Genomic DNA, 57457 nt, shown 5'->3' on the forward strand with positions numbered 1-57457 from the left:
GCTTGCAGTTGCTCGGGCAAGTTGCGCTCGGCGCCTTCGCGCATGAGCTTTTTGGTCTGGGCGAAAGCAAAGGTCGGCCCGACGGCCAGGCGTGCGGCGAGTTCGCCAGTGACGCTCAGCAGCTGCTCGTCGGCGCAGACTTCGCCGACCAGCCCGGCGGCCAGGGCGCGGTCGGCGCCCCACAATTCGTCGAGGAACAGCAAGCGCTTGGCTTGCTCGGTGCCGATCAGCCGTGGCAGGTGCCAACTGGCGCCGGCGTCCGGCGAGTACGCCATGCTGGTGTAGCCGGCCTTGAACCGAGCCGATTGCCCGGCGATGCGCAGGTCGCAGCACAGGGTCAGGTCCATCCCGGCGCCGACGGCGGTGCCGTTGATCGCGGCGATGGTCGGTTTTTCCAGGCGGTGCAGGCGGGTCATCAGGGCGTGGGCGGTTTCGGTCCAGCCGTAGGTTTCAAGGGCGCCACGGGCTTCGGCTTCGGCCCATTCCGCCAGGTCGGCGCCGGCGCAGAAGCTGCGACCGCTGCCGGTCAAGACCACCACGCGCACCGCCGGATTGGCGTTGAAGGTGTCGAGCAAGGCGTGCAGGTTTTTCAAGGTCGGAATGTCCAGCGCATTGCGCTGGGCGGTGCGATTGAGGGTGATCCAGGCGACGCCGGCTTCGACCTGACTGAGCAGCGAATCATGAGTAGTCATGCGAGTCCTCGAATTATTGTGATTGGTCTGAGGTGATGCGACTTGAGGCCATACTAAACGAGTGTTCAGTAAGGCGGCAATCGGTGGAGAAATGGGCTGTAACACGCTCGAATATTCAATAACACATTGGTTTCATTAGTTTTTTTTCAGATTTCGAGGGATGCGCCTCTGCTGCTGTTACAACTTCGAACAACTGGCGACAGGACGCAGATCTATTGCCCACCACAAAACCAATGTGGGAGCGGGCTTGCTCGCGAAGAGGCCCTGTCAGTCAACATTATTGGTGACTGACACAGCGCTTTCGCGAGCAAGCCCGCTCCCACAGGGAATGTGTGTGATAGAAGGAATTAAACAGTCGGCAGGCTCGGCGCCAGCACCGCCCCGCGCTTGCGATGGATCAGGAAGTACGCGCCATAACACAGCGCAATGAATCCAAAGCCCCAATACAGCGACGGGCGCTGGGTTTCATCCAGTGCCAGGAACACGAACAGCGAGCAGCACAGCGTGATGCACATCAGCGGCAATACCGGGAACCACGGTGCGCGGTACTTCAGGTCGCTGAGTTGGCCGCCGTCACGCAGGTAGGCCTTGCGGAACTTGTACTGCGCCAGTGCGATGACAATCCAGGTCACGGTGCCCGACATCCCGCTCACCGCCATCAGCACCATGAACAAGGTGTCGGCGGCGACGAAACTGGTCATCAGCGACACCAGCGCAAAGCACAGGGTGATGCTCAAGGCGCGCAACGGCACGCCGCGCTTGCTTAGTGGCGAAAGACTTTTCGGTGCCATGCCGGTTTTCGACATGGCCCACAGGATGCGCGTCGAGGCATACAGGCCGGAGTTGCCCACCGACAGGATCGCCGTGAGGATCACGAAGTTCATCAGGTCGGCGGCGTAGGGAATGCCGACCATGTCGAACACCTGCACGAATGGGCTTTCCATCAGCCCCGCCTGCTGCCACGGCACGATCGCCGACAAGACGATAATAGCCAGCACGTAAAAGATCAGTACACGGAACACCACGTTGCGCACTGCACGGGGAATGCTTTTTTCCGGCTGATCGGTTTCACCCGCCGCCACACCCATGATCTCGCAGCCCTGGAAGGCGTAGACCACGGTCATCATCACCGCGAACACCGCAGACAGGCCGTTGGGGAACAGCGAATCGCCGATCAGATTGGTTGCCATCGGCGCCGGTGCGCCACTGCTCAGCGGCATCACACCGAAGATCACCAGCACGCCGACCACGATGAATCCGAGAATCGCCGCGACCTTGATCCCGGAGAACCAGTATTCCGCTTCACCGAAGGCACGGGTCGCCAGGGCATTGATACCGAACAGCACCACCACGAACAGCGCCGACCAGTACCAGATCGGCACCGCCGGGAACCAGCGGGTCATCAGCATCCCGGCGGCGGTGAATTCCAGGCCCACGGTGGTGGCCCAGCTCATCCAGTACACCCAGCCGATCATGAAGCCGGTGGCCGGGCCGATGAATTTGGTGGCGTGGGTCTGGAACGAACCGGACACCGGCATCTGCACCGACAGTTCGCCCAGGCAGACCATCACCAGGTACATCAGGAAACCGGCAACCAGGTACGCCAGGATCGCCCCCACCGGCCCGCCCTGGTTGATGGTCACCCCGGAACCCATGAACAGCCCGGTGCCGATCACGCCGCCCAGGGACAGCATGAAAATGTGCCGGCTTTTCAGGGCACGGGTCAGTTGGATGCCTTTACGATCAGTGGATTCGCTCATGCCCGGCACCTCGAGTCGGTGGCACGGACAGCGCATGACAGCTCGTCACGGCGCAGGGAGGAAGGAGCTTTACGGCAATTCATTATTATTATCTCCAATAAGCTTCGAAGACCGCGCTGCGGCGGTTGCGTCGATTATTGGAAAGCCATGTAAGGTCGCGTTGTACGTAAAAATCGAAGTTGTAGAAAGTCGTAACAAAAATGTACGTCAGCTCTGCAACAGGCCTTTGAGGGTATGCAGTGAACGTTGCAGTTGTACTTCGACGGCGGGCACCATCGCTCGAATCGTCGGTTCATCATTGCCCAGCGCCGCCTCTTCCAATGTGCGTAATACCGAGGCCAATGCCCGAAACCCCAGGGAATCGCTGCTGCCGGCCAAACGGTGGGCAAGCTGTGCAACTTCGGTGCAATCGTCGGCTTCGATGGCTTCGCCCAGTGCCTCACGGTGTTGCAGGATCGAATCGCGCAGCACGGCCAGCAGGCCCTGTACTTTCTGATCGCCGAGCAAGGTGCGATGGGTTTGCAGCAAGGGCCAGTCCATCGCTTCATCGTCTACCGGCGACGGGGCGGGAGTGGCCTGCCCCGCCAGCACCTGTCGCAGGTTTTCCAGCTTCAAGGGTTTGGCCAGGATGCCATCCATGCCGGCATCCAGGTAACCGCGCACCAGCGCCGGTTGCACGCTGGCGGTCAGGGCAAAGATACGTGTTTGCCGGTTCGGTCCGTCGTCGCTACGGATCTGTTGGCACAACTGGACGCCACTCATCCCCGGCAGGTGCACATCCAGCAAAATCAGGTCGAACGTCCGCGCCGCGCATTGCACCAAAGCCTGTTCAGCATCGATGGCCAGCCAGACCCCATGCCCGTCCCGTCGCAGCAGGCCCTCGGCGACTTCGCGGTTGAGCGCCACGTCCTCGACCACCAGGATGTCCAGCGCCGGGCCCGCCATCTGGGTCGGCGCTGGGCTCACAGCAGCGATCGCCGGCTGCAGCGTCACTTCGAACCAGAAACAACTGCCGCGCCCGACTTCGCTGCTGACGCCGATGCAACCGCCGATCTTTTCAACCAGATGTTTACAGATGGCCAGGCCCAATCCAGTACCGCCATAACGCTGGGCGACTTCTTCGCTGGCCTGGGTGAAGCGTTCGAAAATCTTCGCCTGCATCGCCGGGGCAATGCCAATGCCATTGTCCGTGACACTCACCCGCAAACGTTGTCCGGGCGCAAGCAACGCCACTTCGACACTGACGTCGCCGCCTTCAGTGAACTTGATCGCGTTGGCCAACAGGTTGCTCAACACTTGCCGCAAGTATTGCTCGGCGCCGTGGTGATGCTCGGCGACCTGCTGATCGACCCGGCAATTGAGGACCGTGTCGTTGTCCAGCGCCTTGGGTTCGAGCAACGTGAGGACTTCGTCGAGCAATTGGCGAATGGAGAAATTCACCGGTTCAGGCAGGCTGGTCCCCTCCTCCAGCTTGGCGAAATACAGCACTTCGTTGAGGATGGTCAGCAGCCCCTCGCCAGCCTTGTGCAGCGCATCCAGGCGCTTACCGTCCTGCGGGTCGAGACGGGCACCACGGAGTAATTCGGCCATGCCCAGGATGCCGTTGAGCGGCGTGCGCAACTCGTGGCTCATGGTCGCCAGGAACCGCGATTTGGCGAGGTTGGCCGCTTCGGCTTCGTCCTTGGCGCGCATCAGGCTGGCGGTGCGGCGCTCGACCATTCGTAGCAATTCATCGCGGTTGTCCTGCAGGGCCAGGCGGTCGGTTTCCCGGCGGTCGATGTCACTGAGGATCGCCCTGCGCATGTCGTCGAGGGCATGGGCCACGGTGTCGATCTCGTCGTTCTGCGCGCTGCGCCGCTTGTCCAGGCGCAACGGCTCGTGCCATTGCCCGGCGGCAATGCGCCGGGCAAATTCGGCCATGACTTTCAGGTGGCGGGTCACCAGCCGATAGAACAGGCCCGACAGTGCCACCGCCAGTCCGCAGAAAAACACCGCCATCCACAACAGGTTGGTCAGGCCGGTGGCGTACAGGCGTTGATACACCGCCCCCAAATCGGTGCTGACCTGCAGTTCGCCGAGATGACGCAACGGGCCGGAAGGCGGTTGGTAATCCAGGGCAAAACGCTCGATACGCAACGGCCCTGCAGGCGCGGGGTTGCCTTGCACCAGGTCGAAATCGGCACCGGTCAAATGCACCCTGGCGACGTCGGAGAAATCCACCAGACCGCGCAACTGCACCTTCAACTGCTCCTCGTCCAGATCCCAGAGGCTGCGCTCCAGGCTGGCCAGGTAGCCGGCGCGGATCAGCTCCATGCGCGAGTCGATCTCGCGCATTTCCCGGCGATACTCGATGTACAGCTGCACGCTGCTGGCCAGCACGGTAAAACACAGGCTGAACAGCAGAATGAACAGCAGCAGGCGCCGCAACAGTCCGCCGGGACGCGCGCGAATCATTGCGCGTCCGCCGGCAGGTTGATCATGTCGCGGTAGGTGACTTCGCTTTCATTGAGCAGGCGCTCGACATCACCGGCATCGACCATGCGCTGCAACTGCGCATCGATCTGCGGCATCTGTGCGGCCAGTGGCGAGCGGCGGGAAACGGCGACCCGCAGGTAGTCCACGCTCAGGGCCTTGGGCAAGGCGACGATGTCCTCGGCGCCGGGCAGGTTTTCCACGTACAGCTCGCCGGTGCGGCGCTCCTGGGTGATGAAATCGATGCGCCCGCGAATCAGCTTGCCGAAGTTCTGCCGGCTGCTGGCGACCCATTCGATGTTGTTGTGCTGCGCGACCATGCGATCGAACGCCAAGCCGTAGCTTTCACCGAACAGCAGGCCGCCACGGTAATGGGACAGGTCCTGCAAGTGTTCGAACTTCACCGGATGCTGGCGATTGATGAACAGCGCCACCTCTTCGCGCAGCACCGGTACGCTGGAAAACAGCATGCTCTGTTCCCGTTGCGTGGTGCTGTAGGCCAGCACCACATCAACCCGGCCTTCGGCGGCGTCCAGCAGGCAGCGCTTCCAGTTGCCCAACACCACAACCTCGACCTCGTAGCCGAGCTGGCTGAACAACTGCTTGACCACGCTCGGCGCCAGACCGCGGACCTGCTTGCCGTCGCTCCAGGAAATCGGCGGATACACCGGGTAATCGCAGTAGCGGATTTTTTCCGCGGCCTGCACCGTGCCCGCCGACAACACCAGCACTACCCAGAGCCAGCGCCTCACTGCCGTCACGCCGCCAGGCTGGCAGTGAACAGGTACCCGGCGCCATGAATGGTGATGATCAGCTGCGGTTCGGCGGGATCGTCGTGCAACTTGCGGCGCAGGCGCCCGACCAGCACGTCGATCGAGCGGTCGTTGGGCACCCATTCGCGGTTGCGGATCTGGTCCATCAACTGGTCGCGGCTGAGGGTGTGGCCGCTGTTGCGCAAGAACACGCTGAGCAACTGGTATTCGCCGTGGGTCAGCAAGGTCTCGCAGCCGGCCGGGTCGATCAGGCGCCGACGGTCGGTGTCCAGCGCCCAGCCGGCGAACTGCTTGACCGGTTTGGCGACGGCGGCGACCGGCTGTGGCGTTTGCGCATGGCGGACCCGGCGAATCAGGTTTTTTGCCCGGGACACCAGTTCCCGCGGGTTGAGGGGCTTGATCACGTAGTCGTCAGCGCCGCATTCGAGGCCGACGATGCGGTCAATTTCGTCGTTGCGCCCGGTGATCAGGATGATCCCGACTTCCGAGCGCACCCGCAGTTCGCGGGTCAGGGTCAGGCCGTCCTTGCCCGGCAGGCGGATATCGAGCATGACCAGGTCGACCGCCTGGTTGGCCAGGAAGGTTTCGGCCAGTTCCGCCGTGGCGGCGCAATGCACGTCGTAGCCTTCCTGGGACAGGTAGGCGTGCAACAGTTCGCGAATCAGCGGATCGTCATCGACGATCAGTACCCGAGGAGTCATTGCTGGGTGTCCTGCTTGTTTCTTATTAGGGGGACTGCATCAGCGGCAGAGAGTAGCCACTGCTGAACGGGTGATCAACAGCTGCTCGTCTGCACGCAAAAACGCTGGCGGCCGCCGGCCTGCAAACCATCGACCCAGGCCTCGCAAATCTGCATGCCCTGCTCGGGGGTAAAGGTCCCGGGGTTGAGCCCGGACTCCAGCCACAGGCCATCGAGCAGTGCGCTGAGGCTGATCGCGGCCAGGTCGGCATCGAAATTCTCCCAGCCCTCCTCCTGCGCCAATTCCCTGAGCACCTTGCCCAGGATCGCGCGGTACTCGCCATAGGAATGATCGTGGGCCTGATTGATCGCCTCGGCGGTTTTCACCGCGCCCCAGAAGGCGAGCCAGGCGTCGATCAGCTGCGGGTCGAGCAATTCGGCGGAGAACGAACCGCGGAAAAACGCCGACAGGCGCTCGCGGGCATTGGGGGCCGCTTGCTCCATGGCATCGCGCAGCAGGGTCATGACGCGCCCGGTGATCGCCATGTAGGCCTCAGCCACCAGTTCGTCCTTGCCCGAATAGTGATGGCTGATCAGCCCCACCGACACACCCGCCTCGGCGGAAATCTTGCGGATCGACGCGCCCTGGAAGCCATGGCGCTTGAGGCACACCAGCGTCGCCTCGATCAGGTTGGCTTTGCGCAACTCCGGTTCCATGCGAGAAAAACGGGCTTCCTGGTTCATGGGCGACGCTCCTGGTTTGTCCATCGTTGAACGACTGTACAGCAAGAGGCGGTTTGGCTGCCACATCGTGTAATCGTTCTTCGCAGGCAAGCCTGGCTCCTACATTAGATTGCGTATTACCCTCACCGTCCGCCTCGCCATTTAATACACCTTCATGATTTGCTCACTTCGCAATACCGCATTGGCTGCCCTGTGCCTGTCACCCTTCGCCGCTGCCGGGATCGAGGTGATCCAACCGGTGCACCCGGTGTGGTTGCTGGAACAACCCTACGCCGGGAATGCCCTGCTCACCGCACGGACCTTCGGGGACAGTGCCTATGGGGATTATCGCGTCAATGCCACGTTGCAGATCAGTTGTTCCCAAACAGCCCGTTTGACCCTGCAGATCGCACCGGCATCCCTGGGTTTTGACAGCGATCCCTTGGAAGGTCCCGATGCCAGCGCCAGTGGGCCCCTGGAGATTACGACGGGAACACGGCCCAGCGTCGAGCATCGGGTTTCCGGCAGCTGGACCGCTGGCGGGGCTTTCCAGGTGGGTAACGTGTTTTCGATCAGTACGGACATTCCAGCGCCAGAGCTGGAGTATTGGCTGAGTGATGCTTCGCGCGGACAGCCGCTGAAACTTTCGTTGGCCCCGGCGAAAACAGGCGGGAAACCACTGACCGCTACATTTTCGTTGCCGCAAGACAATCAAGGGTTGAAACACGCGTGCCTTGGCGCCAGGCCAGGGTTGTGAAGTTGGCAGGTCCGCCGCCATCGCTGGCAAGCCAGCTCCTACAGGTTACGCGTTGGTCACGGATTCTGCGTACACCCATTACCCCTGTAGGAGCTGGCTTGCCAGCGATGAGGCCAGCCCGTACAACCGAGCATTCAGATCAATCCCGATAACCCGGCGCCACCCGCTCCAGCAACCTCAACAACGCCGCCCAAGCCAATTGCATCGCATCCGGATCGCTCAACTCCCCCTCCTCAAGCGGCCGCCCCGGATCATTGAACTGCCGCTCGGTATGCGCACAAACCTCTGCCGGCGGCAACACCACCTCGCCAGCCGCCTGCGCCGCCAGCTGGATTTCGCAAGCCTTTTCCAGGTAATACATGCGCAAAAATGCCTGGCTGACGGTTTCGCCCACGGTCAGCAGGCCATGGTTACGCAGCATCAATACCGGCTTGTCGCCCATGTCCGCCACCAACCGTTGCTGCTCACTCATGTCCAGCGCCACGCCTTCGTAGTCGTGGTAGGCAACGCGGCCGTAGAACTCCATGGAAATCTGGTTCACCGGCAACAACCCGCACTTGAGCGCCGCCACCGCACAACCGGACTTGGTGTGGGTGTGCAGCACGCACTGCGCATCTTCCCGGGCGCCGTGAATGGCGCTGTGGATCACGAACCCGGCCGGGTTCACCGGGTACGGCGACGGCTCGACGGCGCGGCCATCGAGGTCGATCTTGACCAGGTTGGACGCGGTGATTTCGTCGAACATCAGCCCGTAGGGATTGATCAGGAAGTGATGCTCAGGTCCCGGAATACGCACCGAGATGTGGGTGAAGATCAGGTCGGTCATGCGAAAATGCGCAATCAGGCGATAACAGGCCGCCAGTTCTTCGCGCAGGCGCTGTTCGGTAGCGCTGCGCTCAGGAGCGGTCAGGGGTGTGGCGATGTTGTTCATCGGGCGGGTTCTCCAGGCAGTTCGGCTGGGCAGACAGTAAGACTGGACGCTTCGACACGTCCAGCCATCCTCACGACTTATTTGCTGGCCCAGGCGTTGAAGCGCTCTTCCAGTTCTTCGCCATGGTCGACCCAGAATTCGACGTTCATCGACAACGCGCCCTTGAGGTTCTGCGGCGCCGTGGGCACCCACTGCGCCAGTTTGTCATCGAGCCTCGCGGCGGCCTGGATGTTGGTCGGGCCGTAGGGGATCTGCTCGACGTATTTCACCTGGGCATCCGGCTGGTTGGCGAAGGCGATGAAGCGCTTGGCCTGGTCGACGTGCCGGGAGCCCTTGATGATCGCCCAGTAGTCCATGCCGTACAGGCTGCCGGGCCAGACCAGACCCAGGTGGCTGCCTTTCTGCGCGGCGTCGGCAATGCGCCCGCTGTAGGTCGAGGTCATCACCACATCGCCGGCGGTCAGCCATTGCGGCGGTTGCGCGCCCGCCTCCCACCACTGGATGTATGGCTTGAGCTCAGTGAGTTTGGCGAATGCCCGGTCCACGCCCTGCGGGGTGCCAAGCACCTTGTAGACGTCATCGACCTTGACCCCGTCCGCCAGCAAGGCGAATTCAAGATTGTACACCGCACGTTTGCGCAGCCCACGCTTGCCGGGGGTTTTCTTCACGTCCCAGAAGTCTGCCCACGAGGTCGGGGCCTGGGCCAGTTTGTCGGTGTCGTAGGCAATGGCCACGCTCCACACCAGCGCGGCGGAACCGCATTCCTGCGCCGCCTCGGGGATCAACTGGTCGGCGTGGCCTAGACGGGTCCAGTCCAGCCGCTCGTACATGCCTTCCTCGCAACCGCGCATCAGGTCCGGGCCTTCGATCTGCACCACGTCCCAGTCGACGTTGCCGGTGTCGACCATGACTTTGATTTTAGCCATCTCGCCGTTGTATTCACTCTGGATCACCTTGCTTTGATCCACGGCGGCAAAAGGCTGGAAGAACGCCACGTCCTGGGCTTTTTGTCCGGCGCCGCCGTAACCGACCACCACCATCTCCGATGCTGCCTGTGCGCTGCCCAGGCCCATGGCCAAGGTCAACGCCAAGGGATAAAAACCGTGCTTGAGCGTATTCGATTTCATCAGTGGTTCCTCGTGCAGGTGCCAGGCGACTGCAGGTCGGCATGGCCCTTTTTTATTGTTGGTGAGGGTCGCCCCAGGAGCGGGCTCGAAACGAAACTACTCAAGGCCCAGTAAAAAAACAAGTTGATTTTTTACTGAAGGTAAATTTCTATAGACCAAACAACAACAACGAAAACCTGATGCCTCTGTAGGAGCGAGCTTGCTCGCGATGGACCTGAGGGCGACGCGTTTATCCAGACAACACGCGTCATCGTTAACGTCCATCGCGAGCAAGCTTGCTCCTACAGGTCAGCCGCCGGAGTAACCGCACCATGCCGAGCCCGTCCCCTGCCTTCGCGCACCTGTTCGAACCCTTGCAGATCCGTGGCAAGCGCCTGAAAAACCGCATCATGTCCAGCGGTCACGACACCTCGATGCCCACCGACAACCTGGTCAACGAGCAACTGATTGCCTATCACAAGGCGCGTGCCGAAGGCGGTGCCGGGCTGATCGTGCTGCAAGTGGCCGGGGTGCATGACAGTGCGCGCTACACCTCCCATGTGCTGATGGCCACCGACGATGAATGCATCGAGGGCTACCGCAAACTCGCGCAAACCTGCCATGCCCATGGCACGGTGGTGCTGTCGCAAGTGTTCCATCCGGGGCGGGAAATCATGGAGTCCAGCGATGGCCTGCTGGCGGTGGCCTACTCGGCGTCGGCGGTGCCCAACGAGCGTTTCCGGGTGATGCCACGGGCGCTGGACCAGGCGATGATCGACGAGATCGTCGCCGGTTATGCCGCTGCTGCCCGACGCCTGCACCAGGCCGGCATCGATGGCGTGGAAGTGGTCGCCAGTCACGGTTACCTGCCGGCGCAATTCATCAACCCGCGGGTCAACCGCCGTACCGATGGCTACAACGGTGAGCTGGAACAGCGTTTGCGTTTCCTGCGCGAAGTCATTGCCGCCGTGCGCGCGGCGACTGATGAGCAATTCATCATCGGGCTGCGCATCTCCGCCGATGAGCGCGATCCTGAAGGGCTGACCGAAGACGAATCATTGACCGCCGTACAATCGCTGCAAGGGCAGCTGGATTACGTGCACATCGTCGCCGGCACCTCGGCATCGCTCGGTGGTGCGGTGCACATCGTGCCGCCGATGGCGATCGAAGCGGCGTACCTGGCCAAGGAGGCCGGCACCTTCAAGGCTGGCTTGAACATTCCCTTGTTCGTCACCGGGCGCATCAACCAGCCCCAGGAGGCCGAGTTGATTCTGGCCCGGGGTCAGGCCGATGTGTGCGGCATGACCCGGGCGCTGATCTGTGACCCGCAGATGCCCAACAAGACCGACACCGGCCACGTCGAAGATGTGCGCGCCTGCATTGCCTGCAATCAGGCGTGCATCGGGCACTTCCACAAGGGCTTGCCGATCTCCTGCATCCAGCACCCGGAAACCGGCCGTGAACTGACTTTTGGTCAGCGCCAACCAACTGCAAAACGCAAACGCATCATGATCGCCGGCGGTGGCCCGGCTGGCATGAAGGCCGCCGCCGTCGCGGCCCAGCGCGGGCATGACGTGACATTGTACGAGGCCAGTTCGCAACTGGGTGGCCAGGTGTTGCTGGCGCAATTGCTGCCACGGCGCAGCGAGTTCGGCGGCGCCAGCACCAACCTGCAGCGGGAAATGGAACTGGCCGGGGTGCGTGTGGTGCGCAATACCCGGGTCGACCGCGCCCTGGTGGAGCAGGAAAAACCGGACATGGTGATCGTCGCCACCGGTGCCGAGCCCTATTGGCCGCTCTTCGAACGCGGCGGTGAATTGCAGGTGGTGGACGCCTGGCAAGTGCTGCGCGACGAGGTGCAGATCGGCCGTTCCGTGGTGGTGGTCGACTGGCGCTGCGACTGGATCGGCCCCGGCATTGCCGAGCGCCTGACCCGGGCCGGGCATCAGGTGCAACTGGCGGTCAATGGCACCCATTGCGGGGAGAACCTGCCACTGTACGTGCGCGATCAACTGGCTGGCGAGCTGCACAAGCTCGCCATTCCCATCATCCCCTACGCCCGGTTGTACGGCTGCGACGACAACACGGTCTACCTGCAACACACCGCCAGCGGCGAGCCGATGTTGCTGGAAAATATCGACACGCTGGTGCTGTGCCAGGGCCATCAACCGGTGGATACCCTGGGTGCAGAGTTGCAAGGCCTGGTGGAATTTCGCCGAATCGGCGACTGCCTGGCGCCGCGTACCGCCGAAGAAGCGATTTACGAAGGGTTGAAAGTCGCGTGGGAGCTTTAAGCCTGTTTATACTCCGGGGCTTTGAAACACCCTTGTAGGAGCTGGCTTGCCAGCGATGGACTCGATAACACCGCGATTATCCGGTAAGCACGCGTTATCGTTCACGACCATCGCTGGCAAGCCAGCTCCTACAAGGGTTCACGTTCTACCCGGTTTGGAATTCGCCATGAGCAACAGCAGCAAGACCCAGGCCGCATCAGGTAGCGCCGAACCGCATTTCCTCGGCACGCGCATCCGCGGCCTGCGCAAACGTCGGGGCATGACCCTGGCGGAACTGGCGCAACAGAGCGAACTGACCGCCGGCTACATCAGCCAGCTGGAACGCAACCTCGCCTATCCGTCGATCCCGGCGCTGTTCAACATCGCCCGCAGTCTCGGCGTGACTATCCAGTGGTTCTTCGCCAGCGAGGCGATCACCGATCCTGAAGACGACGGTATTGTCGTGCGCAAGCACAGCCGCCTGAACGTGCATTACGAAGACGGCATCGTCGATCAGCTGTTGACCCCGCAAGTCAACCGCCAGCTGGAAATGCTCCACTCGCGTTTCCCGCCCGGCACCTACAGCCAGCAAAGCTACAGCCACGACGGCGAAGAAGCCGGTTACCTGCTGTCGGGCAGCTTCGAGTTGTGGGTCGGCGAGCGCTACTTCCAGCTCAATGAAGGCGACAGTTTCAGTTTCTCCAGCCAGGAGCCGCACCGCTACGGTAACCCTGGCGAGGTGGATGCCGTGGTGATCTGGGTGATCACCCCGCCGACCTTCTAACGCCGGCCGCGCCCGCTTGCCTGAGCGACACATGCACGCTTGAGGGTGTCGCTCGGCAGTTCCTTGAACAGCGCGCGATAGCTGCTGGAAAACCGTCCCAGATGCCAGAACGACCAGTGCATGGCCACTTCGGCCACGGTGGTTTGCGTCGGCGTGCGGCTGAGCAGTTCGCGGCGGGCACTGTTGAGGCGGCGCAGGCGCAGCCACTGGGTCGGCGCCATGCCGGTGTAGGTCTTGAACGCGTGTTGCAGCTGGCGCAGCGAAACCCCGGCGACCCGGGACAACTCCAGCAGGTTGAGCTGCTCCTCCGGGCTGTCCGCCGCCCATTCCCCTACCCGCTGCATGATCGCCCGCTCCCCGGCCCGACGCTGCAGGGCGCCCTGGTCGAGGCGCACGCAGGCGTTGTCGAGGATGAACAGACAGTCCTCCAACAACTGTTGGGTCAAGGCTTCGCGGCTGGGCGGGTCGTAGGTCTGCGACAGCTGGGTCAGGGTTGCGCTGAGCCAGCGACTGAACAAGGCATTCTGCTGCGAGTTTAGCGGCGCCAGGAACAACCCCTCCAGCCGCGCGACGTCCAGCCCATGGCGCTTGACGAAGTCCGGGCCGAACACCACGGCGATTTCCTGGTAGTTCTCCGGAGTGATCCAGATGTTGCGGCTTTCACCGTTCAACACGTACAGCGCGTTGTCGCTGCGATCGAAACAGAACGCCAGCGAACCTTGCGGCGCACTGAAATTCTGCTCGACCCGGGTGTTCATCTGTTCCTCGTAGATCTCGACGCCCTGTAGATCCAGATAGCGCACCAATCCTGCGAAATGTCCCGGCGACATCTGTTGGTAATGCTGGACCCAGCCCGGTGTGGCGCGGATTTGCTCGGCGACATCGACGGTACTGAATGCTTGGACCTGTAACGAATTGCAAGCTGTCATGGGTGACCTTACGCACTCTTTTGGTGCGTTTTGTGTTGCTAAAAGTGGATAGATGGAACCGTAAGCCTCGCCCAAGATAGACGTCAACGCGCTACAGGGGAAGCGTCCTACAGATGAATCGACTTTCTCCCGCGTTAACAAAACCAATAACGAGGTCTTTATGAATGCCCCTTTCGATCAGCTGTTCACTTGGCTGAAAGATCACAAGATTACCGAAGTCGAGTGCGTCGTCAGCGACCTGACCGGCATTGCACGCGGCAAAATCGCACCCACCAACAAGTTCCTGCATGAGCGAGGCATGCGCCTGCCGGAAAGTGTGCTGTTGCAAACGGTAACCGGGGACTTTGTCGACGACGACATCTACTACGACCTGCTCGATCCTGCCGATATCGACATGGTCTGCAAGCCGGTGTCCGATGCGGTGTACGTGGTGCCATGGGCGATCGAGCCGACCGCCATCGTGATTCACGACACCTTTGACAAGTTCGGCAACCCGATCGAATTGTCGCCGCGCAACGTGCTCAAGAAAGTCCTGCAGCTGTACACCGACAAAGGCTGGCGGCCGATCGTCGCGCCGGAAATGGAGTTTTACCTGACCCAGCGCTGCGAAGACCCGGACTTGCCACTCAAGGCCCCGATGGGCCGATCCGGTCGCGCCGAAAGCGGTCGCCAGTCGTTCTCCATCGACGCCGCCAACGAATTCGACCCGCTGTTCGAAGATGTCTACGACTGGTGCGAACTCCAGGGCCTGGACCTCGACACGCTGATCCACGAAGACGGCCCGGCGCAGATGGAAATCAACTTTCGCCATGGCGATGCGCTGGACCTGGCCGACCAGATCACCGTGTTCAAGCGCACCATGCGCGAGGCGGCGCTCAAGCACAACGTCGCGGCGACCTTCATGGCCAAGCCGGTCGGCGATGAGCCGGGCAGCGCCATGCACATTCACCAGAGCGTGGTGGACATCGCCACCGGCCAGCCGATCTTTGCCGATGCCGACGGCAACATGAGCGAGTTGTTCCTGCACCACATCGGTGGCTTGCAGAAGTACATCCCCAAAGTGCTGCCGATGTTCGCACCGAACGTCAACTCGTTCCGCCGCTTCCTGCCGGACACTTCGGCACCGGTGAACGTCGAATGGGGCGAAGAAAACCGTACCGTCGGCCTGCGCGTGCCGACCTCGAGCCCCGATGCCATGCGCGTGGAAAACCGCTTGCCGGGGGCCGATGCCAACCCTTACCTGGCCATCGCCGCCAGCCTGCTGTGTGGGTACCTGGGCATGGTCGAGCGCATTGAACCAAGCGCCGCGGTACAGGGTCGGGCTTATGAGCGGCGCAACCTGCGGTTGCCGATCACCATCGAAGACGCGCTGACGCAGATGGAAGAATGCGACACCGTGAGCCGCTACCTGGGCGACAAGTTCGTGCGTGGCTATGTCGCAGTCAAGCGTGCCGAGCACGAGAACTTCAAGCGCGTGATCAGTTCGTGGGAGCGCGAGTTCCTGTTGCTGAGCGTCTGACAACCATCTCCCTGCATGAGTCCACGTCCCCCTGTGGGAGCGGGCTTGCTCGCGAAAGCGGTGTGTCATTCAACATAAAGGGTGACTGACCTGACGCCTTCGCGAGCAAGCCCGCTCCCACAAGGGGAACGCCAACGCCTGCAAAATCCAATAATTCCAAGAAGGTATCGTTATGCGTCTATTGAAATCCATGGTCCCGGCCGCGCTCGCGGTCTTGTTCAGCGCCGTTGCCCAGGCTCAGCCACAGGTCAGTGTCTACAACTGGACCGACTACATCGGCGAGACCACCCTCGCCGACTTCCAGGCCAAAACCGGGATCAAGGTGATCTACGACGTTTTCGATTCCAACGAAACCCTGGAAGGCAAACTGCTTGCCGGGCGTACCGGGTATGACGTGGTCGTGCCGTCCAACCACTTCCTCGCCCGCCAGGTGAAGGCCGGCGCGTTCCTCAAGCTCGACCGCGAGCAACTGCCGAACTTCAAGAACCTGGACCCGAAACTGCTGGCCCTGCTGGAAAAAAACGACCCGGGTAACGCGCACTCGGTGCCATACCTGTGGGGCACCAACGGCATCGGCTACAACGTCGACAAGGTCAAGCAGGTGCTGGGCATTGACCACATCGATTCCTGGGCCGTGCTGTTCGAGCCGGAAAACATCAAGAAGCTGAGCGCCTGCGGCGTGTCGATGATGGACTCGGCGGATGAAGTGTTCCCCGCGGTGCTCAACTACATGGGCATGGACCCGCGCAGCGAGAATCCCGATGACTTCAAAAAGGCCGAAGCCAAGCTGCTGAGCATCCGTCCGTACATCACCTATTTCCACTCCTCCAAGTATGTCTCGGACCTGGCCAACGGCGACATCTGCGTGGCGTTCGGTTACTCCGGTGACGTGTTCCAGGCCGCCAACCGCGCCAAGGAAGCCAAGAACAACGTGAACATCGCCTATGCCATTCCCAAGGAAGGCGCGAACCTGTGGTTCGACCTGCTGGCCATCCCGGCGGACGCCGGCAACCCGAAAGAAGCCCACGCCTTCATCAATTACCTGCTCGACCCGCAAGTGATCGCCAAGGTCAGCGCCTCGGTCGGTTATGCCAACCCGAACCCGACCGCCAAGCAATACATGGATCCGGAACTGGTCAACAACCCTGAGGTTTACCCGCCGCAGGAAGTGCTCGACAAGCTATACATCTCGACCACGCCGCCGCAGTCGATCATGCGCTTGATGACGCGTTCCTGGAGCAAAGTGAAGTCCAACCAATGAACCAGTACACCCACGAACACGCCCATTCCTATTACGCCGCGTCGGCCAATGGCATGGTGCCCTACCCCACGCTGACCGAAGACCTGGTGGCCGATGTCTGCGTGATTGGCGGCGGCTTTACCGGCGTCAACACGGCCATCGAACTGGCCCAACGCGGGCTCTCGGTGATCCTGCTGGAAGGCCGGCGGATCGGCTGGGGCGCCAGCGGGCGCAACGGCGGGCAGCTGATTCGCGGCATCGGCCATGACGTCAGCGGTTTCGCCAAGCATGTCGGGGTTGAAGGTGTGCGCTACCTGGAGCATGCCGGGACTGAATCGGTGCAACTGGTGGGCAACCGAATCCGTGAACACAGCATCGATTGCGACTTGCGCTGGGGTTTCTGCGAGCTGGCCAACACCCCGTCGCAGTTCGCCGGGTTGCAGGCTGAACACGCTGCGCTCAAGGAATCCGGTTACGCCCATGAAACCCGTCTGGTCGAATCTGCGCAGATCCGTGAGCAGGTGGTGAATTCCAGCGTGTATGCCGGTGGCCTGGTCGACATGGGTTCGGGGCACCTGCACCCGCTGAACCTGGTGCTTGGCGAAGCGAAACTCGCGTTATCCCTTGGTGTGCGGATTTTCGAGCAAAGCCCGGTACTGGAGTTGATCCATGGCAGTACTGTTCAAATTCGTTGTGCAAGTGGCACGGTACGCGCCAGCAGTCTGGTCCTGGGCTGCAATGCGCATCTGGAAGAACTTGAACCGAAACTCAGCGGAAAAGTGCTCCCGGCGGGCAGCTACATCATCGCCACCGAACCCTTGTCGGCGCAGCTTGCCGCACAGTTGATCCCGCACAACCTGGCGCTGTGCGACCAGAAAGTCGGCCTGGACTATTACCGGCTCTCGGCCGACCGGCGCCTGCTGTTTGGCGGAGCCTGCCATTATTCCGGGCGTGATCCGGCGGATATCAGCGCCTACATGCGCCCGCAGATGCTCAAGGTCTTCCCGCAACTGGCGAATGTGCGCATCGACTACCAATGGGGCGGCAAGATCGGCATCACCGCCAATCGCTTCCCCCAGGTCGGGCGCCTGAGCCAATACCCGAACGTGTTCTACGCCCAGGGTTACTCCGGCCATGGCGTCAACGTGACCCACTGGTGCGCGAAATTGTTGGGCGAAGCGATCCATGCCGGTCACAGCAAAGGCTTCGACGTATTCAGTGCCGTGCCGCACATGACCTTTCCTGGTGGCCGCGCCCTGCGTTCGCCGCTGCTGGCCCTGGGCATGCTCTGGTACCGCATGCGCGAACTCCTCGGCTAACCGCCCCTGTAGGAGCTGCCGCAGGCTGCGATCTTTTGATCTTGTTTTTTTGAAAGCAAAATCAAAAGATCGCAGCCTGCGGCAGCTCCTACAGGGTATCAACGATACGTCCTTCCCCATCTCTCTGTTTAGCCTTTCGATTTGCTCAATTGCGAGTCACTTCTATATTGAGGGGGTGCTCTGAACTTCCTGCCTCCTGTTGAGCCTGGCCTATGGCAACTACTGATCAGCTGATCATCTGCGAGCACTGCGACAGCGTGTACGAAAAAGTGACGCTCGCCAAACACCAGAAAACCCTGTGCACCCGCTGCGGCGGCGTGCTTCAGCGTTATAACGGCCTGACCGTGGAGCAACGCCTGGCGTTGACTTTCGCCGCGTTGATGCTGTGGATTTTCGCCAACTTCTATCCGGTCATGAGCATCAGCCTCAAAGGCCTGAAAAACAGTGCAACGCTTTGGGATTCGGTGGTGGCGCTGAGCCTGGGGCCCATCACCTTCATTGCCCTGGTGGCGGCGATCGCCATGATCATCGCACCGATCTTTCAGTTGTTGCTGCTGATCTGGGTGCTGGGCTTCGCCCTCAGGCACCAGCGCGCGCCGGGTTTCAGCTTCTGCATGCGCTGGCTGGAAACCCTGCGGCCCTGGAGCATGCTGGAGGTCTGCCTGCTGGGCGCGATGGTTGCGGTGATCAAGCTCGCCGGGTTGCTGGATGTGCTGCCCGGCATCGGTCTGTTCGCCCTGGCCGTCCTCAGCCTGATGATGATCCGCATTGCCGGTCGCGATATTCGTGAACTGTGGGACCTCGTATGACCATGCCTCCCTTTGCCCGCGACCTCAACCTGTGCCTGTGCCACAGCTGCGGCCTGGCCTGCGACATGACCGGTGATCCCCACGAATGCGAGCGCTGCGGTGCCCCTCTGCATCGGCGTAAAACCAACTCACTGACCCGAACCTGGGCTTACATGATCACCGCCCTGGTGTTTTATGTGCCGGCCAACCTGTTGCCGGTGATGAACACCAAGATGGTCGGCGACGGTGCCGACAGCACGATCATGAGCGGCGTGATCGAGTTCTGGCAGCACGGCGCCTGGGACATTGCCCTGATCATTTTCATCGCCAGTATTGCGGTACCGGGCGTCAAGTTCGTCGCCCTGACGCTGCTGCTGGTGACCGTTCAACGCGACAGTCAATGGGCGCTCAGGCAGCGCTCGCAAATGTATCGGTTCGTCGAACTTATCGGTTATTGGTCGATGCTGGACGTCATCGTGGTCGCCCTGGTGGCCTCGCTGGTGAAATTCCAGGCCCTGGCCGATATCGAACCGCGCCCGGGCATCCTGTTCTTTGGTCTGGTGGTGGTGTTCACCATGCTCGCGGCGATGAGTTTCGATCCGCGACTGATCTGGGATAAAGAGCGGCAACAACCACAAAATGAGGAGGTCACGGATGAAGTCACAAGCCACTGACGGGCCGCTGGTCCCGGGGCAGGCTCCGATCAAGACCCGCCGTTTCAGCTTTTCGATGGTGTGGATCGTGCCGATTGTCGCGGTGCTGGTAGGGATATCGCTGGTGGTCCACAGCATCTTGCAGGAGGGGCCGACCATTACCGTCAAGTTCAAGACCGGCAGCGGCCTGACCGCCAACAAGACCGAGGTGAAATACCGCAACGTAGTGATCGGCCATGTGTCGGACGTGGCGTTGAGCAACGACCAGAAGAGCGTCGATGCGACGATCAAGCTGGTGAAACAGGCTGAAAGCTTTACCCGCAAGGACTCGCAGTTCTGGGTGGTCCGGCCGCGGATCGGCGCTGGCGGGGTTTCGGGAATCGATACCCTGTTGTCAGGGGATTACATCGGCGCCGATATCGGCCAGGACAATGCCCGCGCGAAGAACTTTGAAGGCCTGGAAAACCCGCCAGCCATCACCTATGGCGAACCGGGCAAACGCTTCACCTTGCATACCCAGGACCTCGGTTCTCTGGATATCGGCTCGCCGGTCTACTACCGCAAGATTCCGGTCGGCCAGGTCGTGGCCTACGCGCTGGACCCCGATGGCAAGGGGGTGAACATCGAACTGTTCATCCACGCACCCAACGACAAGTACGTCACCGAGAACACCCGATTCTGGAACGCCAGCGGTGTTGACGTGAGTGTCGGCGCCAATGGTTTTGCGGTCAAGACCGAGTCCCTGTCGTCCTTGCTGGTGGGCGGCGTTGCGTTCCGTGCGCCGGAATACAGCCCCGACGACAAACCGGCCCCGGAGGAATATGCCTACGAACTGTTCCAGGACCAGCAAACGGCCCTCGCCCCGCCCAGTGGCAAGGGACAGTTCATGACCTTGCGTTTCGACCAGGCCTTGCGCGGCCTCAAGGTCGATGCCCCGGTGGAATTCCTCGGCATCGAAATCGGCAAGGTGGTGTCGGTCAATCTGGATTTCGACGCGAAAAAACGCACCTTCCCGGTCAACGTCGGCATCATGATTTATCCGCAGCGCCTGGGCCGAGCGCACACGAAGATGCTCCAGACCCTCAATCACGATCCCAAGGATGAAGCCGCCGCCGTACGCGTGATCGGTACCTTTATCGACAACGGCCTGCGCGCCCAGGCTCGCACCGGCAACCTGCTGACCGGCCAGCTGTACATTTCCCTGGACTTCTACCCTAAGGCGGAAAAAGTCGTATTTGATCAAAGCGCCCGTCCAGTCAGCATTCCGACCGTTCCAGGCAGCCTCGAACAATTGCAGGAAAAACTCGAGGGCATGGTCAACAAGATCAACCAACTGCCTATCGACCGCATTGCCGCCAATCTGGACAGTAACCTCGTCGAACTGCGCAAAGGCCTGGTGCAATTCAATGCCAAGACCCTGCCTGGCGTGTCAACCACCTTGACCGATGTGAGCAAGACCCTGCAATCGGCCAACTCGACTCTGGCCGAAGACTCGCCGCAGCGGGAAAAACTCGGACAGACCCTGGACGAACTCGGACGCACCTCGCGCTCGCTGCGTGACCTGGCGGATTACCTTGGCCGGCATCCGGAATCGCTGATTCGTGGACGCCCGGATAATGCCGCGCCGATGGATATGCAAGGGCCGCCGAGCAAATGACCACAGGAGCAACATTCATGGCTTTTCCGCTGAAAATCACGTTGGTCGCGGCGTTGTCGTTACTCGCTGCCTGCCGCAGCGATCCGATCCAGTTTCACACCCTGACCCCGACCCAGCCGGCGGTCAATTCACGCAGTACCGCCGGTATCCAGATTGAAATGCTCACCGTACCGCCCCAGGTCGATCGCCCGCAGATCGTCGTGCGCGAGGGCAATACCGGCATGGCGATCCTCGAAACCGAGTGGTGGGGGGCCAGCCTGGTGGACGAGTTGCGCAGTGCCCTGACCGACCAGATGATCAACAACAATCCGCAACGCAGGGTATCGGTGCGGCTGGAGGTGCAGCGCTTTGATTCGATTCCCGGCCAGTATGGGTTGCTCGACGTGAAATGGCGCCTGCGTACCAACAATGGCAGTGAAAGCCTCATGGACACCTGCCGCAGCACCCTGCAGACACCGTCGGGACCGTCCATCGATGAGCTGGTGGCGGCGCAGCAGAACAACGTCAGGCGCCTGGCGGCGCTAATCAACCAGGCAGCGGCCTCCACGCAAAAAGGTTGTCCATCCGCAAGTACCAGCCCATAACACCATCCCCCTGTGGGAGCGAGCTTGCTCGCGATGGTGTGTCAGGCGACATCAATGTGTCTGATACACCATCGCGAGCAAACTCGCTCCCACAGGCTGCAAATGATTCGTATTGATCTAGAATAATTGACGACCTTCTTTTGTCGATTCGCTCGTATCAGCCTGCAAGACCAACAATAACAGGAGCTGACGCCGCATGAAGTCCACGATCCCTTCGTTCCTCAAAAAAGCCTTGCTGGTCACCGCCCTGGTGAGCGCAGGTCACGTATACGCCGCCGATACCGTCGGCATCGTGGTCTACAACGCCCAGCACGAAAGCCTGACCAAATCCTGGGTCGAAGGGTTTACCCAGGAAACCGGCATTCCGGTGACGATGCGCAACGGCGACGACACCGAAATGGGCAACCAGATCGTGCAGGAAGGGGCCGACTCGCCGGCGGATGTGTTCCTCACCGAAAACTCCCCGGCGATGGTCCTGGTCGACGGCGCAGGCTTGTTTGCCCCCGTGGACAAGGCCACCCTGGAGCAGGTCGACCCGGCCTACCGCCCGGCCCACGGCAAATGGGTGGGGATCGCGGCGCGTTCCACGGTGTTCGTCTACAACCCGAGCAAACTGCCCCAGGACAAGTTGCCCAAGTCGATCATGGACCTCGCCGAGCCAGAGTGGAAAGGCCGCTGGGGCGCCTCGCCCGGTGGTGCCGACTTCCAGGCCATCGTCGCCGCCATCCTCGAACAGAAAGGCGAAGCCGCGACCCTGGACTGGCTCAAGGCGATGAAGACCAACTTCACGGCCTACCGGGGCAACAGTTCGGTGCTCAAGGCGGTGAATGCCGGGCAGATCGACAGCGGCGTGATCTACCACTATTACAGCTTCGTCGATCAGGCCAAGACCGGCGAAAACAGCAAGAACACCGCCCTGCACTACTTCAAGCACAAGGATCCGGGGGCGTTTGTCAGCATTTCCGGAGGCGGCGTCCTGGCCTCCAGCAAGCACAAGGAACAAGCCCAGGCGTTCCTCAAGTGGATCACCGGCAAGGACGGCCAGGCCATTCTCAAGGACGGCAAATCGTTTGAATACGCCGTGGGCAAGAACGCCGAATCCAACCCTAAACTGGTGCCTTTGCAGCAGCTCGACGCCCCATCCGTCGACGCCTCGAAACTCGACAGTAAAAAAGCCGTGGAGCTGATGACTCAGGCAGGACTGCTTTAATTGATGCCTGAAATCCTGCCCGCGGGTACCGCCCAAGCGCTACCCGCCAATTTGCGTAGACGATCGCGCGGCGTGTTCGCGAGCCGCGGTGGCGCGTGGGTGGTCGGTTTGTCGGTGCTGGTGTCGTTGCTGGCGCTGCTGCCGATTGCCTACGTCATCGGCGTGTCCCTGCAGACCGGCTGGTCCACGGTGGTGACCCTGGTGTTCCGGCCACGGGTGGGCGAGTTGTTGATCAACACCGTGTTGCTGGTGGTGCTGACGATTCCCCTCTGTATCGCGCTGGGTGTGACACTGGCCTGGCTGACCGAGCGCACGGATCTGCCGGGGCGTCGCTGGTGGTCGTTGCTGGCCACGGCGCCCCTGGCGGTGCCGGCCTTCGTCCACAGTTATGCCTGGGTCAGCCTGGTGCCGCCGATTCACGGCTTGTTCGCCGGGGTGCTGGTGTCGGTGATTGCCTACTTCCCGTTCCTGTACCTGCCGATTGCCGCGACCTTACGGCGCCTCGACCCGGCTATCGAAGATGTCGCCGAATCGCTGGGGCTCAAGCCGTGGGCGGTGTTTTTTCGCGTGGTGCTGCCGCAGTTGCGCCTGGCCATTTGCGGTGGCGCGTTGCTGGTCGGCCTGCACCTGCTGGCCGAATATGGCCTGTACGCGATGATCCGCTTCGACACCTTCACCACCGCGATCTTCGATCAGTTCAAATCCACCTTCAACGGGCCTGCCGCCCACATGCTGGCCAGCGTGCTCGCCCTGTGCTGCCTGGTGATGCTGACCGTGGAATCCGCCGCACGGGGCCATGCGCGCTACGCCCGCGTGGGCTCCGGGAGTGCCCGTGAGCAACGGATCGTGGGCCTGAAAACCCCGGCCAGGGTGCTCGCACTGGCGTTGCAGAGCACCACCTGCGCCCTGGCGCTGGGTGTGCCCTTGATCACCCTGGGCGGCTGGCTGATCGCCGGCGGCGTGCAGGCCTGGAACCTGGGCGAGCTGCTGCCGGCGCTGCAACAGACCCTGATGCTGGGCGTGGCGGGGGCTGCCCTGACCACCTGCGCCGCCATTCCGATTGCCTGGCTGTCGATCCGCCATCCCGGACGCCTGCAGCGGCTGCTGGAAAGCTGCAACTACATCACCAGTTCATTGCCGGGCATCGTCGTTGCGCTGGCACTGGTGACCGTCACCATTCATTTTGCCCGGCCGATCTACCAGACCACCGTCACCGTGCTGCTGGCGTACCTGCTGATGTTCCTGCCCCGGGCGCTGGTGAGCCTGCGCGCCGGCATCGCTCAGGCACCGGTGGAGCTGGAAAACATGGCCCGCAGCCTGGGCCGCTCCCCTGCCCGCGCGTTATGGCTGATCACCCTGCGCCTGGCCGCTCCGGGTGCGGCTGCCGGTGCGGCGCTGGTGTTCCTGGCGATCACCAATGAACTGACCGCCACCCTGTTGCTCGCGCCCAATGGCACACGGACCCTGGCGACCGGGTTCTGGGCCATGACCAGCGAAATCGACTATGTCGCGGCGGCGCCCTATGCCCTGCTGATGATCCTGTTGTCGCTGCCGTTGACCGGGCTCCTGTATCACCAATCGAAAAAAACGGCTGGCCGATGAACACTCTTGAACTGCATTCACTGAACAAAGCCTACGGTTCCCAGCGAGCTCTGGATAACGTCAGCCTGTCGGTGCCCAGCGGCAGCCGTACGGTCATTGTCGGCCCCTCGGGCTCAGGCAAGACCACCTTGCTGCGGATGATTGCCGGCTTCGAGTTTCCTGACTCCGGGCGCCTGTCGCTCAATGGCCAGACCCTGGTCGACAGCACCCATGAAGTGCCGGCGCACCAACGTTTGATTGGCTACGTCCCGCAGGACGGCGCCTTGTTCCCGCACATGACGGTGGCCGACAACATCGGCTTCGGCCTGTCGATCAAGGGCCGCGAAAAGCGCGAGCGTGTCGCGCAATTGATGGACAGCGTGGCACTGGATGCGAACATGGCGATGCGCTGGCCCCATGAATTGTCCGGCGGCCAGCAGCAGCGTGTGGCGCTGGCACGGGCGCTGGCGCAGCAGCCGCAGCTGATGTTGCTGGACGAGCCGTTTTCGGCACTCGATACCGGCTTGCGCGCGGTCATGCGCAAGATGGTCGCGCGCCTGCTGGCCGACGCGGGGGTCACCACCATCCTGGTCACCCATGACCAGAGCGAAGCCTTGTCGTTTGCCGATCAACTGGCGGTGATGCGCCACGGCCGGCTGGTGCAGTCAGGCCATCCGCTGGACCTCTATCGCTACCCCGACGACGAACAGACCGCGCTGTTTCTCGGCGACGCCGTGGTCATGCCAGCGCGGATCGAGGCTGGCTGGGCCCATTGCGACCTGGGCCGGATACCGGTCAACAATCACCGCAACAACCACTCGGCGCAGATCATGCTACGGCCCGAACAGTTGCAACTGACCAGTGTGCTGCCCGACGCCACCGGTGTCACGGGCTGTCGTGCCAAGGTGGTCGACCGGGATTTCAGCGGCAACACCTGCACCTTGACCGTGGAGTTGCATTCGCGCACCGCCGATCAGCCCATCGGCCGATCATTGCTGGTACGCAGCTCCGGCCTGTATGCACCGCCTGCCGGCAGCGCCGTGCAGGTCTCGACCATCGGCCACGCGCATGTGCTGAGCGAGCCCTGATCCCTCGAACCTGGAGCATGGCCGTCAAAGATCGAAGCGATCCACCGCACGACGGCGCTCGTTGTCGTCGCGCACATCGTAGTTGGCGGTGGTCTGGATGTTGCTGTGATGGGCCAGTTTTTGCGCGATGGACAGGTCGTGTTCTTCGATCACCCGGGTGATGAACGAGCGGCGAAAATCATGCGGCATGATTTTCACCCCCACCTGCGCGCCCCGCTGCCGGGCGATGTAATAGATCGCGTGCTTGGTGATGCGCTCGCGGGTGATGTGACTGCCACGGCGGATGCGATTGAACAGGAACGGGTCGTCCTCTTCGCCTTCCTTGAGCATCGAGCGGCGCAGTTCCAGCCAGGCATCGAGCTTGGCGAACGCCCAGGCCGGGGCGTACTTGATCAACTGCTTGTTGCCCTTGGCGGTGACGCGCAGGCTGCGCTCATTGAAGTCGAGCTGATTGAGGTCGAGATTCACCGACTCCGATTTACGCATGCCCGAACCGTACAGGATCGCGATAACGGCGGCGTCCCGCTTGCCCTGTGGCCGAGGATCAGCGGCGCAAACCTCCATCAGTTCCTGGATCAATGAGCGCCGCAGGTTGCGCCCCTGGGACAGGCGCGTACCGGCGATGCCCTTGACCGAGCGCATTTTCAACAAGTGCTCCTGGCTGATCAGGCTCATGCGCCACGCTTCGTTCATCACCCCGCGCACCGCATTGACGTACAACGATGACGTGTTGGGCGCATAACCGTCGGTGCGCAAGGCGGCGACCAGGGCGATGACATCTTCGGGTTGCAGGTTGTGCCAGGCGATCTCCTCGACATTCATTTCTTCAAAGCCCAGGCGATCGGCGGCGTCCTGCAGGACATAACGCATGGTCAGTTGGCTGGAGGGCGCCAGTCGTGCGAGATACAGGGTTAGCGGATTGGGTCTGAGGGCACTTGGATCAGTTGCGGGTAAGTCAGTCAAACGAAACGGCCTTGGATAAAGAGGAAACAGAAAACGCCATGGCGACAGGAATGGCCGCTACGCTGCCGGTCGTGGCCGGGAAAGTCAAATGCCCTGCCGACCAACGGCCGGCGTGACGCCGATAGCCGAATTGAAACATGGCATTGCTAAACCTTGACCGGACTCGATCGGGGCAGGAGCAAACCATGAGAATCAGTGTGTTCGGTAGCGGTTATGTAGGCCTGGTGCAAGCGGCGGTGTTGGCAGAAGTCGGCCACGACGTGGTCTGCATGGACGTCGACGAGAAAAAGGTCGAATGCCTGCAACAGGGCCACGTGAGCATTTTCGAACCGGGGCTGGGCAGCCTGGTACGCGAAGGCCTGGATGCCCGACGGTTACAGTTCACCAGCGATGAGAAACTCGCGGTGCAACATGGCCAGGTGCTGTTCATCGCGGTCGGCACACCGTCCCGGGACGATGGCTCGGCTGACCTGAGCCAGGTGATGGCGGTGGGCGAAGCGGTGGCACGGCACCGTGAACAACCGCTGATCCTGGTGGAGAAGTCCACGGTGCCGGTGGGCACCGGCGATGCCCTGCGCGCGCATATCGACAAGTGCCTGATCAAGGTCGGACGCCTGTTGCAGTTCGATATCGTCTCCAATCCCGAGTTTCTCAAGGAAGGCTCGGCCGTGGCCGATTGCCGGCGCCCGGACCGTATCGTCGTGGGCTGTGAACGCGAAGAAGTGCGTGAGGTGATGCGTGACCTGTACGCGCCGTTCAACCGCAACCATGAACGCATCATGTTTATGGATTTGCGCAGCGCCGAGCTGACCAAATACGCCGCCAACTGCATGCTGGCGACCAAGATCAGCTTCATCAACCAGATCGCCGAGCTGGCCGAACACCTGGGTGCCGACATCGAATCGGTGCGCCTGGGCATCGGCGCCGACTCGCGCATCGGCTACCACTTCATCTACCCCGGCTGCGGTTATGGCGGCTCCTGCTTCCCCAAGGACATGCGCGCCCTGATTCACAGCGCCGAACAGGCCCATTGTTCCAGCGACCTGCTGCAAGCGGTGGAAGCCATCAACCAGCGGCAGAAACACAAGCTGTTCGAGCGCCTCAAGGCCTTCTACAAAGGCGAGCTGCGGGGCAAGACCTTCGCCGTCTGGGGCCTGGCATTCAAGCCCAACACCGACGACATGCGCAATGCACCGAGCCGCCTGTTGCTCGAGTCGTTATGGGCCGCCGGTGCCAATGTGCGGGCATTCGACCCTGAAGCCATGCAGCAAACCCAGCAGTTGTATCCCGATGAAACCCGGTTGATGCTCATGGGCACGCCGGAATCGGTGCTCAACGGTGCGGACGCGCTGATCATCTGCACCGAGTGGCAACAATTCAAGGCGCCGGATTTCGATCTGATCCGCCAGCGCCTCAATGCGCCGGTGATCTTCGATGGCCGCAACCTGTACGATGCCGAGCGCCTGGCGCGCAATGGGTTCATGTACTTCCCGATGGGCCGCGGCGAGTCGCGCAAGTTGCCGATTCCGTATCAGCAATGGCCTGCGGCGCAGGTGGTCGCCTAATCCCCCTGTAGGAGCTGCCGCAGGCTGCGATCTCTTGATCTTGCTTTCAAAAAATCAAAGGATCGCAGCCTGCGGCAGCTCCTACAGGGATAGTGTGAATTCGCCTTGAAGTGAGCCCGCATCTGCCTGAGGATGGCAAGCACGGAAGCTGCCATCTGAATAAGGACATTTACCCCACCGTGGCCACCTACTCGCTCGTTGTTCGCCGGCTGATGATCGTTTCGCTGACCATCGTTGTCAGCCGCGCCATCATCAGTCCGCTGCTCACCCTGTTTCTAAGCGACAAACTGGGCCTCAACCAACAGGACGTCGGCCTGCTGCTGGGCATCGCGGTGTTCATCGCCACCCTGCTCGCCCTGTACGGCGGCTACGTCATCGACCGCCTGGAAAAACGCCGGCTGCTGATCCTCACGATGCTCTCCAGCGCCATCGGCTTCGTGTTGCTGGCCTTTGCCGAAAACCTTTACCTGGCCACCCTGACGCTGGTCATTTCCGAAACGGCCTCGGCGTTGTTCCTCATCGGCTCCAAGGCGATCCTCAGCGAAAACCTGCCCGTGGGCCAGCGCGCCAAGGCGTTTTCGCTGCGTTATACCCTGACCAACATCGGCTACGCCACCGGCCCAATGTTCGGCGTGGTGATGGCCGGGGTCTATCCGATCGCACCCTTCCTGATCGCAGGCGGTATCGCCTTCACCAGCATCTTCCTGATGCTGGGCATCCCCAGGGATTCGGCGCAGGCACCGACCATCGGCCAACCGCAGAGCTTCCTCAAGACCCTGGTCACCCTGAAGAACGACCGCACCCTGATCATGTTCACCTGCGGCTGCCTGCTCAGCACCGTGGTGCACGGGCGTTTCACCCTGTACCTGTCGCAATACCTGCTGGTGACCCAGGATTCCAGGCGCACTTTGGAGATCATGGCGGCACTGCTGGCCTGCAACGCCATCAGCGTGATCCTGTTGCAGTACCAGATCGGTCGGTTCCTCAACCGTGAAAAACTGCGCTTCTGGATTGCCGGCGGCACCGGTCTGTTCATCCTCGGATTGATCGGCTTCAGCGTGGCCGACAGCATGGTCAGTTGGTGCGTGGCGATGTTCATCTTCACCCTCGGCGAAATGATCATCTACCCGGCCGAATTCCTCTTCGTCGACACCCTGGCCCCGGAAGAACTGCGCGGCAGCTACTACGGCGCGCAGAACCTGGCCGCCCTCGGTGGCGCGCTGAGCCCGGTGATCTGCGGTTTCCTGTTGATGCACACCCCGGCCCCGACCATGTTCTATGCCTTGAGCGCGCTGACGGCCCTGGGCGGGTTCCTGTGTTTCATGAGTGGACGGCGTGTGGCGATACATCAGAAATAATGAACTGAAGCTTCATTAATATGAATTTGTCATCATCGGCAATGATCGGCACACTGTCGTCGTTCCTCCCCCAATAGTTGGAACGACTTCAAGGGCTTTCTGGATTTCCCAGACAAGCCTTTTTTTTTCCTCAGGTTTTCAAAGGAACGCTGTTCATCATGCTAGCTCGCTGGTTGCCCGCCGCCGTCAACACCCGCCCTTCAGAATGGAGTCGTGCTGCCATCGGCATGGCGCTGGGGACGATGTTCAGCGTCTGGCTGTGCGCCCAGGTATTCGGCATGCAAGTGGCGCAGCACCTGGTGGGCCCGCTGGGTGCCTCGGCGGTGTTGCTGTTTGCGGTATCTTCCGGTGCGCTCGCGCAACCCTGGTCGATACTCGGCGGTTACTTGAGCGCCGCAGTGGTCGCGCTGCTGGTGGCCCACGTGCTCGGACGGACCCTGGGCAGCGCCTGCCTGGCGGCGGGCATGGCGCTGATCCTGATGTGCTGGCTGCGCTGCCTGCATCCACCGGCCGGGGCGCTGGCGTTGCTAATGGTCCTGGCGGACCCGGCGACCATTGCCATGGACTGGAAAGCCCTGGGGCCGGTGATGCTGGCCGCATCGACCATGCTGCTCAGCGCCCTGGCCTATAACAACCTGACGCGCATTCGATATCCCAAGCGGGCCAGCGAGCCGGTCGCCGTGGTCCCGGCTGACCACCCTCCAATCGACAGCCAGGCAATCACCGCCCAGGATCTGAAGTTGGCCCTGGCGCAGATGGAAGCCTTCATCGACGTCACCCCCGAAGATCTTGAACAGCTGATCCATGCCACTGAGTTGCAGGCCAGGCGTCGCAGTATTGGTGAGGTGTTGAGCCGTAGCGCCTGAATCGGCTTATCTGTTGGAGCGAGCTTGCTCGCGAAAAACATCAAGGCACCGCTGCACCAATGGTTTACGCGTTATCGTTCACGACCATCGCGAGCAAGCTCGCTCCTACAAAAGCCGCTGCAAAAATGCAGACAGCACCTGCACATATCCCGGTTGTACAAGGCAAATTTGCACTGGTACGATCCAGCATCGCTCGCGCGCGAGCTTCTTAATAAAGAACAATAAAAGCAGGGAGTTAGTGATGACTGCTCAGGTTTCTTCTCCAGCGACTTCGTCAATGGATGCCACGCAAAACGAAGTGCTGGCCGAGGTTCGCAACCACATCGGTCACCTGACCCTCAACCGCCCCGCCGGCCTTAACGCCATCACCCTCGAGATGGTGCGCAACCTGCAGCGTCAGCTGGACGCCTGGGCACAGGATGAACAGGTGCATGCGGTGGTGCTGCGCGGTGCCGGCGAAAAAGCCTTTTGTGCCGGTGGCGACATTCGCTCGCTGTACGACAGCTTCAAGGGCGGCGATACGCTGCACGAAGATTTCTTCGTCGAGGAATACGCCCTCGACCTCGCGATTCATCATTACCGCAAACCGGTGCTGGCCTTGATGGACGGTTTTGTCCTGGGTGGCGGCATGGGCCTGGTGCAAGGCGCCGACCTGCGGGTGGTCACCGAGAAAAGTCGCCTGGCGATGCCTGAAGTCGGCATCGGTTATTTCCCGGATGTGGGCGGCAGCTACTTCCTGCCACGCATCCCCGGTGAACTGGGGATCTACCTGGGCGTCAGCGGCGTGCAGATCCGCGCGGCCGATGCGCTGTACTGCGGGCTGGCCGACTGGTACCTGGACAGCGGCAAACTCGCCACGCTGGATGAAAAACTCGATCAACTGCAATGGCGTGACACGCCCCTGAAGGATCTTCAGGGCCTGCTGGCGAAACTCGCCGTGCAACAGTTGCCCGATGCACCGCTGGCCGCCTTGCGCCCGGCTATCGACCACTTCTTCGCCTTGCCCGATGTGCCGAGTATTGTGGAGCAACTGCGCGAGGTCACGGTCGCCGACAGCCATGAGTGGGCGTTGAGCACCGCCGACCTGCTGCAGACCCGCTCGCCCCTGGCCATGGGCGTAACCCTGGAAATGCTCCGGCGCGGTCGGCACCTGAGCCTTGAACAGTGTTTTGCCCTTGAGCTGCACCTGGACCGCCAGTGGTTCGAGCGCGGCGACCTGATCGAAGGCGTGCGAGCCTTGCTGATCGACAAAGACAAGAACCCGCGCTGGAACCCGCCTACCCTGCAGGCGCTGGACGCCGAACACGTGGCGAGCTTCTTCAACGGTTTCGATGAGAGCGGGAGCTGAACCATGCACGATCTCGAATTGACCGAAGAACAGGTCATGATCCGCGACATGGCCCGGGACTTTGCCCGTGGCGAAATCGCGCCCCACGCCCAGGCTTGGGAAAAGGCCGGCTGGATCGACGACGCCCTGGTGGCGAAGATGGGTGAGTTGGGCCTGCTGGGCATGGTGGTGCCCGAGGAATGGGGCGGCACTTATGTCGACTACGTCGCTTATGCCCTGGCGGTGGAAGAGATCTCCGCCGGCGACGGCGCCACCGGCGCGTTCATGAGCATCCACAACTCTGTGGGCTGCGGGCCGGTGCTCAACTACGGCAGCGAAGAACAGAAACAGACCTGGCTGGCGGACCTCGCCAGCGGCCAGGTCATCGGGTGCTTCTGCCTGACCGAACCCCAAGCCGGCTCCGAAGCGCACAACCTGCGCACCCGCGCCGAATTGCGCGACGGCCAGTGGGTGATCAATGGCGCCAAGCAGTTCGTCAGCAACGGCAAGCGGGCCAAGCTGGCGATCGTGTTTGCGGTGACCGACCCGGACCTGGGCAAGCGCGGAATCTCGGCGTTCCTGGTGCCAACCGACACCCCTGGCTTCATCGTCGACCGCACCGAACACAAGATGGGCATCCGCGCCTCCGATACCTGTGCGGTCACCCTGAACAACTGCACCATCCCCGAGGCCAATCTGCTCGGCGAGCGCGGCAAGGGCCTGGCCATCGCGCTGTCCAACCTCGAAGGCGGCCGCATCGGCATCGCCGCCCAGGCGCTGGGCATTGCTCGCGCGGCGTTTGAAGCGGCGCTGGCCTATTCCCGCGATCGTGTGCAGTTTGGCAAAACCATCAATGAACACCAGAGCATCGCCAACCTGCTGGCCGACATGCACATGCAGTTGAACGCCGCGCGGTTGATGATCCTTCACGCCGCTCGCCTGCGCACGGCGGGCAAGCCTTGTCTGTCGGAGGCCTCGCAGGCCAAGCTGTTTGCTTCGGAAATGGCCGAGAAAGTCTGCTCCTCAGCGATTCAGATTCATGGCGGATATGGGTATCTGGAGGATTACCCGGTCGAGAAGTATTACCGGGATGCGCGGATCACGCAGATCTATGAAGGGTCGAGCGAGATTCAGCGGATGGTGATTGCCCGTGAACTGAAGAACTATCTGGTCTGAAGCCTTAAAAGCTTCGCTGGCAAGCCAGCTCCTACAGGGTTCTCGGTCGGTCACACATATTGTGTACACACCGAAACCTGTAGGAGCTGGCTTGCCAGCGAAGAGGCCCGCAAGAACGCTACATTACTTACCTTGGAACTCGGCTTCACGCTTGGCAATAAACGCCGCCATCCCTTCCTTCTGATCCTGCGTCGCGAACGCCGCATGGAACACCCGACGCTCAAAGCGCACGCCTTCCGACAGACTCACTTCAAAAGCCCGGTTGACGCTTTCCTTGACCATCATCGCGATCGGCAGGGACTTTTTAGCGATCAGCGCCGCGACTTTCAGCGCTTCATCCAGCAACTCATCGCTCGGCACGATGCGCGCCACGATGCCGCAACGCTCCGCTTCCACGGCATCGATCAAGCGCCCGCTCAGGCACATTTCCATGGCCTTGGCCTTGCCTACGGCACGGGTCAGGCGCTGGGTGCCGCCCATGCCCGGCAATACGCCGAGGTTGATTTCCGGTTGGCCGAACCTGGCGTTGTCGCCAGCCAGGATGAAATCGCACATCAGCGCCAGTTCACAGCCGCCACCCAGGGCGAAACCGTTGACGGCGGCGATGATCGGCTTGCGGCGGTTGGCCACGCGGTCGCTGTCGCTGAACAGGTCGTCGATATAAATCTGCGGATAGGTCAGCTCGGCCATTTCCTTGATGTCGGCACCGGCGGCAAAGGCCTTTTTCGAACCGGTCAGGACGATGCAGCCGATGTTCGAGTCCGCCTCGAAGCCGTCGAGGGCCTGGTTCAGTTCCCTGACGATCTGCGCGTTCAACGCGTTCAGCGCCTGTGGGCGGTTGAGGGTGATCAGGCCAACGCGGCCATGGGTTTCCAGCAGAATCGTTTCGTAGTTCACAAGCGGGTTCCCTTTCAAAGATTGCGTGAAATGACCATGCGTTGAATATCGCTGGTGCCTTCGTAGATCTGGCAGACCCGCACGTCGCGGTAGATCCGCTCCAGCGGGAAGTCGTTCAGGTAACCGTAACCGCCAAGGGTTTGCAGCGCCGAGGAGCATACCTTCTCGGCCATTTCCGAGGCGAACAGCTTGGCCATCGAGGCTTCCACCAACGCCGGCTTGCCGCTGTCTCTCAAGGCCGCCGCGTAATGCACCATCTGCCGCGCCACGGCGATCTGGGTCGCCATGTCCGCCAGGCGGAACGCCACGGCCTGGTGCTCGATGATCGGCTTGCCGAAGCTCTCGCGCTCACGGGCATAGTCGCGGGCCGCTTCGAATGCGGCGCGGGCCATGCCCACCGATTGCGAGGCAATGCCGACGCGCCCACCTTCGAGGTTGGCCAGGGCGATCTTGTAGCCTTCACCCTCTTCGCCCAAACGGTTGGCCACCGGCACTTTCACGTCTTCGAAGAGAATCTGGCAGGTGTCCGAGGCGTGCTGGCCGAGCTTGTCCTCGACCCGGGCGACTTTGTAGCCCGGCGAATCGGTGGGCACGATGAATGCGGTGATGCCGCGTTTGCCGGCAGTCGGGTCGGTCACGGCGAACACGATCACGATCCCGGCGTTCTGCCCCGAGGTGATGAATTGTTTGCAGCCGTTGAGCACGTAGTGATCGCCGTCCAAACGGGCACGGGTTTTCAAGCCGCTGGCATCGGAACCGGCCTGGGGTTCGGTCAGCGCGAAAGCACCGAGCATGGCGCCACTGGCCAGGGGCTTGAGGAAGCGCTCTTTCTGGTTGGCATTGCCGTAATTGAGGATAGGCACGCAACCGACCGAGTTGTGCACGCTCATGATGGTCGAGCAGGCACCGTCGCCCGCGGCGATTTCTTCCAGGGCCATGGCGTAGGCCAGGTAACCGGTCTCGCAACCGCCCCACTGCTCCGGCACCAGCATGCCGAAGAAGCCCAGTTCGCCCATTTCGGCGATGGCTTCCTTGGGGAAGCGGTGTTCACGGTCCCATTCGGCGGCGAAGGGTTTCAAGCGTTCCTGGGCAAAGTCCCGGGCCGCGTCGCGTATCTGCTGTTGTTCGTCATTGGGGATCATGGTGAATCCTTAGAATCCGGGGTACGACACAAAACCCTGTGGGAGCCAGCCTGCTGGCGATGGCGTCGTGTCAGTCAATTTCTACTTTCATGACACACCGTCATCGCCAGCAGGCTGGCTCCCACAGGGGTGGGGTTGGCCTAGTAAAGGCATTCCACGGCCATGGCCGTGGCTTCGCCGCCACCGATGCAGATCGCTGCAACGCCACGCTTCAAGCCTTTCTGGCGCAGGGCCGAGAGCAGGGTCACGAGGATCCGCGCGCCGGACGCACCGATCGGGTGGCCGAGGGCGCACGCGCCGCCGTGCACGTTGAGTTTTTCGTGGGGGATTTCCAGCTTGGTCATGGTCACCAGGCTGACCACGGCGAAGGCTTCGTTGACTTCCACCAGATCGACGTCGTTCAGCGACCAACCGGTTTTCTTCATCAGTTTTTCGATCGCGCCCACCGGTGCCACCGGGAACAGGCTCGGGGTATCGGCGAAGGCCGCGTGGCCATGGATCACCGCCAGCGGCTTGAGGCCACGCTTGTCGGCCTCGGAACGGCGCATCAGCACCAGTGCCGCCGCACCGTCGGAGATCGAACTGGAGTTGGCCGCCGTCACGGTACCGCCATCACGGAACGCCGGTTTCAGCGAAGCGATCTTGTCCAGTCGGGCTTTTGGCGGCTGCTCGTCATGGCTGATCGTCACCTGCTCTTTGCCGACGGTGACGGTCAAGGGCACGATCTCGTCCTTGAAGCTGCCGTCCTTGATCGCCTGCTGGGCGCGGGTGGTCGAAGCCACCGCGAACGCATCCTGGGCCTCACGACTGAAGCCGTTGGTTTCGGCGCAGTCTTCGGCGAAGGTGCCCATCAGGCGCCCCTTGTCGTAGGCGTCTTCGAGGCCGTCGAGGAACATCGAATCCAGTACCCGGCCGTGCCCCATGCGGTAGCCGCTGCGGGCGCGGTCCAGCAGGTATGGTGCGTTGGACATGCTTTCCATGCCACCGGCGACCACCACCTCGGCGCTGCCAGCCACCAGCATGTCGTGGGCCAGGATGGCCGCTTCCATGCCCGAGCCGCACATCTTGTTGAGGGTGGTGCAACGGGTCGATTTATCCAGCCCGGCGCCGAGCGCCGCCTGACGTGCAGGGGCCTGGCCCTGGCCGGCCGGCAGTACGCAGCCGAACAACACTTCGTCGACGCCATTGCTGGCTACACCGGCTCGTTCCACCGCGGCCTTGATCGCAGCGGCACCGAGTTGCGGTGCGGTGAGGCTTCTCAGTTCGCCCTGGAAACCACCCATCGGGGTGCGCACGGCGCTGACGATAACAATCGGATCGTTGGAAAAGGTCATGACAAATCCTCCTTACTTGGCGGCCATGCGCAAGGCACCGTCGAGACGGATCACCTCGCCATTGAGCATGCTGTTTTCAATGATATGCCTTACCAGCCGGGCATACTCGGCAGGTTTGCCCAGGCGTGGCGGAAACGGTACGCCAGCGGCCAGGGAGTCGCGCACTTCCTGGGTCATGCCGGCCATCATCGGCGTTTCGAAAATGCCCGGGGCGATGGTCATCACGCGGATGCCGAAGCGCGCCAGTTCACGGGCGGCCGGCAAGGTCAGGCTGACGATGGCGCCTTTCGACGCGGCGTAGGCCGCCTGGCCGATCTGGCCGTCATAGGCCGCCGCCGAGGCAGTGTTGATAATCACGCCGCGCTCGCCATCGGCGTCCGCTTCGGTTTCGGCAATCGCCGCCGACGCCAGGCGCAGCATGTTGAAGCTGCCGATCAGGTTGACGTTGATTACCTGGCTGAAGCTTGCCAACGCGTGCGGACCGTTCTTGCCGAGGATCTTCTCGCCACGCACGATGCCGGCACAGTTGACCAGCCCGTTGAGGCCGCCAAAGGCCTTGACCGTCGCCTGCACCGCCGCTTCTGCCGCCGCTTCGTTGCTGATGTCGGCGACCACGCTTTGCGCGCCCAGGCGCTGGGCCTGGGCCGCGACGGCTTCGGCGTTCATGTCCACCAGCATCACCTTGGCGCCGGCTGCGACCAGCATTTCAGCGGTGGCCGCACCGAGGCCGGAAGCACCGCCGGTGACGAGAAAAACCTTGTTTTCGATCTGCATCATTGTGTCCTTCAATTCAAGCTGAAACGTTCTTCGCGGCGGCCTCTTGAGCCTTGGCGATTTCCTGGTTGCGCAAGATAAAGCGCTGCAATTTGCCGCTTGGGGTTTTCGGCAACTCGCTGACAAATTCTATTTCCCGGGGATAGGAGTGAGCCGCCAGGCGCTTGCGCACGTGTTGGCGCAGCTCTTCGGCCAACTCTGGCGCGGCACGGTATTGCGCGCTGAGCACGACGAAGGCCTTGACCAGTTCGGTTCGCTCCGGATCGGGTTTGCCGATCACCGCGGCTTCGACCACCGCCGGGTGCTCGATCAGTGCGCTTTCCACATCGAACGGGCCGACGCGGTAGCCGGAGGTGGTGATCACATCGTCACTGCGGCCAACGAAGCTGATGCTGCCGTCCGGGTTCCACTCCACCGTGTCGCCGCTCAAATAGTAATTGCCGACAAAGGCCTTGGTCGGTGCGCCTTCGTAGCCGGCGAACCAGCACATCGGCGACTGGGTGCGGTCGATGGCCAGGATGCCCGGTTGGCCAACGCCCAGTTCCTGGTGATCGTCGTCCAGCACCACGATGCGGTGGCCCGGCGAAGCAAAACCGGCGGCGCCCATGTGGATCGAGTGCGCCAGGCCATGGTGGTTGCACAGCACCATGCCCAGCTCGGTCTGGCCGTAGTGGTCATGGATGACCACGTCCAGGTTATCGGCGAACCAGCGGATCACTTCCGGGTTCAGCGGCTCGCCGGCGCTGCTGACGATGCGCAGCTTGCCCTTGATCGACCGGGCGAATTCGTCGCCACCGGCGATCAGCAGGCGATACGCGGTTGGTGAGCCGGTGAGGTTGGTGATCCCGTATTTGTTGATCACCCGGCAGGTGCTTTCCAGGGTAAACGGGCCATCGTAGAAGGTGATCGGGTGGCCCATGGACAGGGGGCCGGTGACGCCGAAATAGATGCCGTAGGCCCAGCCCGGGTCGGCCAAGTTCCAGAAGGCGTCCTCAGGGCGCAGGTCCACCGCGTCACGGGTGTAGCTCTGGAAGGCGACGATGGCCTTGAGCGGCACCGACAGGGCTTTCGAAGGGCCGGTGGTACCCGAGGTGAACATCAGCAGGAACGGGTCTTCGCCGGTCAACAGCACCGGTTCGCAGACATGGGAGTGGTTGGCCAGTTCGGCCCAGAAGCTGTAGTCCCCACGGACTATGCCCTGCCCTTTGGGGCCGGTGACTGTGACGATGGTCGGGCAGTCGGCGACTTCCGCCAGTTTCGAGCGATTGACCGCGTCGGTGACCACCACTTTCGCCCCGGAACTGCCCAGGCGATGTTCGATGGCCTTGGGACCGAAGGCGGTAAACAAGGGTTGATAGACCGCGCCGATGCGCCACGTGGCGAACACGGTGATCAGCAATTCGATATTACGAGGCAGGAGTCCGGCGACCTTGTCGCCTTTCTTCACGCCCTGGGCCAGCAGGAAGTTGGCAAAACGCGCGGCCTTGTCCTGCAGTTCGTTGAAGGTGTAGGTCGCGCCGGTGCCGTCACGGCCTTCCCAGAACAGCGCGATACGCCCCGGCAGCGCATGCCGGTCGCAACATTCGATGCAGGCGTTGAGGGCGGTCAGATTGCCGGCGAGTGCGGCATCGACGGTGTGCTGATAATGGAACTGTGAAACGGCAGACAAGTAATCGCGCATTGCCAGAATCCCTCTGTATTTTTTGTTAGGTGGGGGGAACCGTAACCAACAGGGAAATACTCGCTCTGCGCGGGGTGTCGGGCAATGGTCAAAGTTATCAAGTTGTCTGACTGGTTTGGCCAAGGCTGCAGGAGCGAGCTTGCTCGCGATGGGCTCGAGAACACCGCGGGGCATCAGGCTCCCAGCGTCATCGTTCACGACCATCGCGAGCAAGCTCGCTGCTACAGGCGAAGAGGCCCGCCCATACGACCAGAAATCCAGATCAACTGGCTTCGTTGAGAATCAAACTGCGGTAATGCCCGGGATTGGACCCCGACCATTTGCGAAACGCCTTGTAGAACGAGCTTGCATCGGCAAACCCCAGGCGGGTGGCGATTTCGGCGAAGCTGATGGCCGGTTCGGCCAGCCAGGCGATGGCCAGCTCCTTGCGCACGCTGTCCTTGAGCCCCTGGTACGTCTGCCCCTCCTCGGCCAGGCGCCGGCGCAGGGTCGAGGCCGACATGCACAGGCGTTGCGCCAGGGTTTCGGTCTCCGGCCAGTGCTCGGCGGGCAGTTGCCGCAAGTCGTGCTTGATCCGGCTGGCCAGGCTTTGCGGATCGCGGTACTTGACCAGGATGTTGGCCGGCGCATGGGCCAGGAAGCGCCGCAGCTCTTCGACGCTGCGCTTGATCGGCAAACCCAGGCAGTCCGCGGAAAAGATCATCCGCGTGCGCGGTCGGTCGAAGCGCAGGTTCTCGGAGAACATCACCTGATAATCATCGCAGAAATCCGGCTGGGCACAGCGCAGCTCGATCGCCAGGATCGGAATTCGCCGTCCGGCCAGCCAACAGGCCACGCCGTGCACGATCATCCAGTAGGTGAAGTACGTGAAGGCCCGGCGCGGCTCGTGGTCGTCTTCGAGCAAGACGATTTCCGCCAGGCTTTGCTGATGCACAAGCTCGGCGGGCATGCGTTCGAGCATCAACGACAGGAAACCCAGGCCGCTGCCGAGCCCGGCCGCCAGGCTCGGCTGGACCATGGCACAGCGACAGAGGAACTCCAGGCTGCCGGATTTGAGCTTGCGCGGGTCCATGCCAAAGAACTCGTCATCCCCCCGCCGGGCCAGCAAGCGCCACAGGCGCGCATAAGCGCTGGCGGGAACCCGCGCGTCACTACTGCCGAGCAACGCCGGATCGATGCCGACCTTGCCCAACACCTCATCGGTGGCCGCGCCCGGGGCGCAACTTTGCAACAGCGCTTCACGCACCAGTTGAATGGAAATGGTGTCTTTTTCCGACATTGCGCGAGGCGAGCCTTGTTCTTGTTTGAGTGGTGGGCATATTAGCGCAGCCGCCCGGTCGGCGCAGAACCCTGTAGGAGCCCCGCTTGCCGGCGAAGGCGTCCTTGAACATTGCGTTGGTCTTTTCGGGCGCCTTCGCTGGCAAGCCAGCTCCTACAAGGTTTTCACCCGTCATCAGGACATTATCCAACCGAACTCCGCACAAAAGGCCAGGGTCAACCCTATGACTCCCCCATCCTTGAACCCGGAGATCGATGATGAACGACTACCCAAAACCACCCTTCCCCAAACAACAGCAACCCGTCCCGGGCTCCCAAAGCAAAATGGATCCCTATCCGGATTGCGGTGAGCAGAGCTACAAGGGTTCCGGTCGCTTGACCGGCAAGATCGCCCTGATCACCGGGGGCGATAGCGGCATCGGCCGCGCGGTGGCCATTGCCTTCGCCCGTGAAGGTGCCGACGTGGCCGTTGCCTATCTCGACGAGCAGGAAGATGCAGAGGAAACCGCACGCTGGGTTGAACAAGCCGGCCGCCAATGCCTGCTGCTGCCGGGTGACCTGGCGCACAAGGTGCATTGCCAAGCCCTGGTGGAGAAAACGGTCGAGCGGTTCGGCCGCATCGACATCCTGGTCAACAACGCGGCGTTCCAGATGACCCACGAAAACCTCGAGGACATCTCCGACGAAGAATGGGTGATGACCTTCGACGTCAACATCACCGCCATTTTCCGGATCTGCCAGGCGGCGCTCAAGCACATGCAGCCCGGTAGCTCGATCATCAACACCAGTTCGGTCAACTCCGACATGCCCAACCCCACCCTGCTGGCCTATGCCACGACCAAGGGCGCGATCGCCAACTTCACCGCTGGCCTGGCGCAGATGCTCGGGCCAAAGGGTATCCGGGTCAACAGCGTGGCGCCGGGACCGATCTGGACGCCGCTGATCGTCTCGACCATGCCCGAGGATACGGTACAGAATTTCGGCGCCAATACCCCGCTCGGCCGTCCGGGCCAGCCGGTGGAAGTGGCGCCGATCTATGTGCTGCTGGCCTCGGACGAAGGCAGCTACATCACCGGCCAGCGTTTCGGGGTAACCGGGGGCAAACCGATCCTGTGATGCACAGCGCACCTTAAAAATGGAACCTGGCGAGGCCTCCAGCGCTCCACTCTTCATGGGCCCTCCCCGGCGGGCCTTTCGATACCTGGAGGTCGTCATGTCCGCACCTATCGTCAAACTGTTCACTCAGCCGAACTTCGCGTGGACGGATATTCGCAAGGAAGAAGAAGCGCATCCTCGCCACTACCTTGCACACTTGATCCTGCTGGCCTTGATCCCCGCCGTCTGCCTGTTCATTGGCACCACCTACGTCGGCTGGAGCCTGGCGGAAAACGAAACAGTCCGCCTCAGCCACCGTAGCGCGCTGCACCTGTGCGCCTTGCTGTATCTGTGCACGCTCGCTGGAGTCGCCGTCATGGGGGTGTTCATCCGCTGGATGTCGCGCACCTTCGACTCACGCCCGACGCTCAACCAGTGCATCGGTTTTGCCGCCTACACGGTCACGCCGTTTTTCCTGGCGGGCATTGCCGGCCTGTACCCGAGTCGCTGGCTGGCGATCCTGGTGCTGGCGGCGGCTTCGGCTTACTCGACATTCCTGCTGTTTGTCGGATTGCCGACCTTCATGCACGAGCGCAAGGAGCAAGGCGTGCTCAATGCCGTTTGCGTCTGGGGCGTCGGCTTGCTGGTCCTGGTCACCATTCTGGTGAGCATGATCCTGCTGTGGTTCAACGTACTGACGCCGGAGTACTTGCGCGCTACCGTCACTCAATGACCCCCGGGCCATGAGCTTCATTGTCTGGGTCGCGGTGCTGGGCGCCGTGCTGCTGACGCTGGCACTGACCTCGTCATTCCTGCGCTGGATGCCGGTGACCACCTCGGCCGTGTGCCTGGCACTCGGGGTGGCCATCGGGCCGGCGGGTCTGGGCTGGCTGAGGCTGGACATCAAGGATGCCGCCTATTGGATGGAGCACCTGACGGAAGTCGCGGTGCTCTTTTCGTTGTTCGTCTGTGGACTCAAGCTGCGCCTGCCCCTCAGGGACCGCAAATGGCGCGTGGCCTTCGGGCTCGCGGGACCGGTGATGGTCCTGACCATCATTGGTGTCTGCCTGTTGCTGCATTACGCCTTCGACCTGCCGTGGGGGCCGTCCCTGCTGGTCGGCGCGATCCTGGCGCCCACCGACCCGGTACTGGCCTCGCTGGTGCAGGTCAACGATGCCAAGGACGACGACGCCGTGCGCTTCGGTCTGTCCGGGGAGGCCGGGCTCAACGATGGCATAGCGTTTCCTTTTGTGATCCTGGGGTTGCTGTTTATCCAGCAAGGCGGCGGTGATTCGACCGCCTGGCTCGATGACTGGGCGCTTAAGCGGCTGCTGTGGGCGGTGCCTGCCGGCTTGCTGGTCGGCTACATCATGGGCCGTGTCATTGGGCGCCTGACGTTGTCCATGCGCATCAGGAATGCCGACAGCACCCTGTCGCCCAATGACTACCTGACCTTTGCCCTGATCGCCCTGGCCTATGTCGCCGCCGAGGCGGTGCACGGCTACGGATTCCTGTCGGTGTTCGCGGCGGCCCTGGGCTTGCGTCGGGCCGAAGTCAAGTCGATGGGGCATTCACAGGTGCCGGCCGAACACCTGGTGCAGCCGGTGGTCGGTCATCAGAACGTCGAGCCCGATGCCGCCGTGCATGGCGATGTGACGAATCTGGAGGACGCGCAGGTGGCGGCCGGGATCATGATGGGCGACATGTTGTCATTTGGCAGCCTGGTCGAGCGGGCCATGGAGGTGTTTCTGGTGACGCTGCTCGGGGTGGTGCTGGTGGGTCATTGGGACTGGCGCGCGCTGGCGATTGCGCTGGCGCTGTTCTGCGTGATCCGGCCGCTGATTGTAGGGTTGGCGCCTTGGGGCAATCTGCTGGACGGCAAGCAACGGCTGTTGATCGGCTGGTTCGGCATTCGCGGCATCGGCAGCTTCTATTACCTGTTCTACGCCTTGAACCACGACCTCGCGCCGTCGATGGCGACCCTGTGCACCGACCTCACGCTCTCGGTGGTGGCGCTGAGCATCCTGATTCACGGGATCAGTACCCAACCGATCCTCGCTCACTATGAACGGCACAAGCCGCCACCGGCCTGATGGATCCTTTTGCCGTGGCGAAGTGCATGAGTCAAAGCCCGGCCTCATGCAGCCTGCATGGCCCCAATTGGCCATTAGCGCGAATAACCCATTGATTTCAAAACACTTTATTGAGGCAGCTAAAGCGGCACGACAAATGCTCTACAACGATGAGTGACCTGCGGTACAAACCGTTCGCGCTGCCCTCAACTTGAGAGACCTGACCATGAACGCCATAGACCTGTTGAAAGCCGACCATGAACGCGTAAAAGGCATCCTCAGCCAACTGAGCGAGTCCACCGAGCGCGGCCTGAAAAAGCGCACCGATCTCCTTCAAAAGCTTGAAATGGAAATCTCCATCCATACCCGCCTGGAAGAAGACATCCTGTACCCGGCCTACAAGGAAGCCGGCGGCAAGGAGCAGGACATCATGTATTACGAAGCCAAGGAAGAACACCGCACCGTGGATTCCCTGGTGCTGCCGGACCTGAAAGTCACCGACCCGTCTACACCCGAATTCGCCGGTCGCGTCAAAGTGGTCAAGGAATTGCTCGAACACCACATTGAAGAGGAAGAGACCGAGATGTTTCCCCAGGCTAAAAAGTTGCTGGGGAAAGCGACTCTGGATGAGCTTGGGGAAAAAATGGAGGCTTTGAAGGCCCGCCTGAAAAAGGAAATGGCGGCTTCGCATATGGCTGCTTGATGATGGTGTGTTGTAACGGCGGCAGCCCATACCTGTAGGAGCCCGGCTTGCCGGCGAAGGCGTCCTTAAGGCCAACGCCATGTTCAGCGACGCCTTCGCCGGCAAGCCGGGCTCCTACAGGGCCGTCGCGATGATCTCCACCAGGTTCATCTGGGTAAACGGCTTGGATAATCGCGGCAGCCCGGAAGCAAAGCCTTCCAGCCGATCGGCATAACCGGTGGCCAGGATAATCGGCATATCGGGTTTAAGCGTTCGGATCGCATCCGCCAGCTGCGCGCCGCTCATGTGCGGCATGGCCATGTCGGTGATGACAAGATCGATGGCCGGATTGTTCTCGAATTGCTCCAGGCCCTGTACACCGGACGTCGCGGTGATCACGCGGTGGCCGAGGTCTTCAAGCAACAGGCAGGTGCTGGTCAGCACCAGGCTGTCGTCATCCACCACCAGTATGCACAACCGAGGAACTTCCGGCTCTGCCGGCTCTTCGATAACGGGCGCCATCACGGCGTTTGCCGAGGCCACTGGCAACCACAACTCCGCGGTAGTGCCCTGGTCTTTCTGGCTCTTCAAAATGAATCGCCCACCCAATTGCTCGATGAAGCCATGGACCATCGACAAGCCCAGTCCTGTGCCCTTGCCAAGCCCTTTGGTGGTGAAAAACGGATCCATCGCCGAGGCCAGTGTCGCTTCATCCATCCCCTCGCCGGTGTCAGTGACACTCAGGCACACATAACGTCCCGCCTTCGGGAAAGACCTATTTTGAACAGGGATGGTTTCGACCCGGGCACTGATGACGATTCTGCCGCCATTGGGCATGGCATCGCGGGCGTTGGTGGCCAGGTTCAGCACCGCCAGTTCGAGCTGATTGACGTCGGCCATGACCGGCTCGAGCTGCGCTGGAAAACGGGCTTCCAATGCCACCGAAGGCCCGAGAGAGCTGCGCAGCAGCCCGGAAATCCCTTGCACCAGATCGGCGAGATCCACAGGTTCCGTCTTGAGCTCCTGTTTCCTGGCAAAGGCCAGCATGCGCTGGGTCAGGGACACGCCGCGCAAAGCACCCTGGGTGGCGTTGTCGAGCAAACGGACTATTTTCGGGTCGTCGGCCAGGCGTTTGCGCACAATTTCCAGGTTGCCAAGAATGACGGTCAGCAGATTATTGAAGTCGTGGGCAATCCCGCCGCTGAGCTGGCCGATGGCTTGCATCTTCTGCGCCTGGAACAGTGCTTCGCGGGTTTGCTCGAGCGCCTGCTGCGCCTCGGTCGCTTCGGTGATGTCGCGGGTGATCTTGGCAAACCCGAGCAAGGTACCGGTGTCTCCCCGGATCGGGTCGACCACGACATGGGCCAGGAACCTCGTGCCATCCTTGCGCACCCGCCAACCCTTGTTCTCGAAGCGTCCCTCGCGCCTCGCAATCTCCAGTGCCCAAGCTGGCAAGCCGGCAGCCTGGTCTTCGGGGGTGTAGAACATGGAAAAATGCTGGCCGATGACTTCTTCGGGCAAATAACCCTTGATGCGTTGGGCCCCCAGGTTCCAGTTGGTCACACGGCCATCCGGGGCAAGCATGTAGATGGCATAGTCGGTGACGCTCTGCACCAGCAACCGAAACTGTTGCTCGCTCTGCTTGAGGGTCTCTTCGGCCATCTTGCGGTCAGTCAGGTCACGGGTGATCTTGGCAAACCCCAGGAGCGTGCCCGTCGGGTCGTAGATCGGATCGATCACCACGTGGGACCAGAAATGCGTGCCGTCCTTGCGCACGCGCCAGCCTTCGCCTTCGAAACGCCCCTCGCGGATGGCCGTGTCCAGCGCCCGCTGGGGCAAGCCGGCACGACGATCTTCATCGGTATAGAAGCGCGAGAAATGCTGGCCGAGAATCTCCGCTTCCTCATAACCCTTGAAACGCCGGGCCCCTGCGTTCCAGCTGGTAATGATGCCATCCAGATCAATCATGTAGATCGCATAGTCCACCACTGCATCGATCAGCAGGCGCAGGCGCCTGTCTTCGTTGATCTCGGCCTGGGTTCGAACTTCGCTCATTGATCCCTCACATCCACTGCTGTTTTTCTGAAGTATGCGATAAACCGTCCATTTGAACAGTCGCCGGTGCAATTGACCACCAGCGCGGCAACAAGTGCTTGACCTTGCTCTCGCCAAACCGGTCATCGATCAACATCACCACGCCCTGGTCCTGCTGGGTACGAATCACCCTGCCGGCGGCTTGCACCACTTTTTGCACGCCGGGGTACAGGTAGGTGTAGTCGTAGCCTGCGCCGAACAGGGCTGCCATGCGTCGCTTGAATTGCTCGTTGACCGGGTTGAGCTGCGCCAGCCCCAGGGTGGCGATGAACGCGCCGATCAAGCGTGCGCCTGGCAAATCGATGCCTTCGCCAAATGCCCCACCCAGCACCGCGAAGCCCACACCCTGGCTTTCGGCGGTGAAGCGGTCGAGGAATTCCTGGCGCTGCGCCTCCGCCATGCCCCGGGACTGTGACCACAGGTTGATTGCGGGATAGCGCTCGGCCAGCAACTGCGCCACTTGCTGCAGGTAATCGAAGCTGCTGAAGAACGCCAGGTAGTTGCCGGGGCGCTGCCGGAACTGCTGGGCGATCAACTCGACGATCGGCCCCAGGGAGGCCTGGCGATGAACAAAGCGCGTGGAGATCTGGTTGACGATCTGCACGTGCAACTGATCGGCATGAAAGGGTGACTCGACGTCGATGCACACGGTATTCGCCGGGGTACCCAGCAAATCGGCGTAATAGTGGCGAGGGCTGAGGGTCGCCGAGAACAGCACGGTGCTGCGTGCAGCGCTCAGGCGCGGCCCGATGAAGCCGGCGGGCACCACATTGCGCAGGCACAGTTGCGAAAGGTTGCGCTTGCGTTCGAGGTCGCGCTTGCTGATGTCGAACAGGTACTGCTGGTCGAACAGCTCGCCCACCCGACAGAACTGCAGCACCTCGAAGTAGAAGCTCTGTAATGCACTGTCCAGCCCCTGGGGATGATCGTTCAGGTAATCACCGATGCTGGCGCTGCACGACGACAAGGCCTGGAGCAGTTTTTCCGGCGGCTTGTCGTAGGCCTGATAGGCACCGAGTTGCTGGTTATGCAGGGCATTCCATTCGCGGTTGACCCGCTGCAGCGGCTTTTTCAAAGCCTCGGGGGCGGTTTTTCGTACGCTATCGAGGGTCGATTGATCGAGGCTGGCGCTGTACATCTGCCGACCGCGCTCCACCAGGTTGTGGGCTTCGTCGACCAACACTGCGACTTTCCAGGTATTGGCCTGGGCCAGGCCGAACAACAGCGCACTGAAATCGAAGTAATAGTTGTAATCGGCAACCACCACGTCGGCCCAGCGGGCCATTTCCTGGCTCAGGTAATACGGGCAGACCTCATGCTCTAGGGCGACCTGGCGCAATGCGCTCTGGTCCAGCAGGCTCAGCTCGCTGGCGGCCTGGCGCGCCGCCGGCAAGCGATCATAGAAGCCCTGGGCCAACGGGCAGGATTCACCGTGGCAGGCCTTGTCCGGGTGTTCACAGGCCTTGTCCCGGGCGATCATCTCCAGCACCCGCAGGGGCGGCGCATCGGCGCGCGCCAGGATCACCTGCGCGGCGTCCAGGGCCAGCTTGCGTCCAGGGGTTTTCGCCGTGAGAAAGAACACCTTGTCCAGTTGCTGCGGCGCCAGGGCCTTGAGCAGCGGAAACAGGGTGCCGATGGTCTTGCCAATCCCCGTGGGGGCCTGGGCCATCAGGCAGCGGCCGGTGCTGACGGCCTTGAACACCGATTCGGCCAGGTGACGCTGCCCCGGGCGAAAGTCGGCATGGGGAAACGCCAGCTGTTGCGCCGCCTGGTTACGCCCCTGGCGATGGACCGTTTCCTGTTCGGCCCAGTGCAGGAACAGGCCACAATGGTGTTCGAAGAACTGCCCGAGTTCGGCGGCGTCGAAGGCCTCGACCAGACAGGTTTCCTTTTCGCTGACGATATCGAAATACACCAGCGCCAGGTTGATCTGCGCCAGGTCGAGTTTGCGGCACATCAGCCAGCCATAGATTTTAGCCTGTGCCCAGTGCAGTTGACGGTGGTTGGCCGGTTGCTTGCTCAAGTCGCCGCGGTAGGTCTTGACCTCTTCCAGGCAGTTTTGCCCGGGGTCGTAGCCATCCGCCCTGCCCCTGACCGTCAGGCCCTGAAACGAACCTTCGAGAGCGACTTCACTCTGGTAGCCATCACTGCGCCGTGACGCCACCGTGCGGTGCCCGACGATACCTTCAAGCGCGGTCGGCGACGGGGTGAAACGCAAGTCGAGGTCTCCGACCTTGGCGGTGAACTCACACAACGCCCGTACCGCGATGCTGTAGCTCAAGCGCCCTGCTCCGCCCATTGCACATAACACACGGCAATCGGCATCCGGTGCTCATGACAGAACGCCAGCCAGCGCAGCTGGTTATCCTGCAGGCGATCCCCCGGTCCCTTGACTTCGATCATGCGGTAGGTTTTTTCCTGCGGCCAGAACTGGATCAGGTCCGGCATGCCCGCGCGATTAGCCTTGATGTCGAGCAACAAGCGGTTGAACCAGTGCTTGAGGTGCTCGGCCGGCAAGCAGTCCAACGCCTGCTCCAGCAACGCCTCGTTGAGTGCGCCCCAGAACACGAAGGGCGACTGTACCCCCCATTTTTCGGCATAACGCGCGCGAATGGTTGCACGATAGCGCCCGTCGTCGAGTTCGCCGAGGCAGGCCTGGAACAACTCGGCCCGGCGGCCATGGAAGTCTTCGCTCAACAGGTCCACCGGACCGCGCTGGAACGGATGGAAAAACGCCCCCGGCAGCGGGGCAAAAATCGCCGGCCAGCACAGCAGGCCGAACAGCGAGTTGATCAGGCTGTTTTCGACGTAATGAACCGGTGCCGACTCTTCGCCCAGGTGCGCCTGTACATGGTCCTCGACCGACAACAAAGGGTCGATCCTGCTCAGTTGCAGGTCCAGGCGCAACATCTCCCGGGGAGCCACACGCTTGACCGCCGGCCCGCCCAGCTTGCGCCGCAGCCTGGGCAGGACACGCAACAGGTGTTGCTGCTCCGCGGCGTTTTGCGGTGACTGTTCGGCCATACAAGCAAGGTCCAGGGCCAGCTGGTACTCGCCGCAACGCTCCAGCACCCGGATCATGCGCACCCGCGCGCCGGGATACGCGCAGTCACGGTACAGGCTCAACGCGGCAGGGAAATCACCGACGCGCTCGCACTCCTGGCCCATCTGGAACAACTGCTTGTCGCGGCGCCTCTGCAGCCAGGGATTGCTCAGCGCCAGGCCGTTGATCTGCAGGGCGATGTCGGCCACTGCCTCGCCGGCCTCGAACAGTTGCTGGCACTGGTAGAGATACAGGCAGGCGTCGACGTCCTCGCGGCTGCGCAAGCCCCGGGAATCATGGCTAAACTCGACTTTTTCATAGGTGAAGATACCCAGGTCCGCGAGGACGAATTCGGACCAGTCCTGGTAGACATTGCCGAAAAACATCAAGCGCAGGCGATCGCACAGGCCCATGATGGTCAGGCTGAACAAGCGGTCGTTCAGCGCCGGACACCAGTCGTCGAAGGGCTGCGCTTGAGGAAACTGCGCGCACAAATCCGGCAGCCAGTCGGTCTTTTTACCCTTGGGTTTAACAATCGCGTTGCCCAGGCATTGCAGTATTTCCGCCTTGAGCAACACTTCAAACAACGCCTCTACCGGTAACGGCTGGCGGTCGTCGAGCCAACCCAGCGCCAGCAATGGCAGGGCGGCGCTGGGGATGTCACTGATCTCGGCGTAATACAGCTTGCTGGCCCTGAAATGAACGCCCTTGCGCATGACCATCCTGACCAGCAGCGCACGGGACTCGCGGGGCAAGCCATTGAAGTCGCGAATGAAGCGATGCTCTTCGTCGCTCAACACGTCGGCATAGCGATGCTCAAGCCAATCAAGCACTTGCATGAAGTTGTTGAGATAGTAGAACGGATCGTCGAGAGGATTTGCAGTCACGGGAAAAAGGGCCATGTAGAGCGAGCACTGGTTATGCATACAGATACCAGTAACGCCCTGCCCCATGCAAACGGAAAAGGATAAGCGGCGGCGCTGTAAGGGTTTTTTATCCCGGGCAGCGAACTTTCCGCCGTTCCATCGCACCAATCGCCATGGAGCTGCACTCGCTTGCGGCAGCCGTCCGGTTTCAATGAACAATGAGAGGTGACTATGAACATCAAGACTCTGGGTTTTCCCCTGGCGGTAGCAGCCTTTTTTGCCCTGGCTGGCTGCTCGACACCCACGGTGGTTACCCTGCAGAACGGCACCCAGTACCTGACCAAGGACATGCCGAAAACCAAGAACAAGGATGGCTTCTACGAGTTCGAGGATATTTCCGGGGCGACGGTGAAGGTCAAGGCTGATGATGTGGCGACGATTCGCCAGGAAGACTGAGAAGCAGACCGCACTGCCTGTGCGCCAGACCTTGGAATGTGACAACGCCTTGATGGCTTGCGTCAGGCGTTGGGGCGCGCGCTCAAGACAACCCTGAGTTGACGCCCCTGCATCGGTTTGGCAATAGTCAAATATTCTTAGAACAATTATTCATCACTCGATGATAGGCGCGTTCGCCGGTGTGCTCAAATTCCGCACGGACATCATACTGTTGTCCGTATTTGTTTTCGGTCAGGAATGATAAGGCCCCCTCAATCTTTGGTCCATGATTTATAAACTCAACGTTTCCGCGTTCTCCTGCGAACTGAAAAGCAGGATCACGTGGGTAAACGAGATGAAATTTAAACACACCGCCATCTGGGTAGCTGTAGCGACCTGTAGGCGCGTCTTTATCGTTAAGCTGGAACTCTATTCTGAAGACGCCCTCTCCATCCATAGGCTGATGGCCAAATACTAGAAGCTTCCAATCCGGGGTTGACTCTCGGTAGACGAATTTAGTGTCGAAATGGAAAACCTGATCATTGTTAACGCCCCTAATTGTGCCTTTCATCATGTTGATAGATTGGCGTTTTGATTTAAGGGCGACGTTGCGGGTTGAGGGTTTTGAATGATCGTTGACCATCAGAGCTGCTCCAATTGATTCCAAAGACTGGACGAGCTGTCCAGGTCAAGGGATTACAAATGAAATTCTCTGGTTGCACACCTGACAGAAATGACGGTTTTAAATGCTAAATTGGCATTAAAACGCTCCAAACGCCTCACAATGACAAAAAATATGTAGATGTGCTGCATGTGTAAAACAAAAATCAACACCACCCCTGTCTTTCACTCAATTTCTAGCCTTCACGCACTCTGGGTGTGGCAGGTTCCGCACACTGGCTTAAACTGCGATACAGCCCATGCGCAGGAACGAGGGTGAACGGGCTCGATGGATTCGGTTGCACCACACGCTCACGCATTGATCCGGGTGAAACCTGCATGAAAATGGTCACGCCCCTATTGGCCTCTCTCTTTGTCGCCACCCTGTGCGCGACAGCGAGCACGCATGCAGCTACTAAAACACCCCCTCCTATCTTCAAAACCAGCTTCGACTGCGCCCAGACCCGGGAGTCGGTCGAAAAACTGATTTGTCGCGATGCCCAACTGGCGCAAATGGACAGGGAGCTGCAACGCCTTTATCTGCTGGCGCTCACGGATGCACATTCGGTACCGCCTCCGAACAAAGTCGAGCTTGATCAGCAGTTCTGGGCCCACGCCCGCAATCAGTGTGCCGGGACGCAAGCCAAGGCATGCACGATCCGCAGCTACGTCGAGCGCGCGCACCTGTTACGTCAAGGTTCGGCGATTGCCCGGACCAAGGATCCCAGCAGGCTCACCGAAGGCCCCGTCGCCTATCGTTGCACCGGGTTTAACGGGGTGCTCACTGCAACCTTCTTCAATGCAGAGCCGGGTGTCGTCTACCTGAAATGGGCCAACGCCTCAGTCATCCTTGACCAGGTGTCGAACTATTCCGGCACCCAGTACAAGGGCAAGGACTTTCGAGGCGACTACAGCTTCTGGCAAAACGGCAGCGAGACCCTTTTACAAATGCCGGGCTCCGGAGCAATGACTTGTACGGTCGATCCGGCAGCTTGATCTGCGTCGCGCTGCTTTGAAAGGCAACCGGGACGTTCTGTCCCGATGGCCAGGGTGAGGTTTTCAACTGCCGGTGCGAATCTTGTTCCAGACTCGCGTGCGAATCCGGTCTATGTTCAACGGCATCGCCTCAAGCGCAAACAGTTTCCCCATCATGTCCGGGCTCGGATAAACCTTGGTGTCATTCTTGATGTCCGGGTCGATCAGGCTGTCGGCCTGTTCGTTGCCGTTGGCGTAGTGCACATGGTTACTGATGCTGGCCATGACGTCTGGCCGCAGCAGGTAGTTCATGAAGGCGTAACCGGCCTTTTCATCCGGGGCGTCCACGGGCATGGCAACCATATCGAACCAGATGGCGGCGCCTTCCTTGGGAATCGCGTAGCCGATCTCTATGCCGTTGTTGGCTTCCCTGGCGCGGTTTTCCGCTTGCAGGATGTCGCCGGAGAAACCGACTGCCACGCAGACATCACCGTTGGCAAGGTCACTGGTGTACTTGGATGAGTGGAAATAGCTGACATAAGGCCGCACTTTGAGCAGCAGCGCTTCGGCTTTCTTGTAGTCTTCCGGGTTTTTGCTGTGGTGTGGCAGACCCAGGTAGTTAAGTGCCGCAGGGAGTAGTTCCGGGCCATTGTCGAGGATCGCCACGCCGCACTTCTGCAGCTTCTGCATGTTCTCGGGTTTGAAGATCAGGTCCCAGGAATCCACTGGCGCGTTTTCGCCAAGGACCGCCTTGACCTTGGCTATGTTGTAGCCAATGCCGGTACTGCCCCACAGGTAAGGGAAACCGTGTTCGTTCCCCGGATCGTTGCCCTGCAACGCCTTGAGTAACACCGGGTTGAGGTTGTTCCAGTTGGGCAACTGCGCCTTGTCGAGCTTTTTCAGGGCGCCGCCTTCAATTTGCCGCGCCATGAAGTGGTTGGACGGGAACACCACGTCGTACCCTGACCTTCCGGTCATCAACTTGCCATCGAGGGTTTCATTGCTGTCGTAGACGTCGTAGGTGAAGGCAACGCCGGTCTCTTTCTGGAAGTTCTTCGTGGTGTCCGGCGCGATGTAGTCCGACCAGTTGTAGATCTTGACGGTCTCGGCCGCCTGGCTGATGGCAGCGCACAGCATCAGCGGCGCCAGGACTAGTGACTTTGGGGACATGGGTCGATTCCTGTGGGGCTGTTTTTGTTGTTGGAGTTCGGCAGGCAATCAAGGGACCTGCGTTCAGAAAATCAGGACGTACGTCTTGCGCACGGTTTCCTGGATATCCCAGACGCCGAGGCTATTGGCCGGCAACATCAGGGCGTCGCCCGCTTCGATGTGCAGGGTTTCACCTTCGTCCGGGGTGAAGGTGCAGCGCCCCTGGATGAAGTGACAGAATTCCTGGGCGACGATCTGCCGCCGCCAGCGTCCCGGGGTGCATTCCCAGACGCCGGTCTCGACGCCGTCGTCGCGTTCGACGCTGGTGGTCGAAGCCACCGCCACCGGCGTGCCCAAAGGCACGGCGACCGGGTTCGACTCTTGCAGTTGCAGGGTGGCGGTGTTCTTGAATTGAGTGATGCGCATGGGAGTACCTGTCAGTGAAGAAAACGCTGTTTAGTGCATGAAACCTTCCATGAACCCTGCAACCCCGCTGGCGAGCTTTCGCCGCCAGGGCGCGCTGGTTGGGTTGGCCAGGGTCTGGTCTTCATGGACGAAGCTGCGGATGATCGCGTTGTAGCCGAGCCAGCGGCAGGGTTCGGGCTCCCAGGCCTTGAGTGCGTTCAGTCCACCCCGGGTTAACACCCAAGGCTGCCGGACCCGCTCGGTGTCGCGTTGCAGGATCAGGTCGGCCAGGGTCCTGCCGCCCAGGTTGCTGGCGCCGACGCCCTCCCCGCCATAACCGCCGGACACGGCGATGCCGCTGGCCTGGTCGCACAGCATGTGTGGCTTGAAATGCCGCGACATACCCAGGTTGCCGCCCCAGCCATGGGTGATCTGCACATTGCGCAGCTGTGGGAAGAGTTCGCCGAACAGATACCGGCGCAATTCGATTTCGCTGTGCGTCAGGTCGAAGTCATGGCGCAGCCTGCCGGCAAACTGGTAGCCGCCACGGGCGCCGAAGATCAACCGGTTGTCTGCCGTGCGTTGGCCGTAGGTGACCTGACGGCTGCTTTCGCTGAAAGCCTGGCCACGACTCAGGCCGATTTCGTCCCAGGTGGCGGCCGACAATGGCTCGGTGGCCACGATCAGGCTTTGCACCGGTAACTGATAACGCCCCAACGGCGGCAAGGTCACCGAATAGCCTTCGACCGCCGGCACCACCCAGCGGCTGCGCACCGAGGCCCGGGGCGTACGCAGGCTGCCGGACTGCCAATGATTCACCGGGCTGTTCTCGTAGATCCTGACGCCCAGGCGCTCGACCGCTCGCGCCAGCCCGCGGACCAGTTTCGCCGGGTGCAGGGTCGCGACGTGTGGCGCGTAGATACCACCGTAAGGTTTGGCCACGCGGATCTGTTGCGCCAAGTGTTCCGGGCTCAACCAGCGGTAATCGTTCTCGTTGAGCCCCTGGCTGTACAGCTTGTCCAGGTACTGGCGCAGGCTGGCCTCCTGCTCGGGATAGCGGGCTGCGCAATAAAGCGCGCCACCCTTGCGATAATCGCAGTCGATGCCTTCACGATCGATGACGTTTTTCACTTCATCGGGAATGCCATGAAGCAAATCGTAAGAGGCGCGACGTTGCTCGGGTGACGAGGCGGCAAGCAGCCGGTCTTCGCCCAGCAGATTGCCCATCAACCACCCGCCATTGCGCCCCGAGGCGCCAAAGCCGGCGGTTTGCGCCTCGATGATGACGATGTTCAGGTCGGGCGCCTGGCGCTTGAGGTAGTACGCGGTCCAGAGCCCGGTATACCCCGCGCCGATAATGGCGACGTCGACGTCCAGATCCTGTTCCAGCGCCGCACGCGCCACCAGGGGCTCGTCGAGCTGGTCCATCCACAAACTGATAGTGCGCCACGCCGACATGCAAGACTCCGCCACTCAGACTTCGATGGCGTTGATCCTAATGCGCGGGCTCAGGCACTGTCTTGCGCGCGTGCACGCAAGGAAATCTGTTTGACGTAGGCCTTGGGCGACAGGCCTGTGTGCTGGCGGAAACAGCTGTAGAACGCCGACAGGGAATTGAACCCGGCGGCGAACGCCAGCTCGTCGATACGCACCGGTGGCGTGGCATTGTCCAGGGCGCTGAGCAGGTGCTGCAGCCGTGCCTGGTTGACGTAGCGATAGAAGCTCTGCCCCAGCACCTGGTTGAGCAGATAGGAAATCTGGTTGCGACTGTACCCGCACTCCTGCGCCACCCGCTGCAGGTCGAGCTCAGGGTCGAGATAAGGCTGCTGGCGTTGGAAGTACTGTTGCAGGTCGTCGGCCATGAAGCTCAACTGCCGCGGCGACAGGCCCAGCCGACTGACCGCCGGGCGCTGGCTGGCGGTGTTTTTGCCGGTTGGCTGTTCGTGAACCAGCGAAGCGTATTCGTTGACCCGCCAGATCAGCCCGTCCTTCACAGTGATCGCTTCACTGGCGCGAAACGACACCAACCCCTCACCGCCGCGCAGGGTGATGCGGTACTGGATGAACGCAGTGTTGCCGTCCAGGCGGATGCGGTCCGTGTGTTCCAGGGCTTCGTCCGGGTCACGGGGCATGCTGCTGTGCACATAGTCCCGCAACTCAGCCAGCCCCATCACCCGGTTCTGGAAAAAATCGCTGTATTGGACTTCGGGGTGATACAGCGCCATGACCCCGTCCAGATCGCGGTGTTTCCAGCGCAAGTGATAACGCATGACCGTCTCGCCCGTGGCCTGGGTTTGCAGCGGGCCATCATCCTCGGCATGCATGGTAAGTCTCGTTAAAAAGTGCCGAGCTTGCCCAAGTTTGCCCGCGCCTTCAATGGCTAACAGTGGCTGGCCATTGCGCAAACGTTGGCGCACGTGACCTGCATCAAAAGAATCGCAGCAATTGCCAAACGGCCTGAAAAAAACACATTTTTTTCACATCCAGCTGCTACTTTTAAAGACTGTCACTGGTTGAGCCAATGAAGGCTCTTCCCACCTAACGTGAGCTAACGGAAGCGCTCGATAAAGAAGGCGGGCAACACATGAATAGAGGGTTCAGCAAGGTCACTTTTCCAAATGCCTGCCAGCTGATGCGCTGGCATTTCCATCCCATGGGTTTCGAGGCAAGCATGGACGCCCCGGGCAGCATGATTGCCCGTTTGTTTGATCGGGCCAGTGGCGAGACCATGATCGCCATCGCCGGTATCCCCTGTTCGACGGTCATGAATGCCGCAGACGTCGAGCGAATAATCGAAGCCGTGGAGGATGAGCTTGAAGCGTTCATTCCTCCGGTGGCCCTCAGGAGTTATGCCTGAAGGCAGGCCTTCCCCATCCAAAAGCCCACGATATGGTGGGCTTTTTTGTTTTTTACAGAATTATGGATTGGGGTGCAGACCGTCTCCCGAGGATCAACTGTAGGAGCTGGCTTGCCAGCGAAGGCGGCCTCACAGCCGAACCATCACTCGCGGATGTACCCGATCAACTGTGGGAGCGGGCTCATCTGTACAACGCATTCATTCAGATGGGACGCGTCATCGTTGTCGACCATCGCTGCGATGCGGCGACCCGACAAGCCAGCTCCTACAGGAGATCGGGTACGGCCGCGGGAGATTGAATGGATTACGCCGGGGTCTTGGCCTGTCGATGATCGGCAAAGAACGCCTTGCCCTGGCTGATCCGATCCGACGCCTTGGGCATGTTCACCGCCTGGGTGTCCTGCGCGTCGACATACCAATAACAATGGCTCACGGCCCGGGTAATGCCCACGTAGGCCAGGCGCAGGATCTCGTCTTTCTGCGCATTGTCGTAAGGCTCGCTATCGCCAGCCTTGCCCAGGCCCGCCATGCGGTATACCTGGTTCTTGTACGGTGAACGGGTCAGGTGCTGGCAATCGCCAAACAGGAACACCGCGTCCGCCTGAAGCCCCTTGGCGCTGTGATAGGTCAGTTGCTTAAGGCGCCGGGCTTCATACGGCAAGCTAGAATCCACATTAACTACGGATTGAATATGCTGCTCAATCAATGACTTATCACTGCTTTTTCGATAAAGCATCAAGATTGAATCACCCTTGCGGTAGTGCTCCATCAGGCGCTGGGCCATGCCCTGGTCGTCCCGGTCCAGCACATTGACCGGCAGCAAGGCCTTCGGCTCGCCCCTGGCCTTGGCCTTCTTGCCGGCAATCGCCGGCGCGGCCCGCACGATGTGTTCGGCGGCGTCGATGATGTGCTGGTGGCTGCGATAGTTGTCGCTGAGCATGACCTTGGTGGTGCTGGGCGACGAGAACGTCTTGTTGAATTCCATGAAATAGGTGGGCGAACTGCCGCGCCAACCGTAGATCGACTGCCAGTCATCCCCCACGCACAGCAATGACGAGTGCTGGGCGCCGCGTCCTGTGTGCATGGCCGGGCCGCGGCTGCGGATCTCGACCAGGCTGGCGCGGATCCACGAGACGATTTGCGGCGAGACATCCTGAAACTCGTCGATCATCAAGTGCGACAGCGGCCGCAACAGCTCGTCGCTGAGCAGTTTGAGGTTCTCCGGGGAATGTTCGCTGAACAACG

Annotated in this window: 50 protein-coding genes (2 of these 50 only partly in view); 25 read left to right on the forward strand and 25 right to left on the reverse strand. The window is 61.3% G+C overall.

The window, feature by feature from the left end; translation table 11 throughout:
- The 6 genes from NPS56_RS17480 to NPS56_RS17505 all read right to left on the reverse strand — a co-directional run.
- Window positions 1-692, reverse strand: the 5' portion of a protein-coding gene (locus NPS56_RS17480) for an enoyl-CoA hydratase/isomerase family protein (protein WP_274075747.1). It extends 100 nt beyond the left edge of the window; only the first 692 of its 792 coding nucleotides appear in the window; the start codon lies at window positions 690-692; the stop codon falls past the left edge of the window.
- A 347-nt stretch (window positions 693-1039) separates the two neighbouring features.
- Complete coding sequence (locus tag NPS56_RS17485) at window positions 1040-2452, reverse strand: amino acid permease (RefSeq protein WP_274075748.1); 1413 nt, start codon at window positions 2450-2452, stop codon at window positions 1040-1042.
- Window positions 2453-2659: 207 nt separating this feature from the next.
- Window positions 2660-4906: an ATP-binding protein gene (locus NPS56_RS17490; protein WP_274075749.1), complete on the reverse strand. Its 2247-nt coding sequence runs from the start codon at window positions 4904-4906 to the stop codon at window positions 2660-2662.
- A complete protein-coding gene (locus NPS56_RS17495) occupies window positions 4903-5676 on the reverse strand; it encodes a substrate-binding periplasmic protein (protein WP_274075750.1) in 774 nt (257 codons plus the stop codon). The genes NPS56_RS17490 and NPS56_RS17495 overlap by 4 nt, the downstream gene beginning before the upstream one ends.
- A 5-nt stretch (window positions 5677-5681) precedes the next feature.
- Window positions 5682-6398, reverse strand: coding sequence for a response regulator (locus tag NPS56_RS17500; RefSeq protein WP_274075751.1), 717 nt, complete (start codon window positions 6396-6398; stop codon window positions 5682-5684).
- Window positions 6399-6472: 74 nt separating this feature from the next.
- The gene (locus NPS56_RS17505) at window positions 6473-7120 is read right to left on the reverse strand and encodes a TetR family transcriptional regulator C-terminal domain-containing protein (RefSeq protein WP_274075752.1); all 648 of its coding nucleotides are present in this window, start codon (window positions 7118-7120) and stop codon (window positions 6473-6475) included.
- Between the two features lie 154 nt (window positions 7121-7274).
- On the opposite strand from NPS56_RS17505, the gene NPS56_RS17510 reads away from it, so the two are divergent.
- Window positions 7275-7856 carry a hypothetical protein gene (locus tag NPS56_RS17510; protein ID WP_274075753.1) on the forward strand — a complete coding sequence of 194 codons (582 nt, stop codon included), beginning with the start codon at window positions 7275-7277 and terminating at the stop codon, window positions 7854-7856.
- A 139-nt stretch (window positions 7857-7995) separates the two neighbouring features.
- On the opposite strand, the gene NPS56_RS17515 is transcribed toward NPS56_RS17510, so the two are convergent.
- Window positions 7996-8787 carry a class II aldolase/adducin family protein gene (locus tag NPS56_RS17515; RefSeq protein ID WP_274075754.1) on the reverse strand — a complete coding sequence of 264 codons (792 nt, stop codon included), beginning with the start codon at window positions 8785-8787 and terminating at the stop codon, window positions 7996-7998.
- 77 nt (window positions 8788-8864) lie between these two features.
- A complete protein-coding gene (locus NPS56_RS17520; RefSeq protein ID WP_274075755.1) occupies window positions 8865-9914 on the reverse strand; it encodes an ABC transporter substrate-binding protein in 1050 nt (349 codons plus the stop codon).
- A 311-nt stretch (window positions 9915-10225) separates the two neighbouring features.
- Here NPS56_RS17520 and NPS56_RS17525 point away from each other — a divergent pair, with 311 nt between their 5' ends.
- The gene (locus NPS56_RS17525; protein WP_274075756.1) at window positions 10226-12187 is read left to right on the forward strand and encodes an FAD-dependent oxidoreductase; all 1962 of its coding nucleotides are present in this window, start codon (window positions 10226-10228) and stop codon (window positions 12185-12187) included.
- Window positions 12188-12353: 166 nt separating this feature from the next.
- On the forward strand, window positions 12354-12950 hold the full coding sequence (locus NPS56_RS17530; RefSeq protein WP_274075757.1) for a cupin domain-containing protein: 597 nt from the start codon (window positions 12354-12356) through the stop codon (window positions 12948-12950).
- Here NPS56_RS17530 and NPS56_RS17535 read toward each other — a convergent pair.
- On the reverse strand, window positions 12947-13879 hold the full coding sequence (locus NPS56_RS17535) for a helix-turn-helix domain-containing protein (protein ID WP_274075758.1): 933 nt from the start codon (window positions 13877-13879) through the stop codon (window positions 12947-12949). The genes NPS56_RS17530 and NPS56_RS17535 overlap by 4 nt on opposite strands.
- 160 nt (window positions 13880-14039) lie before the next feature.
- On the opposite strand from NPS56_RS17535, the gene NPS56_RS17540 reads away from it, so the two are divergent.
- The 10 genes from NPS56_RS17540 (at window position 14040) to NPS56_RS17585 (ending at window position 25518) form a co-directional block, all read left to right on the forward strand.
- A complete protein-coding gene (locus NPS56_RS17540; RefSeq protein ID WP_274075759.1) occupies window positions 14040-15398 on the forward strand; it encodes a glutamine synthetase family protein in 1359 nt (452 codons plus the stop codon).
- Between the two features lie 172 nt (window positions 15399-15570).
- Window positions 15571-16659, forward strand: a complete 1089-nt coding sequence (locus tag NPS56_RS17545) for a polyamine ABC transporter substrate-binding protein (protein WP_274075760.1) — start codon at window positions 15571-15573, stop codon at window positions 16657-16659.
- Complete coding sequence (locus tag NPS56_RS17550; protein ID WP_274075761.1) at window positions 16656-17957, forward strand: NAD(P)/FAD-dependent oxidoreductase; 1302 nt, start codon at window positions 16656-16658, stop codon at window positions 17955-17957. The genes NPS56_RS17545 and NPS56_RS17550 overlap by 4 nt, the downstream gene beginning before the upstream one ends.
- 212 nt (window positions 17958-18169) lie before the next feature.
- Window positions 18170-18766, forward strand: coding sequence for a paraquat-inducible protein A (locus tag NPS56_RS17555; protein ID WP_274075762.1), 597 nt, complete (start codon window positions 18170-18172; stop codon window positions 18764-18766).
- Window positions 18763-19419 (forward strand): paraquat-inducible protein A, encoded by a 657-nt coding sequence (locus NPS56_RS17560; protein WP_274075763.1) that lies wholly within the window; start codon window positions 18763-18765, stop codon window positions 19417-19419. The genes NPS56_RS17555 and NPS56_RS17560 overlap by 4 nt, the downstream gene beginning before the upstream one ends.
- A complete protein-coding gene (locus NPS56_RS17565) occupies window positions 19400-21055 on the forward strand; it encodes an intermembrane transport protein PqiB (RefSeq protein WP_274075764.1) in 1656 nt (551 codons plus the stop codon). Before NPS56_RS17560 ends, NPS56_RS17565 begins: the two co-directional genes overlap by 20 nt.
- A 17-nt stretch (window positions 21056-21072) precedes the next feature.
- Window positions 21073-21639, forward strand: coding sequence for a PqiC family protein (locus NPS56_RS17570; protein WP_274075765.1), 567 nt, complete (start codon window positions 21073-21075; stop codon window positions 21637-21639).
- Between the two features lie 196 nt (window positions 21640-21835).
- Window positions 21836-22849 (forward strand): iron ABC transporter substrate-binding protein, encoded by a 1014-nt coding sequence (locus tag NPS56_RS17575; RefSeq protein WP_274075766.1) that lies wholly within the window; start codon window positions 21836-21838, stop codon window positions 22847-22849.
- Between the two features lie 3 nt (window positions 22850-22852).
- Window positions 22853-24451, forward strand: coding sequence for an ABC transporter permease (locus NPS56_RS17580; RefSeq protein ID WP_274075767.1), 1599 nt, complete (start codon window positions 22853-22855; stop codon window positions 24449-24451).
- A complete protein-coding gene (locus NPS56_RS17585) occupies window positions 24448-25518 on the forward strand; it encodes an ABC transporter ATP-binding protein (RefSeq protein ID WP_274075768.1) in 1071 nt (356 codons plus the stop codon). Before NPS56_RS17580 ends, NPS56_RS17585 begins: the two co-directional genes overlap by 4 nt.
- 24 nt (window positions 25519-25542) lie before the next feature.
- Here NPS56_RS17585 and NPS56_RS17590 read toward each other — a convergent pair whose 3' ends face one another.
- Complete coding sequence (locus tag NPS56_RS17590; RefSeq protein ID WP_408596186.1) at window positions 25543-26481, reverse strand: site-specific integrase; 939 nt, start codon at window positions 26479-26481, stop codon at window positions 25543-25545.
- A gap of 185 nt (window positions 26482-26666) precedes the next feature.
- Between NPS56_RS17590 and NPS56_RS17595 the strand changes: the two genes are divergently transcribed.
- From NPS56_RS17595 to NPS56_RS17615, 5 genes are all read left to right on the forward strand, one after another.
- Window positions 26667-28046 carry a UDP-glucose dehydrogenase family protein gene (locus NPS56_RS17595; protein ID WP_274075769.1) on the forward strand — a complete coding sequence of 460 codons (1380 nt, stop codon included), beginning with the start codon at window positions 26667-26669 and terminating at the stop codon, window positions 28044-28046.
- Window positions 28047-28225: 179 nt separating this feature from the next.
- Window positions 28226-29404: an MFS transporter gene (locus NPS56_RS17600; protein ID WP_274075770.1), complete on the forward strand. Its 1179-nt coding sequence runs from the start codon at window positions 28226-28228 to the stop codon at window positions 29402-29404.
- A 158-nt stretch (window positions 29405-29562) separates the two neighbouring features.
- Window positions 29563-30270 (forward strand): HPP family protein, encoded by a 708-nt coding sequence (locus NPS56_RS17605; RefSeq protein ID WP_274075771.1) that lies wholly within the window; start codon window positions 29563-29565, stop codon window positions 30268-30270.
- A 241-nt stretch (window positions 30271-30511) separates the two neighbouring features.
- Window positions 30512-31618, forward strand: a complete 1107-nt coding sequence (locus NPS56_RS17610; RefSeq protein ID WP_274075772.1) for an enoyl-CoA hydratase/isomerase family protein — start codon at window positions 30512-30514, stop codon at window positions 31616-31618.
- A 3-nt stretch (window positions 31619-31621) separates the two neighbouring features.
- Entirely contained in the window at window positions 31622-32773 is a 1152-nt protein-coding gene (locus tag NPS56_RS17615) for an acyl-CoA dehydrogenase family protein (RefSeq protein WP_274075773.1), read from the forward strand.
- Window positions 32774-32896: 123 nt separating this feature from the next.
- Here NPS56_RS17615 and NPS56_RS17620 read toward each other — a convergent pair whose 3' ends face one another.
- The 6 genes from NPS56_RS17620 to NPS56_RS17645 form a co-directional block, all read right to left on the reverse strand.
- A complete protein-coding gene (locus NPS56_RS17620) occupies window positions 32897-33670 on the reverse strand; it encodes an enoyl-CoA hydratase (protein ID WP_274075774.1) in 774 nt (257 codons plus the stop codon).
- 14 nt (window positions 33671-33684) lie between these two features.
- The gene (locus tag NPS56_RS17625; protein WP_274075775.1) at window positions 33685-34812 is read right to left on the reverse strand and encodes an acyl-CoA dehydrogenase; all 1128 of its coding nucleotides are present in this window, start codon (window positions 34810-34812) and stop codon (window positions 33685-33687) included.
- 140 nt (window positions 34813-34952) lie between these two features.
- Window positions 34953-36146, reverse strand: a complete 1194-nt coding sequence (locus NPS56_RS17630) for an acetyl-CoA C-acyltransferase (RefSeq protein ID WP_274075776.1) — start codon at window positions 36144-36146, stop codon at window positions 34953-34955.
- Window positions 36147-36158: 12 nt separating this feature from the next.
- Window positions 36159-36920: an SDR family NAD(P)-dependent oxidoreductase gene (locus tag NPS56_RS17635; RefSeq protein WP_274075777.1), complete on the reverse strand. Its 762-nt coding sequence runs from the start codon at window positions 36918-36920 to the stop codon at window positions 36159-36161.
- A gap of 16 nt (window positions 36921-36936) precedes the next feature.
- Window positions 36937-38601: an AMP-binding protein gene (locus NPS56_RS17640; protein ID WP_274075778.1), complete on the reverse strand. Its 1665-nt coding sequence runs from the start codon at window positions 38599-38601 to the stop codon at window positions 36937-36939.
- 262 nt (window positions 38602-38863) lie between these two features.
- A complete protein-coding gene (locus NPS56_RS17645; RefSeq protein ID WP_274075779.1) occupies window positions 38864-39880 on the reverse strand; it encodes an AraC family transcriptional regulator in 1017 nt (338 codons plus the stop codon).
- A 257-nt stretch (window positions 39881-40137) separates the two neighbouring features.
- Here NPS56_RS17645 and NPS56_RS17650 point away from each other — a divergent pair, with 257 nt between their 5' ends.
- The 4 genes from NPS56_RS17650 (at window position 40138) to NPS56_RS17665 (ending at window position 43749) form a co-directional block, all read left to right on the forward strand.
- Window positions 40138-40995: an SDR family oxidoreductase gene (locus NPS56_RS17650; RefSeq protein WP_274075780.1), complete on the forward strand. Its 858-nt coding sequence runs from the start codon at window positions 40138-40140 to the stop codon at window positions 40993-40995.
- Between the two features lie 97 nt (window positions 40996-41092).
- Window positions 41093-41707 carry a Yip1 family protein gene (locus NPS56_RS17655; RefSeq protein ID WP_274075781.1) on the forward strand — a complete coding sequence of 205 codons (615 nt, stop codon included), beginning with the start codon at window positions 41093-41095 and terminating at the stop codon, window positions 41705-41707.
- Between the two features lie 10 nt (window positions 41708-41717).
- Window positions 41718-43067 carry a cation:proton antiporter gene (locus NPS56_RS17660; RefSeq protein ID WP_274075782.1) on the forward strand — a complete coding sequence of 450 codons (1350 nt, stop codon included), beginning with the start codon at window positions 41718-41720 and terminating at the stop codon, window positions 43065-43067.
- 205 nt (window positions 43068-43272) lie between these two features.
- Window positions 43273-43749, forward strand: coding sequence for a hemerythrin domain-containing protein (locus tag NPS56_RS17665; RefSeq protein ID WP_274075783.1), 477 nt, complete (start codon window positions 43273-43275; stop codon window positions 43747-43749).
- Between the two features lie 114 nt (window positions 43750-43863).
- Here NPS56_RS17665 and NPS56_RS17670 read toward each other — a convergent pair whose 3' ends face one another.
- The 3 genes from NPS56_RS17670 to NPS56_RS17680 are packed head-to-tail and all read right to left on the reverse strand — an operon-like array spanning window position 43864 to window position 49767.
- Window positions 43864-45783, reverse strand: coding sequence for a hybrid sensor histidine kinase/response regulator (locus NPS56_RS17670; RefSeq protein WP_274075784.1), 1920 nt, complete (start codon window positions 45781-45783; stop codon window positions 43864-43866).
- A 7-nt stretch (window positions 45784-45790) separates the two neighbouring features.
- Entirely contained in the window at window positions 45791-48103 is a 2313-nt protein-coding gene (locus NPS56_RS17675; protein ID WP_274075785.1) for an ATP-dependent DNA helicase, read from the reverse strand.
- Window positions 48100-49767 carry a VRR-NUC domain-containing protein gene (locus NPS56_RS17680; RefSeq protein WP_274075870.1) on the reverse strand — a complete coding sequence of 556 codons (1668 nt, stop codon included), beginning with the start codon at window positions 49765-49767 and terminating at the stop codon, window positions 48100-48102. The genes NPS56_RS17675 and NPS56_RS17680 overlap by 4 nt, the downstream gene beginning before the upstream one ends.
- Before the next feature lie 195 nt (window positions 49768-49962).
- Between NPS56_RS17680 and NPS56_RS17685 the strand changes: the two genes are divergently transcribed.
- Entirely contained in the window at window positions 49963-50187 is a 225-nt protein-coding gene (locus NPS56_RS17685; protein WP_274075786.1) for a YgdI/YgdR family lipoprotein, read from the forward strand.
- Between the two features lie 127 nt (window positions 50188-50314).
- On the opposite strand, the gene NPS56_RS17690 is transcribed toward NPS56_RS17685, so the two are convergent.
- On the reverse strand, window positions 50315-50809 hold the full coding sequence (locus tag NPS56_RS17690; RefSeq protein WP_274075787.1) for a hypothetical protein: 495 nt from the start codon (window positions 50807-50809) through the stop codon (window positions 50315-50317).
- A 356-nt stretch (window positions 50810-51165) separates the two neighbouring features.
- Between NPS56_RS17690 and NPS56_RS17695 the strand changes: the two genes are divergently transcribed.
- The gene (locus tag NPS56_RS17695; protein WP_274075788.1) at window positions 51166-51822 is read left to right on the forward strand and encodes an MliC family protein; all 657 of its coding nucleotides are present in this window, start codon (window positions 51166-51168) and stop codon (window positions 51820-51822) included.
- A gap of 63 nt (window positions 51823-51885) precedes the next feature.
- Here NPS56_RS17695 and NPS56_RS17700 read toward each other — a convergent pair whose 3' ends face one another.
- The 4 genes from NPS56_RS17700 to NPS56_RS17715 all read right to left on the reverse strand — a co-directional run bounded on the left by NPS56_RS17700 (window position 51886) and on the right by NPS56_RS17715 (window position 55679).
- Window positions 51886-52971 carry a polyamine ABC transporter substrate-binding protein gene (locus NPS56_RS17700; RefSeq protein WP_274075789.1) on the reverse strand — a complete coding sequence of 362 codons (1086 nt, stop codon included), beginning with the start codon at window positions 52969-52971 and terminating at the stop codon, window positions 51886-51888.
- Between the two features lie 63 nt (window positions 52972-53034).
- A complete protein-coding gene (locus NPS56_RS17705) occupies window positions 53035-53376 on the reverse strand; it encodes a cupin domain-containing protein (protein WP_274075790.1) in 342 nt (113 codons plus the stop codon).
- Between the two features lie 30 nt (window positions 53377-53406).
- Window positions 53407-54813 carry an NAD(P)/FAD-dependent oxidoreductase gene (locus tag NPS56_RS17710; protein WP_274075791.1) on the reverse strand — a complete coding sequence of 469 codons (1407 nt, stop codon included), beginning with the start codon at window positions 54811-54813 and terminating at the stop codon, window positions 53407-53409.
- A 50-nt stretch (window positions 54814-54863) separates the two neighbouring features.
- Window positions 54864-55679, reverse strand: a complete 816-nt coding sequence (locus tag NPS56_RS17715) for a helix-turn-helix domain-containing protein (RefSeq protein ID WP_274075792.1) — start codon at window positions 55677-55679, stop codon at window positions 54864-54866.
- A 260-nt stretch (window positions 55680-55939) separates the two neighbouring features.
- Here NPS56_RS17715 and NPS56_RS17720 point away from each other — a divergent pair, with 260 nt between their 5' ends.
- A complete protein-coding gene (locus tag NPS56_RS17720) occupies window positions 55940-56212 on the forward strand; it encodes a DUF1652 domain-containing protein (RefSeq protein WP_274075793.1) in 273 nt (90 codons plus the stop codon).
- 304 nt (window positions 56213-56516) lie between these two features.
- Here NPS56_RS17720 and NPS56_RS17725 read toward each other — a convergent pair whose 3' ends face one another.
- On the reverse strand, window positions 56517-57457 hold the end of the coding sequence (locus tag NPS56_RS17725; RefSeq protein ID WP_274075794.1) for a UvrD-helicase domain-containing protein. It continues 1534 nt past the right edge of the window; 941 of the gene's 2475 nt are visible here — the last part of the coding sequence; its start codon lies off the right edge, out of view; it ends in the stop codon at window positions 56517-56519.

Origin of the sequence: Pseudomonas putida, from assembly GCF_028682635.1 — a bacterium.
GTDB lineage: Bacteria > Pseudomonadota > Gammaproteobacteria > Pseudomonadales > Pseudomonadaceae > Aquipseudomonas > Aquipseudomonas putida_AE.

Bases quoted from the DNA above. Each gene is read 5' to 3' on its own strand.
- NPS56_RS17690 (WP_274075787.1), bottom strand. From the start codon at position 50,809: ATGGTCAACGATCATTCAAAACCCTCAACCCGCAACGTCGCCCTTAAA.
- NPS56_RS17565 (WP_274075764.1), top strand. From the start codon at position 19,400: ATGAAGTCACAAGCCACTGACGGGCCGCTGGTCCCGGGGCAGGCTCCG.
- NPS56_RS17705 (WP_274075790.1), bottom strand. From the start codon at position 53,376: ATGCGCATCACTCAATTCAAGAACACCGCCACCCTGCAACTGCAAGAG.
- NPS56_RS17610 (WP_274075772.1), top strand. From the start codon at position 30,512: ATGACTGCTCAGGTTTCTTCTCCAGCGACTTCGTCAATGGATGCCACG.
- NPS56_RS17605 (WP_274075771.1), top strand. From the start codon at position 29,563: ATGCTAGCTCGCTGGTTGCCCGCCGCCGTCAACACCCGCCCTTCAGAA.
- NPS56_RS17630 (WP_274075776.1), bottom strand. From the start codon at position 36,146: ATGACCTTTTCCAACGATCCGATTGTTATCGTCAGCGCCGTGCGCACC.
- NPS56_RS17510 (WP_274075753.1), top strand. From the start codon at position 7,275: ATGATTTGCTCACTTCGCAATACCGCATTGGCTGCCCTGTGCCTGTCA.
- NPS56_RS17500 (WP_274075751.1), bottom strand. From the start codon at position 6,398: ATGACTCCTCGGGTACTGATCGTCGATGACGATCCGCTGATTCGCGAA.
- NPS56_RS17625 (WP_274075775.1), bottom strand. From the start codon at position 34,812: ATGATCCCCAATGACGAACAACAGCAGATACGCGACGCGGCCCGGGAC.
- NPS56_RS17550 (WP_274075761.1), top strand. From the start codon at position 16,656: ATGAACCAGTACACCCACGAACACGCCCATTCCTATTACGCCGCGTCG.
- NPS56_RS17645 (WP_274075779.1), bottom strand. From the start codon at position 39,880: ATGTCGGAAAAAGACACCATTTCCATTCAACTGGTGCGTGAAGCGCTG.
- NPS56_RS17560 (WP_274075763.1), top strand. From the start codon at position 18,763: ATGACCATGCCTCCCTTTGCCCGCGACCTCAACCTGTGCCTGTGCCAC.
- NPS56_RS17685 (WP_274075786.1), top strand. From the start codon at position 49,963: ATGAACATCAAGACTCTGGGTTTTCCCCTGGCGGTAGCAGCCTTTTTT.
- NPS56_RS17540 (WP_274075759.1), top strand. From the start codon at position 14,040: ATGAATGCCCCTTTCGATCAGCTGTTCACTTGGCTGAAAGATCACAAG.
- NPS56_RS17720 (WP_274075793.1), top strand. From the start codon at position 55,940: ATGAATAGAGGGTTCAGCAAGGTCACTTTTCCAAATGCCTGCCAGCTG.
- NPS56_RS17545 (WP_274075760.1), top strand. From the start codon at position 15,571: ATGCGTCTATTGAAATCCATGGTCCCGGCCGCGCTCGCGGTCTTGTTC.
- NPS56_RS17570 (WP_274075765.1), top strand. From the start codon at position 21,073: ATGGCTTTTCCGCTGAAAATCACGTTGGTCGCGGCGTTGTCGTTACTC.
- NPS56_RS17710 (WP_274075791.1), bottom strand. From the start codon at position 54,813: ATGTCGGCGTGGCGCACTATCAGTTTGTGGATGGACCAGCTCGACGAG.
- NPS56_RS17615 (WP_274075773.1), top strand. From the start codon at position 31,622: ATGCACGATCTCGAATTGACCGAAGAACAGGTCATGATCCGCGACATG.
- NPS56_RS17585 (WP_274075768.1), top strand. From the start codon at position 24,448: ATGAACACTCTTGAACTGCATTCACTGAACAAAGCCTACGGTTCCCAG.
- NPS56_RS17670 (WP_274075784.1), bottom strand. From the start codon at position 45,783: ATGAGCGAAGTTCGAACCCAGGCCGAGATCAACGAAGACAGGCGCCTG.
- NPS56_RS17490 (WP_274075749.1), bottom strand. From the start codon at position 4,906: ATGATTCGCGCGCGTCCCGGCGGACTGTTGCGGCGCCTGCTGCTGTTC.
- NPS56_RS17640 (WP_274075778.1), bottom strand. From the start codon at position 38,601: ATGCGCGATTACTTGTCTGCCGTTTCACAGTTCCATTATCAGCACACC.
- NPS56_RS17525 (WP_274075756.1), top strand. From the start codon at position 10,226: ATGCCGAGCCCGTCCCCTGCCTTCGCGCACCTGTTCGAACCCTTGCAG.
- NPS56_RS17650 (WP_274075780.1), top strand. From the start codon at position 40,138: ATGAACGACTACCCAAAACCACCCTTCCCCAAACAACAGCAACCCGTC.
- NPS56_RS17595 (WP_274075769.1), top strand. From the start codon at position 26,667: ATGAGAATCAGTGTGTTCGGTAGCGGTTATGTAGGCCTGGTGCAAGCG.
- NPS56_RS17635 (WP_274075777.1), bottom strand. From the start codon at position 36,920: ATGCAGATCGAAAACAAGGTTTTTCTCGTCACCGGCGGTGCTTCCGGC.
- NPS56_RS17660 (WP_274075782.1), top strand. From the start codon at position 41,718: ATGAGCTTCATTGTCTGGGTCGCGGTGCTGGGCGCCGTGCTGCTGACG.
- NPS56_RS17485 (WP_274075748.1), bottom strand. From the start codon at position 2,452: ATGAGCGAATCCACTGATCGTAAAGGCATCCAACTGACCCGTGCCCTG.
- NPS56_RS17515 (WP_274075754.1), bottom strand. From the start codon at position 8,787: ATGAACAACATCGCCACACCCCTGACCGCTCCTGAGCGCAGCGCTACC.
- NPS56_RS17655 (WP_274075781.1), top strand. From the start codon at position 41,093: ATGTCCGCACCTATCGTCAAACTGTTCACTCAGCCGAACTTCGCGTGG.
- NPS56_RS17695 (WP_274075788.1), top strand. From the start codon at position 51,166: ATGAAAATGGTCACGCCCCTATTGGCCTCTCTCTTTGTCGCCACCCTG.
- NPS56_RS17700 (WP_274075789.1), bottom strand. From the start codon at position 52,971: ATGTCCCCAAAGTCACTAGTCCTGGCGCCGCTGATGCTGTGCGCTGCC.
- NPS56_RS17665 (WP_274075783.1), top strand. From the start codon at position 43,273: ATGAACGCCATAGACCTGTTGAAAGCCGACCATGAACGCGTAAAAGGC.
- NPS56_RS17575 (WP_274075766.1), top strand. From the start codon at position 21,836: ATGAAGTCCACGATCCCTTCGTTCCTCAAAAAAGCCTTGCTGGTCACC.
- NPS56_RS17715 (WP_274075792.1), bottom strand. From the start codon at position 55,679: ATGCATGCCGAGGATGATGGCCCGCTGCAAACCCAGGCCACGGGCGAG.
- NPS56_RS17520 (WP_274075755.1), bottom strand. From the start codon at position 9,914: ATGAAATCGAATACGCTCAAGCACGGTTTTTATCCCTTGGCGTTGACC.
- NPS56_RS17530 (WP_274075757.1), top strand. From the start codon at position 12,354: ATGAGCAACAGCAGCAAGACCCAGGCCGCATCAGGTAGCGCCGAACCG.
- NPS56_RS17505 (WP_274075752.1), bottom strand. From the start codon at position 7,120: ATGAACCAGGAAGCCCGTTTTTCTCGCATGGAACCGGAGTTGCGCAAA.
- NPS56_RS17580 (WP_274075767.1), top strand. From the start codon at position 22,853: ATGCCTGAAATCCTGCCCGCGGGTACCGCCCAAGCGCTACCCGCCAAT.
- NPS56_RS17680 (WP_274075870.1), bottom strand. From the start codon at position 49,767: ATGGCCCTTTTTCCCGTGACTGCAAATCCTCTCGACGATCCGTTCTAC.
- NPS56_RS17555 (WP_274075762.1), top strand. From the start codon at position 18,170: ATGGCAACTACTGATCAGCTGATCATCTGCGAGCACTGCGACAGCGTG.
- NPS56_RS17535 (WP_274075758.1), bottom strand. From the start codon at position 13,879: ATGACAGCTTGCAATTCGTTACAGGTCCAAGCATTCAGTACCGTCGAT.